The 55,685-nt window shown below is 62.0% G+C and carries 57 protein-coding genes and 1 pseudogene (1 of these 58 only partly in view); 26 read left to right on the forward strand and 32 right to left on the reverse strand.

All coding sequences use genetic code 11. From position 1 onward, the window contains the following. On the forward strand, positions 1 to 678 hold the final stretch of the coding sequence (gene clpB, locus ACR30Z_RS17905) for an ATP-dependent chaperone ClpB (RefSeq protein WP_434373952.1). It extends 1,980 nt beyond the left edge of the window; 678 of the gene's 2,658 nt are visible here — the last part of the coding sequence; its start codon lies off the left edge, out of view; the stop codon is at positions 676 to 678. Positions 679 to 685: 7 nt separating this feature from the next. Here clpB and ACR30Z_RS17910 read toward each other — a convergent pair whose 3' ends face one another. After that, positions 686 to 1,465 carry a septum formation family protein gene (locus tag ACR30Z_RS17910; protein WP_434373953.1) on the reverse strand — a complete coding sequence of 260 codons (780 nt, stop codon included), beginning with the start codon at positions 1,463 to 1,465 and terminating at the stop codon, positions 686 to 688. A 303-nt stretch (positions 1,466 to 1,768) separates the two neighbouring features. Between ACR30Z_RS17910 and ACR30Z_RS17915 the strand changes: the two genes are divergently transcribed. From ACR30Z_RS17915 to ACR30Z_RS17925, 3 genes and pseudogenes are all read left to right on the forward strand, one after another. Next, complete coding sequence (locus ACR30Z_RS17915) at positions 1,769 to 1,993, forward strand: DUF3073 domain-containing protein (protein WP_024818182.1); 225 nt, start codon at positions 1,769 to 1,771, stop codon at positions 1,991 to 1,993. A 184-nt stretch (positions 1,994 to 2,177) separates the two neighbouring features. Then, complete coding sequence (locus ACR30Z_RS17920; RefSeq protein ID WP_434373954.1) at positions 2,178 to 2,960, forward strand: VOC family protein; 783 nt, start codon at positions 2,178 to 2,180, stop codon at positions 2,958 to 2,960. After that, positions 2,957 to 3,726, forward strand: a pseudogene (locus tag ACR30Z_RS17925) (VOC family protein). Before ACR30Z_RS17920 ends, ACR30Z_RS17925 begins: the two are co-directional and overlap by 4 nt. Positions 3,727 to 3,806: 80 nt before the next feature. Here the strand turns inward: ACR30Z_RS17925 and purM are convergent. From purM to ACR30Z_RS17960, 7 genes are all read right to left on the reverse strand, one after another. After that, a complete protein-coding gene (gene purM, locus ACR30Z_RS17930; protein WP_144649336.1) occupies positions 3,807 to 4,955 on the reverse strand; it encodes a phosphoribosylformylglycinamidine cyclo-ligase in 1,149 nt (382 codons plus the stop codon). Beyond that, positions 4,952 to 6,583 carry an amidophosphoribosyltransferase gene (purF, locus tag ACR30Z_RS17935; RefSeq protein ID WP_434373957.1) on the reverse strand — a complete coding sequence of 544 codons (1,632 nt, stop codon included), beginning with the start codon at positions 6,581 to 6,583 and terminating at the stop codon, positions 4,952 to 4,954. The genes purM and purF overlap by 4 nt, the downstream gene beginning before the upstream one ends. 135 nt (positions 6,584 to 6,718) lie before the next feature. Further along, positions 6,719 to 7,051 (reverse strand): hypothetical protein, encoded by a 333-nt coding sequence (locus ACR30Z_RS17940; protein ID WP_144649338.1) that lies wholly within the window; start codon positions 7,049 to 7,051, stop codon positions 6,719 to 6,721. A 94-nt stretch (positions 7,052 to 7,145) separates the two neighbouring features. After that, positions 7,146 to 7,487 (reverse strand): hydroxyisourate hydrolase, encoded by a 342-nt coding sequence (gene uraH, locus ACR30Z_RS17945; RefSeq protein WP_144649339.1) that lies wholly within the window; start codon positions 7,485 to 7,487, stop codon positions 7,146 to 7,148. Then, positions 7,484 to 7,993 carry a 2-oxo-4-hydroxy-4-carboxy-5-ureidoimidazoline decarboxylase gene (uraD, locus tag ACR30Z_RS17950; protein WP_434373958.1) on the reverse strand — a complete coding sequence of 170 codons (510 nt, stop codon included), beginning with the start codon at positions 7,991 to 7,993 and terminating at the stop codon, positions 7,484 to 7,486. The genes uraH and uraD overlap by 4 nt, the downstream gene beginning before the upstream one ends. Positions 7,994 to 8,148: 155 nt before the next feature. Then, positions 8,149 to 8,979, reverse strand: coding sequence for a phosphatase PAP2 family protein (locus ACR30Z_RS17955; RefSeq protein WP_434373960.1), 831 nt, complete (start codon positions 8,977 to 8,979; stop codon positions 8,149 to 8,151). An 82-nt stretch (positions 8,980 to 9,061) separates the two neighbouring features. Beyond that, positions 9,062 to 9,526, reverse strand: a complete 465-nt coding sequence (locus ACR30Z_RS17960) for a winged helix-turn-helix transcriptional regulator (protein ID WP_434373962.1) — start codon at positions 9,524 to 9,526, stop codon at positions 9,062 to 9,064. Positions 9,527 to 9,586: 60 nt separating this feature from the next. On the opposite strand from ACR30Z_RS17960, the gene ACR30Z_RS17965 reads away from it, so the two are divergent. The 4 genes from ACR30Z_RS17965 (at position 9,587) to ACR30Z_RS17980 (ending at position 13,923) form a co-directional block, all read left to right on the forward strand. Next, positions 9,587 to 10,834, forward strand: coding sequence for an MFS transporter (locus ACR30Z_RS17965; protein WP_434373964.1), 1,248 nt, complete (start codon positions 9,587 to 9,589; stop codon positions 10,832 to 10,834). Between the two features lie 26 nt (positions 10,835 to 10,860). Then, positions 10,861 to 11,955: a pyridoxal-phosphate-dependent aminotransferase family protein gene (locus ACR30Z_RS17970; RefSeq protein WP_434373965.1), complete on the forward strand. Its 1,095-nt coding sequence runs from the start codon at positions 10,861 to 10,863 to the stop codon at positions 11,953 to 11,955. 71 nt (positions 11,956 to 12,026) lie between these two features. Next, positions 12,027 to 13,109 carry a hypothetical protein gene (locus ACR30Z_RS17975; protein ID WP_434373966.1) on the forward strand — a complete coding sequence of 361 codons (1,083 nt, stop codon included), beginning with the start codon at positions 12,027 to 12,029 and terminating at the stop codon, positions 13,107 to 13,109. After that, positions 13,090 to 13,923 (forward strand): hypothetical protein, encoded by an 834-nt coding sequence (locus tag ACR30Z_RS17980; RefSeq protein WP_434373968.1) that lies wholly within the window; start codon positions 13,090 to 13,092, stop codon positions 13,921 to 13,923. The genes ACR30Z_RS17975 and ACR30Z_RS17980 overlap by 20 nt, the downstream gene beginning before the upstream one ends. A 35-nt stretch (positions 13,924 to 13,958) precedes the next feature. Here the strand turns inward: ACR30Z_RS17980 and ACR30Z_RS17985 are convergent, their stop codons facing one another. The 14 genes from ACR30Z_RS17985 to ACR30Z_RS18050 all read right to left on the reverse strand — a co-directional run bounded on the left by ACR30Z_RS17985 (position 13,959) and on the right by ACR30Z_RS18050 (position 27,566). Next, entirely contained in the window at positions 13,959 to 14,231 is a 273-nt protein-coding gene (locus tag ACR30Z_RS17985) for a hypothetical protein (protein WP_144649347.1), read from the reverse strand. An 8-nt stretch (positions 14,232 to 14,239) separates the two neighbouring features. Beyond that, the gene (locus tag ACR30Z_RS17990; protein ID WP_434373970.1) at positions 14,240 to 15,250 is read right to left on the reverse strand and encodes a C2 family cysteine protease; all 1,011 of its coding nucleotides are present in this window, start codon (positions 15,248 to 15,250) and stop codon (positions 14,240 to 14,242) included. 74 nt (positions 15,251 to 15,324) lie between these two features. Further along, on the reverse strand, positions 15,325 to 15,870 hold the full coding sequence (locus tag ACR30Z_RS17995) for a hypothetical protein (RefSeq protein WP_434373972.1): 546 nt from the start codon (positions 15,868 to 15,870) through the stop codon (positions 15,325 to 15,327). Between the two features lie 194 nt (positions 15,871 to 16,064). After that, positions 16,065 to 16,484, reverse strand: coding sequence for an ATP-binding protein (locus ACR30Z_RS18000; RefSeq protein ID WP_434373974.1), 420 nt, complete (start codon positions 16,482 to 16,484; stop codon positions 16,065 to 16,067). Beyond that, on the reverse strand, positions 16,477 to 16,809 hold the full coding sequence (locus ACR30Z_RS18005) for an STAS domain-containing protein (RefSeq protein WP_089596282.1): 333 nt from the start codon (positions 16,807 to 16,809) through the stop codon (positions 16,477 to 16,479). Before ACR30Z_RS18005 ends, ACR30Z_RS18000 begins: the two co-directional genes overlap by 8 nt. Next, positions 16,799 to 18,787 (reverse strand): glycosyltransferase family 2 protein, encoded by a 1,989-nt coding sequence (locus tag ACR30Z_RS18010; protein WP_144649351.1) that lies wholly within the window; start codon positions 18,785 to 18,787, stop codon positions 16,799 to 16,801. The genes ACR30Z_RS18005 and ACR30Z_RS18010 overlap by 11 nt, the downstream gene beginning before the upstream one ends. An 18-nt stretch (positions 18,788 to 18,805) precedes the next feature. Continuing rightward, positions 18,806 to 19,924 (reverse strand): PP2C family protein-serine/threonine phosphatase, encoded by a 1,119-nt coding sequence (locus tag ACR30Z_RS18015; protein ID WP_434373977.1) that lies wholly within the window; start codon positions 19,922 to 19,924, stop codon positions 18,806 to 18,808. A 147-nt stretch (positions 19,925 to 20,071) separates the two neighbouring features. After that, positions 20,072 to 20,539, reverse strand: coding sequence for a thioredoxin-dependent thiol peroxidase (gene bcp, locus ACR30Z_RS18020; RefSeq protein ID WP_144649353.1), 468 nt, complete (start codon positions 20,537 to 20,539; stop codon positions 20,072 to 20,074). Between the two features lie 81 nt (positions 20,540 to 20,620). After that, on the reverse strand, positions 20,621 to 21,358 hold the full coding sequence (locus tag ACR30Z_RS18025; RefSeq protein ID WP_434373979.1) for a winged helix-turn-helix domain-containing protein: 738 nt from the start codon (positions 21,356 to 21,358) through the stop codon (positions 20,621 to 20,623). Positions 21,359 to 21,368: 10 nt separating this feature from the next. Then, the gene (gene allB, locus ACR30Z_RS18030) at positions 21,369 to 22,718 is read right to left on the reverse strand and encodes an allantoinase AllB (protein WP_018778733.1); all 1,350 of its coding nucleotides are present in this window, start codon (positions 22,716 to 22,718) and stop codon (positions 21,369 to 21,371) included. Continuing rightward, positions 22,711 to 23,877 carry a glycerate kinase gene (locus tag ACR30Z_RS18035; protein ID WP_434373982.1) on the reverse strand — a complete coding sequence of 389 codons (1,167 nt, stop codon included), beginning with the start codon at positions 23,875 to 23,877 and terminating at the stop codon, positions 22,711 to 22,713. Before ACR30Z_RS18035 ends, allB begins: the two co-directional genes overlap by 8 nt. Before the next feature lie 24 nt (positions 23,878 to 23,901). Beyond that, positions 23,902 to 25,677, reverse strand: coding sequence for a glyoxylate carboligase (gcl, locus tag ACR30Z_RS18040; RefSeq protein ID WP_207594954.1), 1,776 nt, complete (start codon positions 25,675 to 25,677; stop codon positions 23,902 to 23,904). Positions 25,678 to 25,799: 122 nt separating this feature from the next. Then, entirely contained in the window at positions 25,800 to 26,762 is a 963-nt protein-coding gene (locus tag ACR30Z_RS18045; protein WP_434374161.1) for a 2-hydroxy-3-oxopropionate reductase, read from the reverse strand. Next, complete coding sequence (locus tag ACR30Z_RS18050) at positions 26,763 to 27,566, reverse strand: hydroxypyruvate isomerase family protein (protein ID WP_434373984.1); 804 nt, start codon at positions 27,564 to 27,566, stop codon at positions 26,763 to 26,765. A 313-nt stretch (positions 27,567 to 27,879) separates the two neighbouring features. Between ACR30Z_RS18050 and ACR30Z_RS18055 the strand changes: the two genes are divergently transcribed. Then, positions 27,880 to 30,774, forward strand: coding sequence for an NACHT domain-containing protein (locus ACR30Z_RS18055; protein ID WP_434373986.1), 2,895 nt, complete (start codon positions 27,880 to 27,882; stop codon positions 30,772 to 30,774). A 279-nt stretch (positions 30,775 to 31,053) separates the two neighbouring features. On the opposite strand, the gene ACR30Z_RS18060 is transcribed toward ACR30Z_RS18055, so the two are convergent. Beyond that, the gene (locus ACR30Z_RS18060; RefSeq protein ID WP_434373988.1) at positions 31,054 to 31,593 is read right to left on the reverse strand and encodes a hypothetical protein; all 540 of its coding nucleotides are present in this window, start codon (positions 31,591 to 31,593) and stop codon (positions 31,054 to 31,056) included. A gap of 1,358 nt (positions 31,594 to 32,951) precedes the next feature. Here ACR30Z_RS18060 and ACR30Z_RS18065 point away from each other — a divergent pair. Then, positions 32,952 to 33,416 carry a hypothetical protein gene (locus tag ACR30Z_RS18065; RefSeq protein WP_434373989.1) on the forward strand — a complete coding sequence of 155 codons (465 nt, stop codon included), beginning with the start codon at positions 32,952 to 32,954 and terminating at the stop codon, positions 33,414 to 33,416. A 59-nt stretch (positions 33,417 to 33,475) separates the two neighbouring features. Here ACR30Z_RS18065 and ACR30Z_RS18070 read toward each other — a convergent pair whose 3' ends face one another. Both ACR30Z_RS18070 and ACR30Z_RS18075 read right to left on the reverse strand, forming a co-directional pair. After that, a complete protein-coding gene (locus ACR30Z_RS18070) occupies positions 33,476 to 33,916 on the reverse strand; it encodes an HIT family protein (protein WP_434373990.1) in 441 nt (146 codons plus the stop codon). Continuing rightward, complete coding sequence (locus tag ACR30Z_RS18075) at positions 33,913 to 34,419, reverse strand: TIR domain-containing protein (protein ID WP_434373992.1); 507 nt, start codon at positions 34,417 to 34,419, stop codon at positions 33,913 to 33,915. Before ACR30Z_RS18075 ends, ACR30Z_RS18070 begins: the two co-directional genes overlap by 4 nt. A gap of 345 nt (positions 34,420 to 34,764) precedes the next feature. On the opposite strand from ACR30Z_RS18075, the gene ACR30Z_RS18080 reads away from it, so the two are divergent. From ACR30Z_RS18080 to ACR30Z_RS18110, 7 genes are all read left to right on the forward strand, one after another. Next, positions 34,765 to 35,760, forward strand: coding sequence for a LacI family DNA-binding transcriptional regulator (locus ACR30Z_RS18080; RefSeq protein WP_434373994.1), 996 nt, complete (start codon positions 34,765 to 34,767; stop codon positions 35,758 to 35,760). Between the two features lie 200 nt (positions 35,761 to 35,960). Then, positions 35,961 to 37,274 carry an ABC transporter substrate-binding protein gene (locus tag ACR30Z_RS18085; RefSeq protein ID WP_434373996.1) on the forward strand — a complete coding sequence of 438 codons (1,314 nt, stop codon included), beginning with the start codon at positions 35,961 to 35,963 and terminating at the stop codon, positions 37,272 to 37,274. A gap of 2 nt (positions 37,275 to 37,276) precedes the next feature. Then, positions 37,277 to 38,218, forward strand: coding sequence for a carbohydrate ABC transporter permease (locus tag ACR30Z_RS18090; RefSeq protein WP_434373998.1), 942 nt, complete (start codon positions 37,277 to 37,279; stop codon positions 38,216 to 38,218). Continuing rightward, entirely contained in the window at positions 38,215 to 39,117 is a 903-nt protein-coding gene (locus tag ACR30Z_RS18095; protein ID WP_064722757.1) for a carbohydrate ABC transporter permease, read from the forward strand. Before ACR30Z_RS18090 ends, ACR30Z_RS18095 begins: the two co-directional genes overlap by 4 nt. A 63-nt stretch (positions 39,118 to 39,180) precedes the next feature. Then, positions 39,181 to 40,284, forward strand: a complete 1,104-nt coding sequence (locus ACR30Z_RS18100; RefSeq protein WP_434374000.1) for a Gfo/Idh/MocA family protein — start codon at positions 39,181 to 39,183, stop codon at positions 40,282 to 40,284. A gap of 1 nt (position 40,285) precedes the next feature. Then, positions 40,286 to 41,035 carry a ThuA domain-containing protein gene (locus ACR30Z_RS18105; protein WP_434374002.1) on the forward strand — a complete coding sequence of 250 codons (750 nt, stop codon included), beginning with the start codon at positions 40,286 to 40,288 and terminating at the stop codon, positions 41,033 to 41,035. Between the two features lie 4 nt (positions 41,036 to 41,039). Beyond that, a complete protein-coding gene (locus ACR30Z_RS18110) occupies positions 41,040 to 42,209 on the forward strand; it encodes a Gfo/Idh/MocA family protein (protein WP_434374004.1) in 1,170 nt (389 codons plus the stop codon). A 49-nt stretch (positions 42,210 to 42,258) separates the two neighbouring features. On the opposite strand, the gene ACR30Z_RS18115 is transcribed toward ACR30Z_RS18110, so the two are convergent. After that, a complete protein-coding gene (locus tag ACR30Z_RS18115) occupies positions 42,259 to 42,981 on the reverse strand; it encodes a hypothetical protein (RefSeq protein ID WP_434374006.1) in 723 nt (240 codons plus the stop codon). A 191-nt stretch (positions 42,982 to 43,172) separates the two neighbouring features. Between ACR30Z_RS18115 and ACR30Z_RS18120 the strand changes: the two genes are divergently transcribed. The 3 genes from ACR30Z_RS18120 to ACR30Z_RS18130 all read left to right on the forward strand — a co-directional run bounded on the left by ACR30Z_RS18120 (position 43,173) and on the right by ACR30Z_RS18130 (position 44,601). After that, positions 43,173 to 43,586, forward strand: coding sequence for a hypothetical protein (locus ACR30Z_RS18120; RefSeq protein WP_434374008.1), 414 nt, complete (start codon positions 43,173 to 43,175; stop codon positions 43,584 to 43,586). Positions 43,587 to 43,682: 96 nt separating this feature from the next. Next, positions 43,683 to 44,066, forward strand: coding sequence for a hypothetical protein (locus ACR30Z_RS18125; protein WP_434374009.1), 384 nt, complete (start codon positions 43,683 to 43,685; stop codon positions 44,064 to 44,066). An 82-nt stretch (positions 44,067 to 44,148) separates the two neighbouring features. Beyond that, the gene (locus ACR30Z_RS18130; RefSeq protein ID WP_244296624.1) at positions 44,149 to 44,601 is read left to right on the forward strand and encodes a hypothetical protein; all 453 of its coding nucleotides are present in this window, start codon (positions 44,149 to 44,151) and stop codon (positions 44,599 to 44,601) included. Positions 44,602 to 45,185: 584 nt separating this feature from the next. Here ACR30Z_RS18130 and ACR30Z_RS18135 read toward each other — a convergent pair. The 3 genes from ACR30Z_RS18135 to ACR30Z_RS18145 form a co-directional block, all read right to left on the reverse strand. Next, the gene (locus ACR30Z_RS18135; RefSeq protein WP_434374011.1) at positions 45,186 to 45,959 is read right to left on the reverse strand and encodes an SAM-dependent methyltransferase; all 774 of its coding nucleotides are present in this window, start codon (positions 45,957 to 45,959) and stop codon (positions 45,186 to 45,188) included. A gap of 78 nt (positions 45,960 to 46,037) precedes the next feature. After that, positions 46,038 to 46,421 (reverse strand): DUF1304 family protein, encoded by a 384-nt coding sequence (locus tag ACR30Z_RS18140; protein ID WP_144649383.1) that lies wholly within the window; start codon positions 46,419 to 46,421, stop codon positions 46,038 to 46,040. Positions 46,422 to 46,520: 99 nt separating this feature from the next. Beyond that, a complete protein-coding gene (locus ACR30Z_RS18145) occupies positions 46,521 to 47,414 on the reverse strand; it encodes a LysR substrate-binding domain-containing protein (RefSeq protein ID WP_434374013.1) in 894 nt (297 codons plus the stop codon). Between the two features lie 116 nt (positions 47,415 to 47,530). Between ACR30Z_RS18145 and ACR30Z_RS18150 the strand changes: the two genes are divergently transcribed. The 3 genes from ACR30Z_RS18150 to ACR30Z_RS18160 are packed head-to-tail and all read left to right on the forward strand — an operon-like array spanning position 47,531 to position 51,241. Next, positions 47,531 to 48,295, forward strand: coding sequence for an enoyl-CoA hydratase/isomerase family protein (locus ACR30Z_RS18150; protein WP_434374015.1), 765 nt, complete (start codon positions 47,531 to 47,533; stop codon positions 48,293 to 48,295). A gap of 31 nt (positions 48,296 to 48,326) precedes the next feature. After that, a complete protein-coding gene (locus tag ACR30Z_RS18155; protein ID WP_434374016.1) occupies positions 48,327 to 49,922 on the forward strand; it encodes an acyl-CoA synthetase in 1,596 nt (531 codons plus the stop codon). Beyond that, positions 49,919 to 51,241: an MFS transporter gene (locus ACR30Z_RS18160; RefSeq protein ID WP_434374017.1), complete on the forward strand. Its 1,323-nt coding sequence runs from the start codon at positions 49,919 to 49,921 to the stop codon at positions 51,239 to 51,241. The genes ACR30Z_RS18155 and ACR30Z_RS18160 overlap by 4 nt, the downstream gene beginning before the upstream one ends. A 31-nt stretch (positions 51,242 to 51,272) precedes the next feature. Here the strand turns inward: ACR30Z_RS18160 and ACR30Z_RS18165 are convergent, their stop codons facing one another. Beyond that, a complete protein-coding gene (locus ACR30Z_RS18165) occupies positions 51,273 to 51,449 on the reverse strand; it encodes a hypothetical protein (protein ID WP_167510443.1) in 177 nt (58 codons plus the stop codon). A 91-nt stretch (positions 51,450 to 51,540) separates the two neighbouring features. Beyond that, positions 51,541 to 51,993 (reverse strand): hypothetical protein, encoded by a 453-nt coding sequence (locus ACR30Z_RS18170; protein ID WP_434374018.1) that lies wholly within the window; start codon positions 51,991 to 51,993, stop codon positions 51,541 to 51,543. A 292-nt stretch (positions 51,994 to 52,285) separates the two neighbouring features. Between ACR30Z_RS18170 and ACR30Z_RS18175 the strand changes: the two genes are divergently transcribed. From ACR30Z_RS18175 to ACR30Z_RS18185, 3 genes are read left to right on the forward strand one after another with little or no spacing between them, the layout of a single operon-like run. Next, positions 52,286 to 53,026: a daptide-type RiPP biosynthesis methyltransferase gene (locus tag ACR30Z_RS18175; RefSeq protein WP_434374020.1), complete on the forward strand. Its 741-nt coding sequence runs from the start codon at positions 52,286 to 52,288 to the stop codon at positions 53,024 to 53,026. After that, the gene (locus ACR30Z_RS18180) at positions 53,016 to 53,219 is read left to right on the forward strand and encodes a hypothetical protein (RefSeq protein WP_434374022.1); all 204 of its coding nucleotides are present in this window, start codon (positions 53,016 to 53,018) and stop codon (positions 53,217 to 53,219) included. Before ACR30Z_RS18175 ends, ACR30Z_RS18180 begins: the two co-directional genes overlap by 11 nt. Beyond that, a complete protein-coding gene (locus ACR30Z_RS18185; protein ID WP_434374023.1) occupies positions 53,216 to 53,818 on the forward strand; it encodes an NUDIX hydrolase in 603 nt (200 codons plus the stop codon). The genes ACR30Z_RS18180 and ACR30Z_RS18185 overlap by 4 nt, the downstream gene beginning before the upstream one ends. A gap of 8 nt (positions 53,819 to 53,826) precedes the next feature. Here ACR30Z_RS18185 and ggt read toward each other — a convergent pair whose 3' ends face one another. After that, positions 53,827 to 55,662 carry a gamma-glutamyltransferase gene (gene ggt, locus ACR30Z_RS18190; protein ID WP_434374025.1) on the reverse strand — a complete coding sequence of 612 codons (1,836 nt, stop codon included), beginning with the start codon at positions 55,660 to 55,662 and terminating at the stop codon, positions 53,827 to 53,829. Between the last annotated feature and the right edge of the window lie 23 nt (positions 55,663 to 55,685).

Here is a 55,685-nt window from a genome sequence, read left to right on the forward strand (position 1 = left end):
GGCTACGAGGAAGGCGGTCAGTTGACGGAAGCTGTCCGTCGCCGTCCGTACTCGGTGGTGCTGCTCGATGAAGTGGAGAAGGCCCACCCCGAGGTCTTCGACATCCTCCTGCAGGTTCTGGACGACGGTCGTCTCACCGATGGCCAGGGCCGCACCGTGGACTTCCGCAACACCATCCTGGTGCTGACATCCAACTCCGGAAGCCAGTTCCTGGTGGACCCGTCGCTGGATGCCAGGGCCAAGCGCGAGGCTGTGATGGCCGTGGTCCAGGCATCGTTCAAGCCTGAGTTCCTGAATCGCCTGGACGAGATCGTGCTTTTCGATCCGCTGTCCGTCGAGGAACTTGCCCGGATTGTGGAGCTGCATGTCGCCGAGCTGAGCAACCGGCTCCGTGATCGCCGCCTGAGCCTGGAGGTCACCGACGGTGCGCGCGCCTGGTTGGCGATGTCCGGCTTCGATCCCGCCTACGGCGCCCGGCCACTGCGCCGGCTCGTCCAGCGCGAGATCGGTGACCGCCTGGCCAAGGAAATCCTGGCCGGCGAGATCAGCGACGGCGATACTGTGCTGGTGGACACCGCAGCTGACGTGGACGAACTCACCCTTGAGGGGTTGGAAGCGCTCACAGGTCCCGACGGCGGTGCTGCTGCAGGTACAGGTCTCACGGTTCGCAGGAAGTAGCTGAGAGCTACTTTTCGAGGACGTCCTCGGTGATGGTGTTGCCGGAATCCACAACGACGAAGCAATCAACGCGGCGGTCGCCACGGTCCCAACTGGTGGTGCTGGGGTAGACGTTCTGCTGAAGCAGTACGTACTTGTCGGCTGCCGCGTTGAGCTTCACGTTGCGGCACACTTCACGTCCCTTGTCGCGCAACGCATTGGTGCCCGGGAACGATTCGTCCGCTCCGTACAGGTGGATGGCGCCAAGCTGGGCCGAGTGCTCGGTGTCGCAGGCAACGGCCCTTGCCTTGGAAGCATTGGGATCGAAGTCGGCGAAGCAGTCGCCCACCTGGAAGTCCTTGGAATTCGCGTCACGTGGGAGGGGGCCGGGGGTTGCCGTCGCGCTGGGTGTGCTGACAACTGCTTCCGGGCGGGTGCCCAGCAGGTTGAGCAGGACCCAAATGACTACGCCGATGAGGACGAGGACGCCCACCACGATCCCGCCGATCACCAGCCGCTGCCGCTTGACCGGATCTCCCTGCGGCTCTGGTCGCCATTCCTGGCCGGTCTGCTGCCCCGGGTACGGTTGCTGGCCAGGATAAGGTAGCTGGCTCGCGTAGGGTTGCTGACCCGCGAAAGCCGGCTGCGCCGGATCTGCAGTTGTATCTTCCGGCGCCTGATCACCGGTGGGCGGGGCAGCGGGGTCCGGTTGCTCTCCGGGATTCGGGACGAAGTCGGGGTCGATCTCCGGGGCGGGATCAGGTTGGAGGCCCGACGGCGGAGGTGGCGTCTTGGGTGCAGGAGGCACCCCATCCTCGTCTTGATTGCGAGGTGAACCATCACGCGGTGGAGTGTTGTCCTGGCTCATAATCCGGGGTGTGCCTTCCTGCTCTGATGCCGCATTGAGGCAGACTCTACCCAATTTTCGGCCCTCTTGGCGGTGTTCGGTGCCGGTTTTGCTTGCAGTTGGCCCCGGCGCGGCGCTGCGGTGGCGCGCAGGCACCTCCGAAAGCATGTAATCTAGACATACGACAAATTGACCAAACATTCCGGGGCCTCACCGATAGCCAAGGTGACCACCTCCGGTCCAAGTACAAAAGGGGGTCACGCCATGGGGCGCGGCCGTCAAAAGGCAAAAGCTACCAAGCAGGCTCGGGACATTAAGTACTACTCCCCGAACACTGACTATTCGGCACTTGAGCGGGAGCTCACGGGTCCGTCCAGTCGTGTCAAGAGCCACTTCCCCGAAGATCCCCCGGAGCCGGACTATTCGGCCTACGAGGACAAGTACGCGGAAGACGATGACGACGAGGTAGACACCCGCCGTATCGGATAGCTGTCGCAACCAACAGGTGCCGCTGGCACTGAGTTGCGGACCGCCGTCGTACATCAAGGTCATCGCGCATCTTCGGGTGCCGTATATCTTTTGAAAAGGGCCCTCAGGGCACGCCATTTATTGGCGTACCCTGAGGGCCCTTTTTTGCGTAGGCTTGAGGTCGAGTGCATTGAAAGGGAGTGCCATGCCGGCGGTCGAAAGCTACAAGCAGGGGACACCGTGTTGGGTGGACCTGTCCTCCACCGACATTGAGGTCTCCAAGAAGTTCTACAGCGACCTGTTCGATTGGGAGCTGGACGCCATGGACGCCGGCAACGGCATGACCTACTACATGGCCAAGCTCCAGGGCCGCTACGTCGCAGGCATGATGCAGCAGTTGCCGGATGCGCCTGCGGGAATGCCGTCTTACTGGGCCAACTACATCGCCGTGGACTCCGCCGACGAAGCCGCTAAGCGCGTTGAAGCAGCAGGCGGGACCTTGGTTGTTCCTCCGGACGCCGTCCCCAACGGCAGCGGGCGTATGTTCTTCGCCACAGATCCCACCGGGGCCCAGATCGGTTTCTGGGAGGCGGGCAACCACCCCGGATCGGGCTTGGTGAACGAGCCGGGGACCATGATTTGGAATGAACTGCAGACCCACGACGTCCCCAAGGCCGTCGCGTTCTACGAGGCCGTGACAGGCTGCTCCAGCGAGACCGGGCCCGCCGGTGAACTGCAGGAGTACACGAGCCTCCTGGTGGACGGAAAGCGCATAGCGGGAGCACTCAAGCTGCCCATTGAGGGCTTGTCGCCGTTTTGGATGACGTACTTCAGCGCGGTGGAGATCGACGCCACCGTAGAGCAAGCCGTGGAGCTGGGCAGCCACGTCATCGCGCCGGCTTTTGATGTCCCCGGAGTGGGCCGCATGGCTGTCCTGATGGATCCTGCGGGAGCAGCCTTCAGCATCATGACGGGACTCGCAGCGTGACGGCGCGGAAGCACTACGCCAGCGGGGAGCCGTGCTGGGCGGATCTGCAGACAAGGGACGTTCCCGCTGCCAAGGATTTCTACGGAAAGGTGTTCGGCTGGACCTTCAAGGACCTGCCGACGCCGGATGGCCGCAGTTACTCGCAAGCCTTCGTGAAGGATCAGCTGGTGGCAGTGATCGCTCCGCAGAACCCCAGGCAAGAAGCCGCCGGAACCCACGGCCAGTGGAACATCTACATCGCTGCCACTGATACGGAAGAAATCGCGGCGGACGCCGTTCATGCCGGGGGGAAGCTCCAGTTCGGGCCCGAAGCTGTGGCCGACACGGGTGTCCTGGCGTTCATCGAAGCTGCAGGCGGGGGAACCACCGGCATTTGGCAGGCCGGAACCCACGTGGGAAGCCACCTGTTCAACGAGCCCGGTGCGTTGGCGTGGGCCGAGCTGTTGACACCCGAGCCGCAGGCCGCCGTCGCGTTCTTCCAGCAGCTTTTCGGGCATGAGGTCACCGAATATCCCCAGGACGACGGCGGCAGCTACAGCACGCTGATGATCAACGGCGACGAGGTGGCCGGGATTGTTCCTGCCGAGGAGGGCGATGACGCTGCCTGGCAGATCTACTTCGGGGTTTCGGACCTGCGGAAGGCTGCTGAGGCAGCCGTTGCCGCCGGGGGAGAGCTCCTGGTGGAGCCGGAGGACAAGCCCGAGACAGGCTCCCTCGCCACCATCCAGGATCCCAAGGCGGCGTGCTGAGCCTGATCCAGGTCTAGGAAGGGCAACCAACAAGAAAGAGCGGCCGGGCAGTTGAGTTCAACTGCCCGGCCGCTCTCTTGATGAGGCGATAAACCGCCTAGGCGTAGGCGTTCACCAGACGTACGGCGCCGCCGTCGACGCCCTTGGCACCCTGGACGTAATCCGGGCCGGTCTTGTCGATCGAGTCACTGTCAGCCGAAACGGTACCCATGACCCAGGACGGCAGGCCGCGGTCGTTCAGGCGGGCCACTGCGGCGTCGGCTGCTTCGGCGGAAACAATGGCAACCATGCCCACGCCGAGGTTCAGCGTGCGCTCGAGGTCGGCCAGCGGAACGTTGCCGAGCTCGGAGACCAGCTTGAAGATGGCGGGGAGTTCCCACGTGTTGCGGTCAACCGTGGCCACGAGGCCCTGCGGGAGGACACGTGCCAGGTTGGCGGCCAGGCCACCACCGGTGACGTGGCTGAAACCGTGAACGGCGTTGGCCGAGTGCACCGGGAAGGTGCGGGCGAGGTCCAGGCAGTCAGCTGCATAGACGCGCGTCGGCTCCAGGAGCTCTTCGCCCAGCGTGCGGCCGAGTTCGGAAACCTGGCGGTCCAGTGCCCAGCCGGCGTGGTTGATGACGCGGCGGACCAGGGAGTAGCCGTTGGAGTGCAGGCCGGAGGACGCCATGCCGATGACGACATCGCCTTCGCGGACCCGGTCCGGGCCGAGCAGGGCATCGGCCTCGACGATGCCGGTGGCGGCACCTGCGACGTCGTATTCGTGTTCACCCAGCAGGCCCGGGTGCTCAGCGGTTTCGCCGCCCACCAAGGCGGTGCCGGCAACAGAGCAAGCAGCTGCGATACCGCGAACGATGTCCGCGATGCGCTCCGGGACAACCTTGCCGCAGGCGATGTAGTCGGTCATGTAGAGCGGTTCGGCACCCACCACTACGATGTCGTCCACCACCATGCCTACGAGGTCGAAACCGATGGTGTCGTGGATGTCCATGGCCTGCGCAATGGCAACCTTGGTACCCACGCCGTCAGTGGACGTGGCCAGCAGCGGCTTCTTGTAGGTGAGGAGCTTGGAGACGTCGTACAGGCCAGCAAAACCGCCGACGCCGCCAATCACCGAAGAGTTGTGGGTCGCCTTGATGGCGCCTTTCATGAGTTCGACTGCGCGGTCTCCCGCTTCGACGTCGACACCCGCGGAGGCGTAGGTGATACCGGAGTTGTTCTCAGCGGCAGGGGTTGCGGAGGTCATACAGACTCTTTCTTGTCGGCGTCGGTCAAACGATCAGCGTCGGTCAGCAGGTTCTCGAATTCGGCGTCGGGTCCCGGATCGCAGCCCGTGGCGCCGGGCTTCTCGGCCGGATCCTCGGAGTCGTCCACGGAGGTGTCCTCATTCGCGGCGGGCAGTCCACCCAGGTCGGTGCGCTCCAGCAGGTTCTTGCCGAGCTTGTCCGCGTGCGGAAGCTCGATCGGGTACTTGCCGGTGAAGCACGCCGTGCAGAGGCGTTCGCGCGGCTGTTGGGTGGCGCCGATCATGCCGTCTTCCGAGATGTAGGCCAGCGAGTCAGCGCCGATGGCCTGCGAGATCTCTTCGATGGTGGCGCCGTTGGCGATGAGCTCGGCGCGGGACGCGAAGTCGATGCCGTAGAAGCATGGCCACTGGACCGGAGGAGAGGAGATCTTGACGTGCACCGCCGCTGCGCCGGCCTCGCGGAGCATCCGGACGATGGCGCGCTGCGTGTTGCCGCGGACGATCGAGTCGTCCACCACAACGATGCGCTTGCCACGGATCACGGATTCCAGAGCGTTGAGCTTGAGCCGGATACCCAGTTGGCGCAGGGTCTGCGAGGGCTGGATGAAGGTGCGGCCCACGTAGGCGTTCTTGACGAAGCCGTGCGCGAAAGGAATCCCCGACTGTTCGGCGTAGCCAACAGCGGCAGGGGTGCCGGACTCGGGAACCGGGATGACGAGGTCAGCCTCGTGCGTGTTTTCGCGGGCCAACTGGCGGCCCATCTCAACACGGGCCTCGTACACCGAACGGCCGGCAATGGCAGCATCCGGGCGGGCGAGGTAGACGTACTCGAAGACACAGCCGGCAGGGGTTGCCTCGGCGAAGCGCTGCGAACGAACGCCGTCTTCGTCGATGGCGATGAATTCGCCGGGCTCGATCTCGCGAATGAAGCTTGCGCCAACGGTGGCCAGACCGGCCTGCTCGGAGGCTACCACCCAGCCGCGTTCCAGGCGACCCAGACACAACGGGCGGATGCCGTAGGTATCGCGGGCTGCGTAGAGGGTTCCTTCATCCATGAAGACGAAGCAGAAGCCACCCTTGATCTTGGGCAGCAGCTCCAGCGCGGTCTGCTCCAGGGTCTTGCCCTCTTCGCCCTCAAGGAGGGCGGTCACCAGTGCGGTGTCCGAGGTGTTGCCCTGCTTCATTTCACCGGTCAGCTGGCCGTCGTTGCGCTCGAGGATCATTTCCCGGAGTTCAGCGGTGTTGGTCAGGTTGCCGTTGTGGGCCAGGGCAACCGTGCCGGTTGCCGTAGCACCCAGGGTTGGCTGTGCGTTGGCCCAGTGGCTTGCACCGGTGGTGGAGTACCGGCAGTGGCCTACGGCCAGGTGTCCGGTCAGGGTGTTCAGGGTCGTCTCATCGAAGACCTGGGACACAAGGCCCATGTCCTTATAGACATTGATGCGCTTGCCGTCACTGGTAGCAATACCAGCCGATTCTTGTCCGCGGTGCTGCAGCGCATACAGCCCGTAATAGGTGAGTTTTGCTACTTCTTCACCGGGAGCCCAAACCCCGAAGACGCCACAAGCGTCCTGGGGGCCTTTTTCGCCGGGGAGAAGATCATGAGAAAGTTTTCCGTCGCCACGTGCCACTGGTCGATTGTCTCATGTTGTGGCCGTGGTAAGTTCCCTCGCAGCCTATGTGACCCCGTGAACTGGCGTGTTCCCGCGAAAATGCGGTGTGTCTCACATCGGCTCCCCTCCGAAGAGGCGCGTTGGGCGCCCGACTTAGCGGACGTCGTCGTGCTCTGGTCCTTCGTCCGGAACCGAATCCGGGACGGCTTCCACAACGGCGCGCTCGGAGCGTTTGACGCTGACGCGGTCCAGGATGAGGGCGAGGATCGAGAAGAGGATGACGCCGCCGCCCGCGCAGACGATCAGGAAGAACCCGAACACGGTGCCGGCGTCGAAGGCGGGGTCGGCCTGGCGGCCATAGGCGATGATGGCGGCCACGATTGCACCAACCACGGCCCCCAAAATCATGAAGGGAACGAACTTGGGTGCCCGGCGAACCGTGATCTCGCGACGGGCGGAATTGGGGGTGGTGTCCTCTGAAGCCATGCCTTCAAGCGTACCGTTCCCCACCCAAGTGACAGATAATGCCAATGTTCGGCAGGAACATTGGCATTATCTGGCAACTCGGCGGCGGGGTCGGTTAGCTGCCGCGGTACGTCGAGAAAGCGAACGGGCTCAGCAGGAGCGGCACGTGGTAGTGCTCGCCGGCGTCGGAAACCGTGAAGTTCAGGTCCACCTCCGGGAAGAACGTCTCCGTGCCGAGGCCCTCGTAGTAGGCGCCCGTGGCGAAGTTCAAACGGTATGCGCCGCCGGGGATCCGCTCCGGGCCAAGGGTCTTGATCCGGCCGTCGGCGTCGGTTTCGCCCTTCGCCACCAGGGTCCAGTCGTCACCTTCGCGGACGTAGAGTACGACGGCGACACCCGCCGCCGGGCGGCCGGAACCGGTGTCCAGGATGTGGGTAGTTACCTGTGAAACGGTCATGCGTTGACTCCTTCGCTGATCAGTCCGGAGATGCGCAGCAGTGCGATCTCGCGGAGCTGGCCGGCCACAATTGTGTCTTCTTCTTCGGGGGTGTGGGTGAGGCGTTCCTGGAGGGCGCTGAGCATTTCCTGTGCGCTGCGACCTGCCGCGCGGATCAGGAAGACCCTGCCGAACTTGTCCTCATAGGCCCGGTTTCCCTCGGCCAGCGCCGCTGTTGTCTGGTTGTCGCCCGGGTCAACGCCGGCCTGCTCCGAGCGCGACATCGCGGCTTCGGTGGTCTGGGCCTTGGGACGCTCGCCAATCCTGGGATGGTGGGCCATGGCTGACTCCACCTCATCGGCGGTGAAGGGCTCGGCGGCACGCTGGGCTTGCCCCAGCAGTTCGTCGACGCTGGCGTAGGGGCGCGCGTCCACGATGGCCTCGACCCAGCGGCTGATATCCAGGCAAGGGGTCAGGGTCCTGATGGCCTCGTCCCGGTCAACACTGTTGAATACTGCAAGCTCCATGCTTGTGTCATCCTCGTGCAAAATGCTGGCATCCATGGTGTGGGCTATGCGGAACTCTTGCTGGTGCAAGAGGAAGTCTTTACTTCAAGCTTCCGCATCATGGAACTGTTATTTCAGCATACGTAATTTAGTTAAGCTGACGGATCCGCTTGATGTCAAGAGACTACCGCCCCCTGGCGTCTTGTCCGCACGGTCAGGTAGAGGCGGTGGGCGGTGATGACGAGGGCCAGCCACGCGATGCCGATAGCCCAGGCTGCCAGCACATCCGTGAGCCAATGATGGCCGAGGTATACCCGGCTCAAGCCCATGGTGAGCGCGAAGGCTGCCGCCACCACCACCGTGATCACCCGTGCCCGCATGGTCTTGAGCCGCAGGATGATCAGGTATGCCACGATGCCTGCGATCACGATCGAGTTCAGGGAGTGTCCGCTGGGGAACGAAGCGGAATGCTCGTAGGGCGGGATCGCATCGGCCATGTCAGGGCGGGTCCGTCCGAAGATCGGCTTGCCCAGGATGGTGATCACCAGGGAACCCAGTCCGGCGGCGAGCATCAGGATGACGGGTGTCCATGAACGGCGCCGCGTGGCCAGGAAGATCATGATGCCCACGGCGATGATGGGCATGCCCACTGTGCCGCCGATGTTTGTGTACGCCGTGACGGCAACATCCAAGGCGGGGGAACGGACCGTCTTGGCTGCTGCGAGGACGGGATCGTCCAGGCCGGCGACACCGTCGGCTTCGGTCACCGACTCGTAGACCTCGCCAAACACCAAGGCCAGGCAGAGGGCAACGCCGAGTCCCGCGACGAGTGTGATGACCAGTGCAGCGTAGGGGCCGAGTAATCCGGTGACCCACTCGGCGCTCCGGGCCATGGTCCGGCCGGCAGGGGATTTCCAGCGCGTCAGGTCCTGCCCGGCGACGAACCGATCCTGGCTGACCTCGCCCCGTACGCCGGTTTCCACCGACTCTTTTCCTTCAGTCGTCACTCTCGTCCCCTTACCGTGGCGGCCTCAGTATGGTGAGTAACCTTAGCAGTTTGGGCTTGGGGCTTCCTGGTGCTGCGTCCGGTCACGGTTCGGGGTGGTGGCTCACCCTGATGAGCAGCGTCTCCTGCGGTCCAAGCTCGTTGCCGTCTTGGTCAAGGGGGCGCAGTTGTGGGACCGGGTCACCCGTGGCGGGTTCGACCAGGATGGAGTGCCGTTCGTCGGTGCCGAACGCGTTGCGCTCTCCCCATTGCCGGAGGCTGAGGATCAGTGTGAACAGGTCAAGCCCGGCACGTGTGAGTTGGTACTCGCTGCGGGTGCCGCGGTCATTGGGCGTCCGGGTCAGCACGCCCCTGTCCACCAGAAGCCGGAGGCGGTCCGAGAGGATGTTCTTCGCCACCCCCAGGGACTTCTCAAACTCCGAAAAGCGACGTTTGCCGTCCAGTGAATCCCGAATAATCAGCAGAATCCATTTGTCCCCCACCAGATCAGCGGCCCTCGCGACGGGGCACTCGGGATCCGTCCAGTCCATGTCGGTTGGTTGCAACATGAAACCATTCTGCCATAGGCTCAAATGGTTGCATATTGAAACTAAACTAGGAGGCGCCCTGTGACCGGCGGTATTCAGACGACATCCAAGCAGGGACTGAGCCGCCGCCTCCTGCTGTTGCTCGCGGTCGTGGCTGGCTTCATGGTGTCCAACCTTTACTACGGGCAACCCCTGCTGGAACGCATCGGGGCGGATGTGGGAATCCCTGTGGCGGGCGTGGGATGCGTGGTGGCGTCGGCCCAGGCCGGGTATCTCCTCGGGCTGGTCTTCCTGGTGCCGCTGGGAGACCTGGTGGACCGGCGCGCACTCATCGCCCTTCAGGTGGGAGCCACTGCAGCAGGAGCATGCGTCGTGGCGTTCGCATCCTCGCAGGCAGCACTGCTCATCGGCTTCATGCTCCTGGGGCTGGCATCGTCTGTCGTGCAGACCATCGTGGCGTTCACCGCCGCCTCAAGCACCCCAGCGCAAAGGGGCGGAAGTATCGGCACCGTCACTGCCGGCGTCGTGAGTGGCATTATCCTGGCGCGGACAGTGGCAGGAGGCATGACGGACCTGTGGGGCTGGCGGTCGGTCTATGTCCTCGCGGCTGTGGCCGGGGCGGTCCTGGCCATCGCAGCTTTCGGCGCGCTCCCGCCGGACCCCCGTGTCCGAGGCGAGGTTGGCTACCGGCGTGCTGTTGGGTCCGTGGTGCTCCTGACGCGCAGCAACCCTGTGTTCCGGACCCGGGCGCTCATCACCATGCTCCTTTTCGCGTCCTTTGGAGTGCTGTGGAGTGGTATGTCCCTGCTGTTGGGCAGCCCTGCGTGGAATCTCCCGCCAAGCCTTGTTGGGCTCTTCGGGCTGGCCGGGCTCGTGGGAATACTGGCGGCTTCCAGGGCAGGTGCCGCGGCGGACCGGGGATGGGGGCAACGCGTCACAGGAGTGAGCCTCTTTGCTCTCCTTGGCTCGTGGGTGGCGTTGTCACTGGGAAGTTGGTCGCTGCTGTGGTTCATCGCCGGCATCATCGTGCTGGACGCCGCCGTCCAGGCCGTCCATGTCAGCAGCCAGACCATGATCGTGTCCGGCGCCGAGGAATCCGCCAGCAGCATCATTGGCAGTTACATGGTGTTCTACTCCGTGGGCAGCGCAGTGGGGGCCGCGACCGTCGCCCCCGTCTACGACGGGTGGGGCTGGACTGGAGCCGGCGTGCTCGGGGCCTTTTTCGCGTTGGGCGCGCTGGCAATCTGGGGTGTGGACCGGCTCCGGCGCCCCGAAAGGCCCGCAGGGGCGGGTTTGGTTCGCTCCGCCCAGCACGCTGGGGCAGAATGACCTCAACCAGCTGAAGGAGTTCGCACATGCCAGACATTCTGACGTCCAGGTTCCTGTTCGGTCCCGGCCCGAGCAATTGCTACCCCGAAGCCATGGCGGCTCTGGCCTATCCCGTGCTCGGGCATCTCGATCCTGTGTTCATCGAACGGCTCGACCATGCGTGCGAAGGCCTCCGGGCCGTCTGGGGGACAGCCAACGCGCGGACGCTCCCGTTGAGTGCCACGGGTTCCGGTGGGATGGAAGCGGCGTTTGTGAACACCGTGTCCGACGGCGACGTGGCAGTCATCGCCGTCAACGGACTTTTCGGGGCACGCATGTGTGAGGTGGCCCGGCGCTGCGGAGCCACCGTGGTGCGGGTGGATCACGAATGGGGTCAGCCCGTGGATGCTGACCGAGTACTCTCGGCGCATCCCAACCCGAAAGTCATCGCCGCTGTCCACGCCGAGACGTCCGTGGGCGTGCTCTCCGACATCGCCGCGCTCGGCGCCGGCAAAGGGGATGCCTTGCTCATCACCGACGCTGTCACGTCCATCGGCGGACTGGAGCTGTTGGCAGACGACTGGGGTATCGACGTCGGATATGCCGGAACGCAGAAGTGCCTGGGCGTCCCGCCCGGACTGTCGCCGTTCACGGTGTCCGACCGTGCCTTCGAGCGCCGCGTCAAGGATCCGCGCTCCTGGTACCTCGACATTGGCCTGCTCGGCGGTTATGTTGGCGCGGCGAGCGGGGCCCGGACGTACCACCACACTGCGCCGGTCACCATGATCGCAGGCCTCGAGGCAGCATTGGACCGGATCCTCGCTGAGGGCCTGGGCGTTGTGCAGGCACGGCACCGCGCTGCGGGCGCCGCTTTGCAGGACGGGCTGCAGGAAATGGGGCTCGAGCTGTTTGCCGCCGAGGGCTCCCGACTGCCGAGCCTCACCACGGTCAAAGTGCCCGACGGCGTCAACTCGGCCGCCGTCCGCGCCTACCTTCTGGAGAACTTCAGTATGGAGATCGGCTCGGGCGTTGGGGAGTTCGCGGACACGGTGTGGCGGATCGGCATGATGGGCCCGAACGCCAACAGTGCCTCAGTGACCCTGGTGCTCGGCGCGCTGAAAGAGGCCATCGCGAACGCCTGATTGAAAGGAGCTCGGGATGTTCGGGAATTTGCACTATTCCGTAGTCAGCGGAAACAGGTTATTATCTGAACATGCATGTAGCGAAGACGTTGGACGCGCCACCAACTGAGGCTGATCTGCCCGCGATCGCTGAGGCGCTTCTTCGTGAACGGATCCCCACCGACTGGTCATTGGAGGTAGAAGTCCTGTCCGCAGACAGGCGTTGGGACTCCTGTTTTCTTCTCCGCGCCCCGGACGGTACGCAGACAAAAATCTTTGTCCATGCCAAGCGATTGCTGGACGTGCGGGATATAGCCCCCCTTGAGGAGCATCTCGAACGATTTTTGGAGTTCGGCGATTCAATTGGAATGGTAGTTGCGCGGTATTTACCACCATCGGTTCGCGACCGCCTGGCTCAGTTCGGTCTCTCCTACGCTGACGCGACGGGCAACATACTTGTGCGCACGGAGTCACCTGCCCTGTTCGTATCGGATCGTGGCGATGATTCGGATCCGTGGAGGGGGCGAGGTCGACCTAGGGGAACGTTGAAGGGGGAGCCCGCCGCAAAAGTAGTCCGCTCGCTCCTAGATAGAGCTGGGCACTGGAAGATTCGGGAACTTGTTTCCGAATCCGGAGCATCAACTGGTTCCGTATATCGAGTGATCGAGTTTCTTGAAGGTGAAGAACTCATCAAAAGAACCGAGAATGGTCTTTTGAATATCCCAGACTGGCCTTCGTTGCTCCGGAGATGGAGCCTTGACTACCAATTTCAGAAATCCAACATGACCACGCGCTGGATCGCACCACGTGGGCTCGAGGACCTGCTGAACCGAATGCGTACGAGCTCCGTCCAAGACTACGCAGTGACCGGCTCCATAGCTGCTGCCCACTGGGCAGCCTATGCCCCATCCCGGTCGGCCATGATCTACACGGCTGACCCCATAACGGCAGCAGGCGAGTGGGGTCTCCGCCCAGCAGAATCAGGCGTGAATGTCCTACTCGCAAAACCGGCATACGGAGTTGCTTTCAAGGGAGTCATCACCCGCCAAGACGGTCTACAGCTGGCGGCACCGGCACAGGTTGCCGTTGACCTTATGACAGGGCCAGGGCGGGCTCCCTCCGAAGCCGAAGAATTAATTGATTGGATGGTGCGGAATGAACAGCTCTGGAGATAACGGCGAAGATTTGCTGATCCGCGCTCGTTCGGTGCTGCTTGATGCGCTTGAAGCACTGCATGAGCACAAAGATGCAGTCATAGTTATCGGGGCTCAGGCCGTCTATCTGAGGACGGGCGGCATCGATGTGGCTTTGGCTGAAGCCACGAAGGACAGCGATGTGGCTGTAGATCCCCGACTATTGGGGGACGATCCGCTTCTCGAAGACGCCATGAGGGTCGCAGGTTTCGTACCTTCGGCGACCGGCCAGCCGGGTGCCTGGATCAGCTTGGACGGCATTCCGGTTGATCTGATGGTTCCCGAGAGCTTTGCTGGGGCAGGCACTCGCGGTGCAAGGATACCTCCGCATGACAGACGCGCAACCCGCCGGGCCCGTGGGCTCGAAGCCACGCTGGTTGACCATAGCGTTCTTGAAGTCCCTGCGCTTGCTCCCGACGATAGCCGTGTCACGAAGGTCAAGGTGGCGGGCCCGGCCGCTCTGCTTGTTGCAAAGCTTCACAAGCTTGCGGAACGGATCGGGACGCCGCACCGTCTGCTGGACAAGGATGCGCACGACGCGTATCGCATCCTTCGTGCCATAGACACTGATGATCTGGCAGCTGGGTTTGATCGCCTCTTGGCAGACAACGTCAGTGAGGAAGCGACCAAAGAAGCCATCGAGCACCTTACGTTGGTTTTTGCTTCCGGTCCGGAAGCAATAGGGTCCCTGATGGCGGGCCGCGCCGAAGAAGGCCTCGGCGATCCAGAACTTGTGTCCATGTCAGCGTCAATTCTGGCCGCCGACTTGCTGGAAGCTGTGGGCCCACAAGGGTAGTCAGTCTTCCGGGAAGTCTTTGCCAGCGCCGACGCTCAAGCGGTGAGTCGACCGCCGTCGTACGTTAAAGTCGCGCTGGCCGCTCTGTTGCCGTCGGCGGGTTGGATCGAGGTGACCGTCAACAGGCCAGCGCCCGGCAGGGTGACCGACTGGCCTTCGCGGAAGGCCTGTTTCCGCTGTTGTTCGGCGGTCCGGATCCAGAACTGGATAGCGGGAGCACCGTCGGCGATGCCGATCTTGACCACGCCAACCTTGACGCCGTCGAAGGTGGGCTGCATGCCTTGCTTGACTGTCACGAGCTTTTCCACGGCCATCCTTACTTCACGTCCACGGAGTACACGGAATCGAAGTTTTCCTTGTACTCATCCTCGGTCAATTCCAGCGTGCCGGATTTGTGGTCGTCGTCGCCTTCCATGTAACCGCCGGAGGGTCCCCACGGGTTGGCGAGGACGATGACTTTCTCGCCGTCGTCGTTGGTTTTCACATCAACCACAACGTACGCGTGGTTGGGAACCACATCGGTTCGGTTGACTTCGTCGGACTCCCAGACCCAGTCGAAATCGTCGTCCTTGACGTCCTCGGTGCCCACGGAAATGGCCTGCCCGTCCGAGAGCTTGTCCTCGATCTCGTCCAGGTCCAGCTCGCCATCCTTATCGGCGGACTGGCCGGTCATCAGCTCCATGGCCTCGTTGCTGAAGCCGCCGTCGATGTCGTCATAGGAGCCGCCTCGGTGCTCAGCGGCCGCGCGCTCGTAGATGGAAAGCCAGTTCGGTTCGCCGTCGGCACCGCGGACGCCGCCCTCGGTGGACTTGGCCTCCACAGTGACTTCCACGGGTTCGCCGTCCTCGTAGAGGGTGACCACCCAGTGCGTCGGAGGATCACCCACGGGACGCATGTGCTCCTCGAGGAATTCATCGAGCTTGCCTTCGCGCTCCAGGACCTGGGCCACCGAACCAATACCCGCCAACAACCAGCAGTCGCCAATCTGACCTTGGTTGATGTCGCTGGGGTCGCCGGCGTTGGGATCGTCGCGAACGTCGCCGGGAACATCGACGTCGGGCGTGTCCGGGTCCAGCGGACCGGGGTCGCCGGGAGGGTTCGAGTCGCCCTTGCCTGAGCCGCCCGAACCGGAGTCACCGGAACTGCTGGTGTCTTGCTGGTCCGCATTGCGCTCGAGCTCACGTGCTTGATTCTGCAGTTCGGCAGAGATCTTTTTCAGCATTGGCCGGTGCTCGGAGTTCCAGGAAGCCCGAAATGTCGCGGCGTCGCGGCCATCCCAGCGGGCGTTGGTGATGAGGTTGCCCAGCTCAAGGGACAACGAGGTCATTCTTTCTGAATGCCTGGACATCGTCTTGGCGAGAGCCCGCAACTGTTCAATGTCAGCACCATAAAATCCCGGCATTACTTGTCCCCTTGAGATAGCTCGTCCGAATCGCACGTCTCGGAGGCCACCGGAACGGTGACGTCCAGGTAGGCTGGGCTCTTTGACTGGATGGTGACGGTGGCGCCGACGCTGTCCGTACTGCGGGCCACTACCCAGCCGCCCGGGACTGGGTCAGTGCCGTCAAATGCTGGGAATCCGTGCTTCTTGAGGACGGGATCGGCGGCAGTAAAGACCTCTTCGAAGTTCCTTGAACGCTCCACGATGTCCGCGCTGCTTTTCATGCTCTGCGGGGAAAACACGCACCTGCCGTCTTGAGTGCGGCTCATGCGTGCCGGATCATCCACGGACCAGGTGATGTCCGGCATCTGCTGCTCCAATGCGGCAACGAGGTCAGCGCGCAGGGAGTCATATTTTGCTTTGCTTTCCGCGAGGGGAGCCGGACTGGCGGTGACGGGAGGCGGGCTGCTGGGTTCCCGGGTGGGTCCATCGGGCGTGCTGCCGCAGCCCGCAGCGACGGCCCCCACCAACAGGGCAGCAGCCAGCGCCCAAGGCTTTCGGTGCATGCGGCGGTTCATGTGGTCCCCAGTTTCAGTTAGTGCTCGACGGCGGTCCTCACCGAATGTTGTCACGCTGGGTTGCGCTTGACGATGGGGAGAACACCCCTCGGGAGGGGGTGGGATGTGAGAGAGGGACGGGCGGGGAGGGGGTGGGATGTGAGAGAGGGACGGGCGGGGAGGGGGTGGGATGTGAGAGAGGGTCAGGTGTTGCGGGTCAGGATCCAGGTGTTCGTGCCGTCCTGGCGTTCGAAGGTCACAGTGGTCACCAAGGCCTCGATCAGCGCCAACCCACGCCCGGACTCGGCGTCTTCGTCCGGCATGGAAGCCTGCATGTCGTTGGCGAACGGTTCGCGGGCGTTGAACGCGCTGACCCTCGCCACTAGCCGGGTGGGACGGACGCTGATGTCGACGTCGATCTCCACGGGCTTGTCCGCCACCGGAAGGGCGTGCTGCACAATGTTGGCCGCTGCCTCGATCACTGCGGTGGCGAACGTCATCCGATCCATGTCCGGCACGAAGGAGGCATCGTCCCACAGGCCGTCCAGCTCATTGTGGATGGCCCCGATTGCGTCGTCGTTGGACGGGCCATGGAAACCGCGCCGGGCTACAACCTCAGTCATCTCCGAACGCCTCCTCGGCCGAGGGGTAGGCAGTGAGTACCCGATCCATGTTGGTCAGTTCCAGGACCATCTTGACCTGCGGCTGGACACCGGCGATCCGGAGGTCACCGCCGGCCTGGCGTGCTGCTTTGAGGCAACCGATGAGGGCTCCAAGGCCGGAGGAGTCCATGAAGTCCGTCTCGGCCAAGTTGACCACCACGCGGCTTGAACCGCTGGCTACCACCTCATTCACTACCTCGCGCAGTTTGGGCGCGGCCACCATGTTCAGCCGGCCTACGCTCTTCACCTCCGCGTAGGAGTCCTTGACCTCGTAGCTAAACTGCATCTGCATTCCTTTCCTCCGGGCGTTCCGGCCCACCATGCTCGGGCCCATTTTCAGGCACAAAACCCTTGTACAAAACTGCCTTGACCAGCACGCTCAGGACCACAAGGTCGAACGCCACCCAGGCCACGTTCACCAGCGTGCCCAGAGGCTCGGACATTCCGGCGAGCAGCCGAATAATCCCTACAACCAGAGCCACTGCAAGCAACACGGCCACGATGATCTGCGGCCGGATGAGGCTCCAACTCGGCCCGCCGCTCTGCCGGGCCTTGGGGGTGACCGCAAACCCGAGGGGACGGCCGAACCACACGTTGCGTGCCGCCGTCGTGCAGGCCTTGATCCACGTGGGGAACAACGCGAGGCTGTACTGCTGCCCGCGCCAGGTGGGGATCCCATGCCCGGCCACCACGAACAGCAGTTGGTTCACCACCATGAACGGGATGAAGCGGATGAAGAAGTCGTAGCTCAAGCTGCTGACCGGAAGGATGCCCAGCGTCAGGTAGATGATCGGCGCGGCGAAGTACACCACGGCCGCGAAGCCGCTGAGGTAGCTCCACATGGTGGAGAAGTACATGAGCCGTTGGCCCCACGTCAGCCGGCGCTGGACCAGCGGATTTTCGCGAAGGAGTACCTGCATGGTGCCCTGGGCCCAGCGAAGGCGTTGGGTCAGCATGGTCTTGAGGTCCTCCGGTGCCAAGCCGTTGGCCAGGATTTCGTGGTGGTACACGCTCTTCCAGCCGAGGGAGTGGATGCGCATTGCCGTTGCCATGTCCTCGGTGACGGAAATGGTGGCCAGCGGCATGATGGGCTGGGCTTCGTCGGTGCGTTCCACGGAGATGGCGTCCAGGACGGCGTGCACGGATTCGAGCGCACCCAGCGGCGACCAGTCGCGTCCGGACATACGGTCGACGGCGTCAGTCGCCACAGTTGTGACGCCTCCCTCGCCGACGTGGGCAAGTTCCATCGCGGCGATCTCTTCGAGGTCGGCCTGCAGCGCGGAGAAGTCGGCGGCCACCAGGGTGCGTACGGCGTCGTCCACTTTGCGGCGTACGCGGTACGTGATCTCGCTGAGGGAGGCCCCGGCCTCGAGTTCGGTTTGGGCGGTTTCCGTGGCGGCCTCAACCTGGTTGAGCATCTGCTCCACCAGCGGGTTTTTGGCTTCGTCCGAGCGCCGTGCCTTCTTGATGGCGGAGCGGGATGCGGCAAGGGCCCGGCGGACGCTCTTTTCCGTGGCTTTGACATAGCCCACCAAGCCCAGTTGCATGAGGGCTTCCCTGCGGAGGATCGCGTTGGATCCGCAGAAGAACGCAGCGTTCCAGCCGTCCTTGCCCTGCTGGATGGGTCCGTAGAACAAGGGTGCCTGGCTGCCCAGGGGGTCGTCGGCAGGGACGTTGATGAAGTACTGCGGAGTCTGGACCAGGGCTACGCGGTCGTCGTTGAAGTAGCCCAGCGTCTTGTCCAGGATGTCCGGTTCGGGGATCTGGTCGGCGTCGAGAATCAACAGGTATTCGCCTGAGGTGACCATGAGCGCGTTGTTCAGGTTGCCGGCTTTGGCGTGCCGCGGCATGTCGGGCGTCCAGTCGGCGCCTCGCGTCACGTAGCCAATGCCATTCGACTCGGCCAGTTCGCGCATCTCGGGGCGGTCGCCGTCGTCCAGGATCCAGGTGCTGTGGGGCCAGCGGATGTCCTTGGCGGCCAAGGCGGTGGTCATCACCAGGTCCAGTGGTTCGTTGTAGGTGGTGATGAAGACATCCACGGTGGCGGTGTCAGGCGCCGGGGGTGGTGGTTTGCGGATCTTCAGGTTCCACACCGTCAGCCCGAACAGCATCACGTCAATGAGGCTGTACGTCTCGGCAATCACCAACGGAACGGCGATCCACCACGCCTCCCAGTTCAGTGACGCCAGCCAGCGCCAGGCAACGTAATTGACGCCCAGAATGACCGTGAGGACAACGAACAGCCGCGTCCAGAAACGTGTCACAATCCCCCCTTTGTGGCCTTAGTGCGTTGCGTCAGGTTTACGGCGAACGACGACGGCGGTTACGTCGTCTTCCGCTGTAGCCGCCGGTGCCAACTCCAGCAGGGCGGCGCAGACGTCCTCCGAGGTGTCTCCGCTGCGGGCTGCCTTCTCCACGTTCACCATGAAGTCCTCCAGGGAGTCGTGGGCGTCCAGCACGCCGTCGCTGACAATCACCAGCGAGTCTCCCGGCTCCAGGTCCAGTTCCGAGGCCGGCCAGTGCTGTCCGTCCAGGATGCCGACGGGCGGGCCTGCCGATACGAGCCTCTGTGCCGCCCCCTCAGCCGGAATGTGCAGTGCGAGTCCATGACCGGCGTCGATATAGCTGAGCTTTCCGGACGCGCTGTCCAGCCGGGCGTGGAACATCGTTGCGAAGGAGCCGGACTGGTCGAGGTCGGAGGCGATGGTGGTGCTTGCAGAGCTGAAGGCGTCAAAGATGGCGGGGGTGTCGGCAACGGACCGCATCACGGCGCGGACGGTGGCGGCGATCAACGCGGCCCCCATCCCTTTGCCCATCGCGTCAGCGAAGGTGAGGTGCATGCCGTCGCGTGTTTGGTACCAGTCGTAGAAGTCCCCACCCACGCTGCGCGTCGGACGGAAGGCGCCAGCGACGTCGTATCCCTCCAGCCGAACTGTTTCGCGGGGGAGGAGGCTGTGCTGCACCACTGCCGCGCGCTCCAGTTCGTCGCTTTGGCGCGGATCCTCGGCGGGAGCTGCGGGCGTCCGCGCCCGGCGGAACAGGGCGCGGATGCGTGCCTGGAGTTCCTTGGGGCTGAAGGGCTTGTTGATGTAGTCGTCGGCACCGGTGTCCAGACCGTTGAGGCGGTCGATCTCATCGGCACGGGCGGTGAGCATCAGGATGTAGGCGTCCGAGAATTCGCGGAGGCGGCGGCACACTTCCATGCCGTCGATGTCCGGGAGGTTCACGTCCAGCGTTACGAGTTCGGCATTGGTTGTGCGGACAGCTTCGACGCCGGAGAGGCCGTCGGGCGCCTCGGTCACCACGAAGTCGAGCTGCTCGAGGACCAGGACGAGGAGGCCGCGGATGTCGGCGTCATCTTCGACGACTACAGCGTGGCGTACAGGTGTTGGGGAGACCATGGCTCCATTAACTAATGCGGCCGGGCTTTTGTCACGTTTAGTCAAGACAAATGTAACGCCCGCTCACGTTAAGTGAGCGGGCGTTACAGGATTTGTTCAGTTATGTGAGAGGGGGATTCCCTCAGACGCGTGGGATGTGAGAGAGGGTTAGACGCCCAGCTCTTCCTTGAGCGCCTGGACGTGGCCCTGCGCGCTGACCTGGTACTGGGTGAGCTTCACGGTGCCTTCGCCGTCGAGGACAACGGTGGAGCGGACCAGGCCTTCGACGATTTCGCCGTCCACCAGCTTCTCGCCCCAGGCTCCGTAGGCCAGTGCAACCTTGTGGTCTTCGTCGGAGAGCAGCGGGAAGGTCAGGGCGAATTCACCCGTGAACTTGGACAGTGCTTCCGGAGCGTCCGGGGAGATCCCGATAACGTCGTAGCCGTTGCCCTGCAGGCTGGCGAGGTTGTCGCGGAAGTCGCAGGCCTCGGTGGTGCAGCCGGGGGTGGCTGCCTTCGGGTAGAAGTACACAATGACGTTGCGTCCGCGGTAGTCGGACAGCGAGACCTTGGTGCCGTCGGCGTCGAGCAGCGCAAAGTCAGGTGCTTGCGTTCCGACGAGGAGTTTCTGGGTCATGGCGATCCTTTACGTTTCACCGGCAAACGGCCGGCATTGGTCATTCAAAAAACGGATTGTCTAGAAGACAGAACAGCGAACTTAGATGCTGTATTCCGCAGGTCCGCGCACTGTGGCATAGGGCCCTGGCACGAACTGGTAGCCGCCACCACGGACGGTGGCGACGGTGTGTCGGGCGGAGCCTAGCTTCCGCCGCACCCTTCCAACATAAACGTCGATCGAGCGAAATGCCGCGCCGGGAAGGTCAAATGACTCCAGGAAACGTTGCAATTCTTCACGACTGATGGCCCGTGAGCAGTTCACCACGAGGTAGCGGAGCAGCTTGTATTCCATGCCAGTAAAGGCCACGGGCTCGCCGTCCAGCAGCACTACTTCAGCGGCGAGGTCCACCGCAAGTTGGCTGCGGCGGCTCGCCAACGTTACGGGCTCGACGGCGGTGCTGCCGCCCGCTGAGGCGCCGTCGCCGCCGTCGGAACCTGTCGTGGAACGGGCCTCGGCGAGGGCTTCGGCGAGCGAAAGAGCGCTCGTCCCTCCAGAGGTGGTACCGGCGTCGGCGGCTTCCTGCGGAGTGCCGCCCCAGGAAGTGTCGCCGACGCCGGAGTGCTGTGCCCCGATGGCGGGCCAGATACGGACTTCCGCCTCCGGGGCAAGTTTCATGGCACGGGCCAGCACAAGTCGTGCTGCCCGCTCCCAGACCTCAGGATCGATCTCGTCGCCCTCGGCCGGGTTGACCCAAAGTGCCAGGCCGCGCGCGTTCAAGCCGGGCCGCCGCGCGGAAGAACCGCGCGACGGGGGCGGCCCGTAGGCATTGACTGCCATGGCGGTGGACCTAAACGTTGCCGCGGCGGAGCAGCTTGCCGCCGGGGTTCTGGCCGTCGATCGGGGTGCCGCGCAGGTACGTCTTGCGGACGACGCCGGCCAGCGGACGGCCGTCGTACGGCGTGATCGGGTTCTTGTGCTTGAGCTTGGTGACGTCCACAACGAAGGCCTCGTCCGGAGCGAAGATGGAGAAGTCGGCGTCGTAGCCCAGTGCGAGCTGGCCCTTGTTGTGCAGGCGGGCCAGGGCGGCGGGCTTCTCAGCCATCCAGGAAACCACCTGTTCCAGCGGGATGCCGCGGTGGCGGGCTTCGGTCCAGATCAGGGAAAGGCCCAGCTGGAGCGAGGAAACGCCGCCCCAGGCTACTGCGAAGTCGCCGTTTTCCAGGTCCTTCAGGTCCAGTGTGGAGGGGGAGTGGTCCGAGACGATGCAGTCGATGGTGCCGTCCTGCAGGCCCTTCCAGAGGAGCTCGCGGTTGGAGGCCTCGCGGATGGGCGGGCAGCACTTGTAGGCCGTGGCGCCGTCGGGGATTTCTTCGGCCATGAGCGTCAGGTAGTGCGGGCAGGTCTCAACGGTGAGGTTGACGCCGTCGCGCTTTGCCGAAGCGATCATGGGAAGCGCGTCGGAGGAGGAGAGGTGCAGGATGTGGGCGCGGGCGCCGGTCCAGCGGGCACGTTCGATGACCTCGGCGATGGCCTTGTTCTCGGCGCCGCGGGGACGGGAGGCCAGGAAGGTCTCGTAGTGGTCGCCGCCCGGGTGCGGGGCGCGGTCGATCGCGTGGGAGTCCTCGGCGTGGACGATCATGAGGGAGTCGAAGGACTTGAGTTCCTTCATGTCCTCTTCCATCTCGTCCGCGTCCAGGTGCGGGAACTCGTCCACGCCGGAGTGCAGGAGGAAGCACTTGAAGCCGAAGACGCCTTCGTCGTGCAGCGGGCGGAGGTCGGCCTTGTTGCCGGGGATGGCACCGCCCCAGAATCCGACATCCACGAATGCCTGGTCCTTGGCGACCACGCGCTTCTGCTCCAGGCCGTCCACGGTGGTGGTGGGCGGGATGCTGTTCAGCGGCATGTCGATGATGGTGGTCACGCCACCGGCTGCTGCGGCACGGGTGGCGGAGGCGAAGCCTTCCCACTCGGTGCGGCCGGGCTCGTTGACGTGGACGTGGGTGTCCACCAGGCCGGGGATGAGGGTTTCGTCGTCTGCGAGTTCGATGACCTCGTTGCCCGTCAGGCCGTTGCCCAGGGGTTCGATGGCGACGATAACGCCGTCGCGGATGCCAACTTCGCGGGCGGCGAGGCCGGCGGTGGTCAGGATGCGCTGGCCCCGGATAACGAGGTCATAGGCGCCGATTGCTTCAGACATTGAGGTACTCCTTGTTTTCGGTCCGTTCCGCCAGGTACACGCCTATGTGCCTACCTAATTGTTCAAGCAACGGACCTGCTTCAGCGATACATTTTTGGACATCTTTTTCCAGATCGGTCAGTGCGTGGACCGTGTGGAAGCCGGAATCCGTGAGTTGTTCCCGGCTCAGGGTACTCCGGCCGCACACTGCGATCACGGGAACCCCGGCCCTTTGTGCCGCCCGCGAGACACCCATGGGCGTCTTGCCGAGCAGGCTTTGCTCGTCCAGGCTGCCTTCTCCGGTGATCACCAGGTCGGCGCCCTTGAGCCTGCGCTCGAGTTCAGTGAATTCAAGAACGACGTCGATGCCCGGCCGCCGCTCTGCCTTCAGTGCCGCGATGGCAATGTAGCCAACGCCGCCTGCGGCTCCAGCGCCTTCTGCCTTGGCGGCGTACTTGGCATGGGTCCCGGTGGTGGCTGCGAGGACGTCGACGAAGTGGCTTGCCGCGGCATCCAGTTCGGTGACGTCGTCCGGCGTCGCGCCTTTTTGCGGACCGAAGATGGCCGGGGCTCCGCTGGCCCCCAGAAGGGGATTGTCGACGTCGGACGCCAACACGAACTCCGTTGCCTCGACGCGGACGTCGAAGTTGGAGAAGTCGATTGTGTCGATTTCCGTGAGTGCGGCACCGCCGCCGGGGAGCTCGTTGCCGTCCTTGTCCAGGAAGACGGCGCCGAGGCCCTGCAGAACTCCTGCGCCGGCGTCGGTGTTGGCGCTGCCGCCCACACCCAGGATGATCTTGCGGCAGCCGAGGTCCAGCGCGGCCCTTATGAGTTCACCCGTGCCGATGCTGGTTGCTTGCTTGGCCGTCTGGGACGTGGGGCCGTCCGGGAGGAGGGCGAGACCGGAAGCTGCCGCCATTTCGATGACAGCTTCCTGGTCCCGCACCGCGAAGTCGGCCTTCACTGGCTCGCCGAGCGGGCCGGTGACGGTGGTGGTCCGGCGGGTGAAGCCGGAGCCGATGGCGGCGTCGATGGTTCCTTCGCCGCCGTCGGCCACCGGAATGCGTGTTGCTTCAATGCCTTGGCCGAACCCCGCCTGCAGGCCTGTTGCCAGGTGCTTGGCGACGTCGGGCGCGGACAGCGAGCCCTTGAATTTGTCCGGGGCGATGACAACACGCATTCCGGTGCCTCCTTACTGTTTTCTCTAGGCCTTGGTCAGAATCGCGGTGGGTGCATCCGCTGCGGTCTCTGCCAGCTCTTCGAACTCGTTCACGCCGTTGATCTCAACGCCCATGGAGATGTTGGTGATCTTTTCCAGGATCACTTCAACCACCACGGGAACCTTGAACTCGCCCATCAGTGCCTTGGCCTTGTCGAAGGCGGCGGGCAGGTCGTTCGGGTCCTCAACGCGGATGGCCTTGACGCCCAGACCTTCAGCAACCTTGATGTGGTCCACGCCGTAGCCGTTGGTCTCCGGGCTGTTGATGTTCTCGAAGGCCAAGGAAACGTTCTGTTCCATGTTGAAGCCGCGCTGGCTCTGACGGATCAGGCCCAGGTAGCTGTTGTTCACCACAACGTGGATGTACGGCAGGTTGAACTGTGCGCCAACGGCCAGTTCCTCGATCATGAACTGGAAGTCGTAGTCACCGGAGAGGGCAACAACGGTGGCGTCCGGGGTTCCACGAACAACGCCCAGTGCTGCCGGAGCGGTCCAACCCAGCGGGCCGGCCTGGCCTGCGTTGATCCACTTGCGGGCACCGAACACGTGCAGCATCTGTGCGCCGGCGATCTGCGACAGGCCAATGGTTGACACGTAGGTGGTGTCGCGGCCGAAGGCCTTGTTCATCTCCTGGTACACACGCTGCGGCTTGATGGGCACGTTGTCGAAGTTGGTCTTGCGGTGCAGGGAGCCCTTGCGCTCCTGGCACTCGGCAACCCAACCCGAGTAGTCCGGCAGGGTCTTGGCTGCCTGGCGTTCGCGAGCCAGCTCCAACAGACCGTCCAGCGCCGCACCGGCGTCGGACGCGATGCCCAAGTCCGGCGAGAAAACGCGACCGATCTGCGTCGGCTCGATGTCGATGTGCACGAACTTACGGCCGGCCGTGTAGGTGTCCAGGCCGCCGGTGTGACGATTGGCCCAACGGTTGCCGATGCCGATCACGAAGTCGCTCTGCAGGAATGTCTCGTTGCCGTAGCGGTGCGAGGTCTGCAGGCCAACCATTCCGGCCATCAGCTGGTGGTCGTCCGGGATGGCGCCCCAGCCCATCAAGGTGGGGATAACGGGAACGTTCAGGATCTCGGCCAGCTCAACCAGCTGCGCCGAAGCGCCGGCGTTGATGACGCCGCCACCGGCAACGATCAGCGGGTGCTTGGCTGCGGTCAGCAGGTCCAGTGCCTTTTCCAGCTGCTTACGGGAAGCCTTGGGCTTCTCGATGGGCAGGGGCTCGTAGGCATCGATGTCGAACTCGATCTCGGCCATCTGAACGTCGATGGGCAGATCCAGCAGGACCGGGCCTGGACGACCCGAACGCATCAGCTGGAACGCCTTCTGGAACGCACCGGGAACCTGGCCCGGCTCCAGGATGGTCATGGCGAACTTGGTCAACGGCTTGGCGATGGACTCGATGTCCACGGCCTGGAAGTCTTCCTTGTGCAGCTTGGCAACGGGTGCCTGGCCGGTGATGCAGAGCATGGGGATGGAATCAGCCTGGGCCGCGTACAGCCCGGTGATCATGTCCGTGCCAGCAGGGCCCGACGTGCCGATGCAGATGCCGATGTTGCCATCAGCTGCGCGGCTGTAGCCGTCGGCCATGTGGCTGGCGCCTTCAACGTGGCGGGCCAGCGTGTGGCGGATGCCGCCGTGGGCACGCATTGCTGAGTAGAAGGGGTTGATCGCTGCGCCGGGCAGACCGAAAGCTTCGGTTGCGCCTTCCTTTTCCAGGATGGCGACTGCCGCATCAACGGTGCGCATCTTAGCCATGGTGTACTCCTTGAAGTCTGTTTTTGGGTGTGTTGAAGCGAGTTTGTGTACAGATAACGCCTTCTAGAAGGTGTTTTCCGGGCGTCAGCTGTACACAAACTCTTTTGCCGTGGGGGCTGGTCTTACTTCCGGCCGCTGAGCTGGAGGACCTGCTTGAAGAGGCCCGAGTGGTCGAGGCCGCCGTCGCCCTGGTTGACGGTTGCGGCGACGAGCTGGGCGACAACTGCGCCGAGCGGGACAGCGACGTTGGCTTCGCGGGCTGCGGAGGTGACGATGCCGAGGTCCTTGTGGTGGAGGGCCAGGCGGAAGCCGGGGTCGAAGTTGCGGTCGAGCATCTTCTGACCCTTCTGGTCGAGGACCTTGGAGCCGGCCAAGCCGCCGCCCAAGACCTTCAGTGCTGCGTCGGTGTCCACGCCGTAGGCCTCAAGGAAGGCGATGGCCTCGCCGAGGACCTGAATGTTGACGGCTACGATCAGCTGGTTTGCAGCCTTGACGGTCTGGCCGGAGCCGGACGGGCCGACGTGGACGATGGTCTTGCCCACTGCGTTGAGGACATCCTGTGCTGCCTCGAAGTCAGCAGCTTCGCCGCCGACCATGATGGACAGTACGGCGTCGATGGCGCCCTGCTCACCACCGGATACGGGAGCGTCGAGCGGGCGGATGCCAGCTGCGACTGCATCGTCCGAGAGGCGCTTGGCGACATCCGGGCGGATGCTGGATGCGTCGATCCAGATGGTGCCCTTCTTCGCGTTGGCGAAGACGCCATCCTTGCCGCTGACTACGCCCTCAACATCGGGGGAGTCCGGGACCATGGTGATGACGACGTCGGCGTCCTTGACTGCGTCCGCGATGCTCGTGGCACCCTGGCCGCCCTCGGAGACGAGCTTGTCGATCTTGTCCTGGCTGCGGTTGAAACCGGTGACCGTGTGGCCGGCCTTGACGAGGTTGATGGCCATGGGGAGGCCCATGATTCCGAGTCCGATGACTGCAACGTTGCTCATTGTGGTTCTCTTTCTGAAAGTCTGTTTTAGCTCAGGTGTGCTGGTTGGCGAGTCGGCCGCCGTGGTGGGTGCCGCCGTCGTAATTCAGTTGGCGTTGGCGCGCTGGCGGATGGCCCAGCTGAAGGCCGATTCCTGCGGTTCCTTGTACTCGAGGCCGATGTAGCCGTCGTAGCCGAGTTCGCGGCTGCGGGCGATCAATTCGCCGAGGGGGAGCGTGCCGGTTCCGGGAGCTCCGCGGCCGGGGTTGTCGGCGATCTGGATGTGGCCGAAGTCCTTGGCGTGGTTCTCGATGACGGATTCGACGTCGTCGCCGTTGACTGCCAGGTGGTAGAAGTCGGCGAGGAGCTTGATGTTCTGTGCGCCGGATTCTGCCTTGACGCGGGCGATGACCTTGAGTGCGTCTTCGGCGGTGAGGAGCGGGTACTTGGGTGCGCCGCTGACCGGTTCGAGGAGGACGGTGCCGCCGATGCGGGCGACGCCTTCTGCTGCTGCGGCGAGGTTCTTGGCGGCGAGTTCGTCCTGCTCTTCAGGGGTGAACTCGTCCTGGCGGTTGCCGTAGAGGGCGTTGAAGGCCTTGCAGCCGAGGCGCTCACCGATGCCGGCAACGACGTCGATGTTGTCCTTGAACTCGGAGCAACGTCCCTTCCAGGAAACCAGGCCGCGGTCGCCGCCGGGCATGTTGCCTGCGTTGAAGTTCAGGCCCGTGAGCTGAACGCCGGCGTCCTTGATGGCGTTCTCGAATTCACTTACTTGTGCGTCGGTGGGGACGGAGGTTTCGAAGGGCCACCAGAACTCGACGGCGTCAAAACCGGCTGCCTTCGCGGCGGCGGGGCGCTCGAGCAAGGGCAGCTCCGTCAGGAGGATGGAGCAGTTCACTGTGTACGTCATCGTAGGTCCTTCCGAGGAGGGGCTTTGATCTATCTTCCGGGTTGCTTGGCTGTTGCCTTGGTGCTTGGCCTCAGTTTCCGCTTTGTGGAATTTAGATTCTGCTTTATGAAAAGTTTAGGGAAGGCGGGGGTCTGAGTCAAGGGGCGGGTGGGAGGCAGGGGTTTGGGATACCAAGTGGCGCAAGTTGGTGTATATCGACTCGCCGCCCTGCGGGATTGAAGCGCTACAGCAGAGTAAGAACCCCGGCCACGTCTCCCGCCGAGATCATGGTGACGCCATAGAATTGCTCCGGAGCGCGGACCTAGGAGGAAACGTGAGTGTTGCAGTCGCGGCTTTGATTGGCCCGTCCTTGGCTAAGGCCGCCGGGGCAGGCGTTGCGAAGGTGGCCAGTTGGGGGGCGAAAGCTTTTCTGGAGGAACGCCGACGTCGGACGATTCGGTCGTTGGTCCACAGTAAGGCCCGGGCTGCTCAGTTGGAGGCACTGTCGGAACTGAAGCACGAGCAGGCCCTGGTTCTAGCCGATTTCTGTCAGTCTCTTGAGATTGAGAAGTTTGCCACCGCGCTGTCCAGTGCTTCACTAATCGAAGGTGCAGGCAAGGGGGCCGATAAATTACTTCTGACACTTAAAGAGGAATTCGCTGCCGCGATGAGGTTATGGATGGGGGACCCCATCGATGATCTGGTAGTCAAAGCAGTTTGGGAAGCGCTGTTCGAATGTGTGACCAAATGTATAGCACCGTTGAATGGGCGCGGAAAAGTAGCACCCACTCTTGAAGCGGAATTGATAGCAACGGTTGGCAGCATGGCCGCAGCGAGTGTGCGGAACACTGAGCTGCTTCAGGGTCTTGGGAATATTGAGGACATCCACGGGTTCGAGGTAGCGCTCAAGGGGCAGATCGCTGGTGTCCACGGGATGATGCGCTTGCCACACGCTGGGACAACACGCCAGGTTCCTTATGACCAACTGTTCGTTGATCCCTACGTTGCAGTTGAAGGCATAGACGTAGACCTCACTGGACAGACGGATGCAGGAATCGAAGTCCATGCTCTGGTCATAGGGTCATTGCGGTCGGTCATACTTGGAGACCCGGGCGGCGGAAAGTCGACTCTCACCCGAAAGTTGATGTTCGACATAGCCGCAGATCGCGTGGAGGGGTTGCAAGGACGGGTCCCCTTTTACCTTGAACTTCGGGATTATGCGGCCTCGGTCCGAGGTCAATCGCGCCAGACACTTATCGAATACTTGGAAGGCGTATGTAAGTCTCCGTATAATATTGAGGCTCCTAAAGATGCCATCGAGTATCTCTTGCTGAATAACCGTGCTGTTGTGTTGCTCGACGGGCTTGATGAACTACTGGACGTCTCATTGCGGAGAGATGTCGTTCAGGCCGTTGAAGGATTCGCACATCTATACCCGACCTGCCCAATGCTGGTTACATCTCGACGCGTCGGTTACGCCGAAGCGGCACTAAATGCCTCCCTATTCACTCACGCCAATTTAAGTGAGTTCAACGGCTCGCAGGTTAAGGCATATGTTCAAAGATGGTTTGCGCTCGATGAAGGCGTTGAATCGTCCCAGAGGGGACAGTTGGCACGCTCGTTCATGGTCGATAGCCAGTTCGTTTCCGATCTTCGAGTCAATCCACTCATGTTATCGCTTATGTGCGGGATTTATGCCAGTGAAAATTATATTCCGAGGAATCGACCTGACGTCTATGAGAAGTGTGCTCTTCTTCTCTTTGAACGGTGGGATAAGCAGCGTGGAATCATTCCTGATCTGTCCTTCGATGCTCATGTACAATCTGCACTGCGGGCTCTGGCCCTTCATATCTTTGAGGCAGAGTCTGCAAATGCATCAGAGATCGATGACGATGAGACTCCCCATAGTGAGGGGATTGGTAGGCGTGAATTGACATCATTCTTGAGTAGGTACCTACGCGAGAAAAGATTTGACAATGATGAGGACGCTGAGACGGCCGCGATAAAGTTTCTGGACTTTTGCAAGGGTCGCGCCTGGGTGCTGACGGATGTTGGCGCGGAAACGTACGGTTTTACCCATCGAACTTTTCTCGAATACTTTGCGGCAAGTCAGCTTGTGCGGCTTAATACCTCTGCTGACGCGCTCTATGCGCGACTCAAGGATGACGTCCGGAATGGAAAGTCCGACGTCGTTGCTCAGCTAGCCCTGCAAATCCTTGGACGTAATACGGAGGACGGCGCTGATGACTTTTTGGACCTTGTAGTTAGGGATGCATCCGGATCGGAGCCCGCAGATATAAATAGTATCTCCTTCGCCGCGCGCGCCCTGCATTTCGTTGTACCTCGACCAGACGTTCTCAAGGCGATCTGCGATCATGCTGTACGACTTCGCGACAATACGAAGCCAATGAGTTACTTAGAATATCTCGACCCCGTTGAATTCCTTATGCGTTGTTCTCCCGAGAATGCACCTCGCGTTGCGGCCGCGATGCGCGAAAGCTTCACCGCGAGATTTGCAGATAATTCTCTAGACGAGAGGCTGCTTGCGCTAGTCTTTCTCGAACATCGGGCGGTCAATGACTTCTGGCGTGCATGGGTAGCTGAAAATACAATTGTGTATAGGCATGTTCTCGAGAAGGCTAGAAAGAAGTACTATTGGACCGCTGTTCTTGAGTATGAACGTGGAGTTATCGATCTATCCCAGTTGTTGAAGCGTCATGGTATCAAGAGCTTATACGATTTTACTATTGACCGGTTAAGGGACCGACCTCCTTTTGTATACAGATTTCTAAGTCGTGCTACTCATGGTGGTTTTGAAGGCCTCTCTGGTCCCGTAAATCCTGAACGCTCAAGGCAGATTGCTCAGGAAATCTTGTCTGTGCTTCCGGAACGTCCAGGACCTTGGATGCGTTGGAAAAATGATTATAGGAGTACGGCTTCAATTTTACTGAAAACGCGCGGCAGGCACGCGATAGAGGATGCTGTTCGAATATTGCTTGCGCTACCCTTGCTGGAGATCGCAGATGTGAAAACCTCACGAATGATGTATCGAGAATTTGAAGAGATTATTTCGCAAAGACAAAGTAATGAGCAAGTGCTTTTTCTAAACGCGGAAACTCTGTTGCTATTTTCGGATTTTCCGTCGGCTCTTGGTTTGGTGCAAGCCTGGGTATCCGATGATTTTAGTCTCATACGAAACCCGCCCAAGGAGAAGCAAGTTATTGAGTAGCTGGATCGGCGGCGAGCACCCGAGTCGCCTCGCACGGGCGAGCTTCCTCGGGGCAGCCCGCGGCGGATAGTCAACCGTCTCGTAGACACGCCCGTCGCTTTTGGTTCGTATCCCACGTGGCGGGAGCGGCTGCTCATCGCCTACTCGTGCTAGAGCTAGAGGTTCCCGATTATTCCTGCTCCATGAGTTCTTCGTCTGGCCGCCGACTCTGTCGTCAAAGGAGTTTTGCCACTTGCGCCGTTCACGCAACAGCGCTCCTGACTTTGAGCACGCCGGTTTTTAAGGGCTGGCGCAACTCGAGGCCGTGTCGGCTGACAGCCCAAGTTTCAACCGGATTTTCTGGGCCGTTCCGGGACGGTCTGCCATGCTCGACGTCCAGCTGTTCCACGAGGATGTGAAGTCCGTTTGTGTCTTTTGTTTTGCTACGTTTTCGGTGCCGCTTAAGTCGTCGTACATCAACTCTGTGAGCGCTTCAATGTCGGCTTTGACTGTCCCGGGCCATAGGGTCTTGTCATTCGTCAGCTTTTCGATAGTCGCCCGGTAGGTATCTCGAAGTGCCGCCGTTGCAGTTTTCGATGCCTGCAAGTCGAATGGCTCTGCTTGGACGACTTCGGAGGTCTTGTGGGCTTGGATGTTGCTGGGGCATACAGCCGCCAAGTAGGCCTTTCCTGCTTCTTCGGTGGTAAGCACTGTGGGGACTGATGTCGGCGTGAAGGTCGGCGGCGTACTTGGTGACGCCTCAAGTGAGATCGCGGTTCCTGCGCCACAGCCTGAGAGTGCGAATGCGGTCGCAACGAGGAGCGTCTGGAGTTTCTTCATGAGGTTTCTTCCTGTGTTTCGAGCAGAGTAGGAGACAGCACACGGCGAAGGTGGGGCGGTTACGCGGAACACGTTTGGTCGGCTCTGGCTCGGAGACGAGTTTAGGGCATGTTCGTCAGCTGGGCCGGAACAGTTCTGCAGTGGGTAACGGGCCGATAATTTCCACGATTGGTTGGGGGATGGAAGCTTCCCGTTTCCAGAGGGGTTTTTACTTGTGGGGGGTGACCCTTCGTTGGTTTGCCCTTTGGGCTCACCGTTACAAGACGGTTACGCTGCCGAGTGCAAGGGTGACCTGTCGTTGCACCGGGCTGTTGCTCCTCCGCCAGGTGGCGGTCGGCAGCTCGACAAAGAAAATCCCCGTTTCGAAACCAGTCATCGATGTTGTCGCCCGTCGACGCACCCAATGGGACCCTAATATTGATTTACAAGATTGTGTTTCTAGGACAGATTGTGCCATCGGTGATTTTCGCTAACTCAGCGGAGGTTTCGTACGGCAAATAGGCAAGGAGGGCCCCATTGGCCTCAAGCCGCACAAATCCGCGTCTCGCCAGGGAACAATTGCCGAGACGCCCGTGACCGTGAGCTGGCGAAGATAGCCAGCGCAGCCGTGTTCAGGAAGCTCGGCCGCCTCATCGCAACCCTGGACCTTTGATGGTGCTGGAGTCAAAATGCCCTATCATGCGTCCGTTTTGAAGGGGCCCGGTCTCCTTCACAGTTCCTTTTGCAGTCGTTTCATCCGCGGTTTGTTAGATTGAGGGCAAGAGAAGGGAATGCAGGGTGGCCAGTTACTACTCCGTCGATGAATTGCGTGCTTACTCGGGAGGGCTGACTGCGTCGGCAGCTCGAGAGCAACTGAGGCAATTTACCAAGTCCGCCAACCAGACGTTTGACGTCTTCCTAAGTCATAGCTTCCAAGATGCTCAGGCGATATTCGGGCTCCGAAAACTGTTCGCTGATCAGGGCCTGCGTGTCTACGTCGATTGGATTGATGATCCAGAGTTGGAACGATCTCATGTTTCGCCGTCGACGGCTGCGCGGCTACGCGAGAGGATGCAACAGTCCACCTCTTTGGTGTACGCGACCTCCAGGGCTGCTAGTCGGTCACGATGGATGCCGTGGGAGCTAGGATACTTTGATGGCTTCCGAGGTGATTCCAGGATATCGCTAATGCCCATCGAGGACCGTGGGCAAAGCGCCCTAGGTGGACAGGAGTACTTGGGGCTGTACAAGGCCATCGAGAAAGTCGGGGTCGGTGGTGGCCTTACGCGCCCATATGCCGTGCGCCCTTCGGGACGTCAAGGTGAACCTCTGAGCTCATTCGCTACCGGTCAGGGGCGATTCGTTAACTTGGTGTCGTCGTGACTGAGGAGACGAACGGGAAGCCCGTACAGCAACTGGACCATCACAAGCACATGGACTACGTCCAAGCGGTGATCAACCGACTGGCTGGCAATTCATTTCTTATGAAGGGGTGGGCCTTGACGGTGTCCTCTGGCCTGTTGGGATTTGCCGTGTCAGGAAACAAGCCTCTTCTGGCCCTCGTCGCAGCGCTGCCCGCCCTGGTGTTTTGGATACAGGATACGTACTTCCTTCGTCAGGAACGCGCATTTCGCGAAATGTTCGACGATATTGCAGCTCAGAATCTTGTGGGATTCAAAATCAAGCCCGGGCCTTACGCAGAAAAGCAGTCCTGGAAAATATTCTGGTCGGTCAGCCTTTTCTGGTTTTATGGATCAATTGTCGGTGTTAGCTTGCTGGTTTGGGCGGTGATGGCATTCAGCGTCTCTGCGGCTCGCGTGCAGCCTCACTTGCTCAACTGGTGACCACTAATCCGCATTGACCAACTGAGGAGCGACCGTGGGTAAGTGGAGGTCATTGCCTCCTACTGTGCCAATGCACCACGAAGTTCAGCGGCGATCTCATCTAGGTTGTCTTGCGACCAAACGGCGTCGGGTGGCCACATCTGGGGAATTCGATCCCCGGTTGCCCTGGGAACAATATGGATATGTAGGTGGAATACAGTCTGACCAGCGGCGGCTCCGTTCGATTGAATGATGTTCAATTCTCGCGTGCCGGCCATTTTTGCGACTCCCGACGCCACTAGACGTGTCGCCTCGGCGAGATTCCGCCCCATCCCGCGATCGACGTCCCATATGTCGCGAGCGTGCCGCGTGGGGATGACGAGAACATGACCAACTACAGCGGGTATGTCGGGCAGAAATGCGATGACATCCTCGCTACGCCAGACGACACGTGCTGGTGTGCGCCCCTGCGCGATATCGCAGAAAACGCAACTTTCCTCTTCAGATGAGGAAGACCTCATGGCCGTCTATAGCCGTTCGTCGCCCAGTCAGCGATGTTGCTTTGAATCGCGGTGTAGATGTCGGAGCTTGATGGGGCATATTTGCCTGTGTATTCGGCGGGATCATACACGGGTACATAATCCGCGTATGTCCTCGTGCTATCAGAGAAGCCGAACGAAGCGAAAGGGTTTGCACCTGGCATGTCAGTGGCCTGCAACGAATTCTTTAGTCCGTGAATACGGATACCTAGCAGGGGCTTTTTGATGGACCAAGCGCGCTCGATTTCATACTTTACAAACTTTCGGGAGGCGGTCTCATTGCCTATTAGAACAATGACCGCTTGCTTGTACTTCATTTGTTCATCGATCCACGCCTTCACGGCAGTATCGCCCCGACTCTTGACTGCCTCCCAATCTTGTGAAGGAAGCTCCAGTTGCTGGTCCAGTGCGCCCATCTTTAGAACCTGCTGTACCCGCCAGTGATCGCGCTGGTAGTGAAAGCTTACGAACGATGATCGCGCCATTAGTACTCCTTGGTTGATTTTTCCACTGGACAGTTTCTGGTCACCTAGATACATGCATAGCCTACGATGCAATCAGACAGTGACCACCGACGGCACGGGATGAATCGTGGGTATTCCCGCAAGTTGCTCCTGACGCAGGCGATGCCGTGTGACTGGTCGGAAAGTTCCACGGTGATTTCTACCCAGTCGGCGGAGTGGAGAATCGCCCAGTCGACGCCCGCCGGGAATCTTGTAGTACTCATATCGGGCTGGCGTCCACTGCCAGCTAAGCTGAGGAACGCCGATAAGGCACGGCGGCGATGTGGTGGCAAGGACCATCGTCACTGTTTGCGAAAGGACAATCGAATGGCTCGGCCGACAGTTCAGGACGTCGCCAGGACGGCGGGAGTGTCCGTGGGGACGGTGTCGCGCGTCTTGAACGGAAGCCTAGCTGTAAGTGCGTCGGCCAAGGAGAAGGTCAACGCCGCCATAACGGAGCTCAGCTACCGGCCTCTCGCCTCTGCAAGGGATCTCCGGAGAGACAGAACAATGCGCGTCCTGGCCCTCGCCAAGAACCTGGACTCGTTGGTGATCAGTGAAGTCTTCCGAGGTGTCGGCGACGCTGCCGCGGACTCCGGCTACGTCAGCCTCATCGCGGCCACCGACGGGGACTTGGATCGCGAACAACAACTCGTGGACATGCTGCGGAATGGGTCCGTGGACGGGCTGGTGATCTTCTCGCCAACGATGCCGGACGAGGACGTCAACACAGTTGCCGAGCAACTTAGCGTCATCCAGGTCTGTGAGGTCGTCGACGCCGAGGCGGCATTTGGGGTGTCCATCGATGACCGCCAGGCCGCCTACGACATCACCAAACACCTGATCACCACCGGCGCCAAGAAGCTGGCCATGCTTGCCCATAGGGGGGCCCGTTCGGGCCGGCTGCGTGAAGATGGCTTCCGGCAGGCACTCACTGAGTCGGGCTTGGAAGCAGACCAGATCCTGCTGGGCGAAGGCAACTTCGGCTTCCACTCCGGCCGTGCCCTCGCAAGGAAGCTCCTCAAAGCAAAAGACCTTCCCGACGCCGTCTTCTGCGGAACCGACATCGTCGCTGCCGGGTGCGTCCGGGAACTCACTGACGCGGGCCTAAAGGTCCCAGGGGATATCGCCGTAGCCGGTTTCGATGACTCGGCCCAAGCGGAAATGTGCGTCCCGGAGCTGACCACAGTCCGCCAGCCAGCCTACGAAATGGGCCGCGTAGCTTTCGCCGAACTCCTGGAGCGAATGACCGTCGAGGGCTCGCATCGCAAAGGAAGAACCTTCCTCCCGCACGAACTCGTCATCCGAGACTCCACAAAATAAAGAGGGTTGACAGCCCTCAGTGGTCCCTGTCACACTACTTTGGAATCGATTCCATGGCCTCAAGGCCGATTCTTTTGAACACATTTGGAATCGATTCCACGAACCACAAGCACCACCGGCAAAGAAGCCACCCTCAGCACGCGGGACAGCCAAAACGCGTACTGAACGTCACCCACCCACAGCCACCGAAGGAGCCACTTGTGGACTTGAACCGACCTGCTTCACCGCTCCAGAACAAAGCCACCCGAAAGACGAAGGGCCTCGGAGCCGCGACCGCCATAGCCGCAGCCCTCCTCCTCACCGCATGCGGCGGGGGAGCTGCACCCCAAGGTGCCGAAAAAGCGGCAGCTGCCGATCCGGCGTCGGGCGCTAATGCCAGCGGCAACGTGAACATCTGCGGCGTCAAGGACGCGAGCGGTATCTACAAGGGCACGGCGGAGGCGTTCACGAAGGGGAACGGCAAGGTCACGGCCAAGTACACCGAGATCGGCGCCACCACTGATGAGGCGCGCACGCAGATTGTGCAGCGGCTCGAAGGTAAGTCCACGGAGTGCGACCTCTTCGTCACGGACGTGATCTGGACCTCCGAGTTCGCCTCTCAGGGCTGGCTGCTGGACCAGACCAAACTGGTGGAGGCCAACAAGGACCGGCTCATTCCCTCCACTGTGGAAACCACCAAGTACCAGGACAAGTACTGGGGCTCGCCGTTCTTCACCAACGCCGGGTTGATCTACTACCAGAAGGACAAGGTAGCCAAGCCCGAGTCATGGCAGCAGCTCTACGCCGAAGCCGCCAAGGCGCCCGGCAACGGCTACGTCTACCAAGGCAAGCAGTACGAGGGCCTCACGGTGAACTTCCTCGAAATGCTTTACAGCGCAGGCGGCGAAGTCCTCAACGACCAGGGCGACGTCACGATCGACTCCAAGGAAACCCGCGACGTCCTCAACTTCATGAGCGACGGACTCAAGAACGGCTCAGCAGACCGCGCCGTCCTCACCTACAACGAAGACCCGGCCCGCCTCGCCTACGAGTCCGGCGACTTCGGGTACCAGCGCAACTGGCCGCACGTGTACCGCCTGCTGAACGCGACACCGCTGGCGTCCAGCTTCGCGGTCGCGCCGCTGCCGGCATGGGAAGGCGGCAAGGCCTCCGGCGTGCTCGGCGGTTGGAACCTGGCAATCTCGGCCCACTCCACCAACCAGGCCGGGGCTGTCGCGTTCATCAACTTCGCCACGACGCCGGACTGGCAGAAGCACGTGGCCATGGACTACTCGCAGGCCCCGGTCAACGAGGCCGCCTATTCTGACGCGGCTGTGCTAGAAAAGATGCCGTTCGCCACGGAACTCCTCGCCTCGGTGAAGGGTGCCAAGCCGCGCCCGATCTCCCCGGTCTACCCGCAGATCAGCCAGGCGATCTACAAGAACGTCTACGCCGTCCTCTCCGGCACCGCCTCCACCGAGGAAGCCGTGAAGAAGATGGCTGACGAAATCACCACCGCCAAGGCGAGCTTCTAGCCATGGCCCTCAGAACAATCCCGCCAAGCCGCGGCCCAGCGAAGACAAGCGGTCGCGACCGCGCCGAACGCAAGCTCGCGTTCCGCATGACCGCGCCGTCGCTGGTCATCATGGCGCTGGTGGCGGCAGTCCCCATCGGCTACGCGATCTGGCTCTCGCTGAACCAGTACAGCGTCCGCACCGCCGGCCTGTCCCGTTTTGTCGGCCTGGAAAACTACATCAACGCCCTCGCAAGCCGGGAGTGGTGGGCTGCGTTCGGCCAGACCTTCCTCTTCGCGGGCCTCTCCGTCACCCTGGAACTCGTCCTCGGAACGGCCATGGCGCTCCTGCTCAACCTCGCGTTCAAGGGCCGCGCCGTCCTGCGCACCGTGGTGCTGCTGCCGTACGCGATCATCACCGTGGTCAGCGCCATCACCTGGCAAACGATGTTCCAGCCCAACATGGGCCTAGTCACCAACGTCCTCTCCGCACTGGGGCTGCCGGGCGGCGACGTCGTCTGGCTCGGTGAGCACGGTTACGCGATGGCCGTGATCGTCATGGCCGACGTCTGGAAGACCACGCCCTTCGCGGCGCTCATCATCTTGGCCGGCCTGCAGGTCATCTCCGCCGAAACGTACGAGGCCGCGGAACTCGACGGCGCCAGCAAATGGCAGACCTTCGTCAACATCACCCTGCCGCTGTTGCGTCCGGCGATCGTCCTCGCCGCGATCTTCCGCACCATGGACGCCCTCCGCGTCTTCGACCTGCCGTTCGTCCTCACCCGCGGCGCCAACGGCACCGAATCCATGTCCATGCTCGCCTACACCCAGCTGCGCGAGAACCGGCTGGTGGGCGAAGGCTCGGCGCTGTCCATCCTGACCTTCCTCACCGTCATGGTGGTCTCGGTCATCTACGTCCGCTTCGCCGGCGGCAACATCCGCGACGTCGCGAAGGAGGAACAATGAGCACGCTGACTGCAGAACGCCCGACGCCGGAACTCGCCACGCGCGCCAAGGCGCCGAAACGTCGTCGCTTGCGTGGCGAGGCGAAACTGCACCCCATGGTGTGGGTGTTCGTGGTGGCGGTCATGGGCTTCTCGCTCATCCCGTTCTACTGGCTGGTCAACACGTCCCTTAAGAAGGGCGCGAGCCTGTCCCAAGGTGAGCTCTTCCCAAGCCAGCCGACCCTGGAGAACTATCTGGTGGTCTTCCAGAACCCCGAGTTCCTCTTGGCCTTGCGCAATTCGGTGATTATCGCCGTCGTGACTACAACAGTGGCGCTGGTGTTCGCGTCCTTCGCCGCCTATGCGCTGGCCCGATTGAAGATGCGCCGCAAGGCGATGATCCTGACGCTGATCCTCTCGGTTACCACGTTCCCGGCCATCGCCATCGCGGCCCCGATGTTCTCCATCTGGCGCGAGATCGGGCTGTACGACACGTTGCTCGGCCTCATCATCCCGAAGCTGACGTTCGCCTTGCCGCTGGCGATCTACACGCTGACGTCCTTCTTCAAGGAGATCCCGCGTGAGCTTGAGGAATCCGCGTACATGGACGGCGCCACGCCGTTCACCGCGTTCCGCAAGGTCATCTTGCCCCTCGCTGTTCCCGGCCTCGCAACCACCGCGATCTTGGTGTTCATCTCGGTCTGGAACGAATTCCTCCTGGCCGTCACGCTGACCACCTCGCCCGAAGCCCGGCCCGTGCCTGTCGCGATTGCGTTCTTCAGCGGCACCAGCGAGTTCGACCAACCCCTCGGCACCATCAGCGCCGCATCGGTGATCATCACCGTCCCGCTCGTGATCCTCGTGCTGCTGTGCCAGAAACGCATCGTTTCCGGCATGACAGCCGGCGCGGTCAAGGGCTGACCCCGTCACAAAATCCAAGAACCACCCACTGACTCCCAGAAACCCAGAAAGAAAAGGAATAACGTGAGCATTCAGCAGCAGGTCCCCGCCACAACCCTCAAGGTGGGAGTTGTGGGCATCGGTTGGGCCGGCCAGCAGCACCTCAAGGCGTACAGCAACATCGACGGCGTCGAGATCGTCGCCGTCGCGGGCATGGAGGCTGACCTCCTTGCCCAGCTGAAGGGGGAGTACAGCATTCCGCACGCGTTCGCCCGGTGGGAGGACATGATCGAGCTGGAAGGCCTCGACGCCGTCAGCGTCGCCGTGCCGACGTTCCTGCACGCACCCATCGCCATTGCCTCGCTCGAGCGGGGCCTGCATGTGCTGAGCGAAAAGCCGTTGGCGCGTAACGCCGTCGAGGGTCAACAGATGGTGGACGCCGCCCGCAAGGCAGGACGCGTCCTGGACGTCGCGTTCAACCACCGCCGCCGCGGCGACATCCAGGCACTCAAGGAAGTGATCGACGCCGGCACGCTGGGCCGCCCGTACTATGCCAAGGCGTCGTGGCTCCGCAGGCAGGGCATTCCGATGCTGGGCAGCTGGTTCACCAACCCCGAACTCGCCGGCGGCGGACCGCTTGCCGACATCGGCGTGCACGTCCTGGACTACTCGCTGCACCTCCTTGGCGAGCCCAAGGTGCTGGCCGTCTCGGCGTCGACCCATTCCGAACTCGGCCCGCGCGGCCTCGGCGGCAACGCGAGGTATACGGCGTCGAACTCCAGCCACAAGTTTGAAGTGGAAGACTTCGCCTCCGCGTTCATCCGGCTGGAAGGCGGCGGAACCCTGATCCTGGAAGCCGGGTGGGCCACGTACCGCGACGAGCGGGACCTTATGGACTTCACCGTTTACGGGACCGACGGCGGAGCGGACTTGCGCTCGGTGGGCGCCTCCGAGAACCCGGTAGCGGACGTCCACGTCTTCACCGAAAAGGACGGTGAGAACGCCGACTTCGAGGTGGTGGCCGAACCCGGGCGAGCCCACCAGGCCGTCGTCGACGACTTCATCGCCGCTGTGCGCGGCGGCGAAACCGTGTGGGGAAGCCACGACGGTTCCCTTGCCCTCAGCCGGGCCCTGGTGCTCGATGCCTGCTACAAATCCGCCCTTGAACAACGTGAAGTGGTGCTCTGAAATGTCTGATTCGAAATTGAAGATTGTCGTCTGGAACGAAGCTGTCCACGAGGCCCGCAACGAGCCCGCAACCATCGGCGAGATGTACCCCGAAGGGATCCACGGCGCCATCGCCGCCGGGCTGCGCGGCTTCTACCCGGACTCCGAAATCACGACGGCGACACTCGCCGATCCCGAGCACGGTCTTTCTGAAGAGGTGCTGGAGCAGACCGACGTGCTGCTGTGGTGGGGGCACATTGCGCATGGGGAAGTCGCTGAAGAAGTGGTGGAGCGCGTGCAGCGACACGTCTTGGGTGGCATGGGACTTGTGGTGCTCCACTCCGGGCACTTCGCCAAGATCTTCACCCGCTTGCTGGGAACCACCTGCTCGCTGAAGTGGCGCAACGAGGGCGAACGCGAGCTGGTGTGGACGGTCAAGCCGTCGCACCCGATCGCAGCCGGCATTGAGAGCCCGATCGTCATTCCGCAGCAGGAGATGTACGGCGAGCTGTTCGACATCCCTGAGCCCGATGACCTGATCTTCATCAGCTCGTTTACCGGGGGAGAGGTGTTCCGCTCCGGCGTGACGTTCTCGCGCGGCAAGGGCCGGATCTTCTACTTCAGCCCCGGCGACCAGGAATACCCGGTGTACCACCAGCCACAGATCCAGAAGGTCATCGCCAACAGTGTCGGCTGGGTGGCCCAGCCCGGCGTCTTCCGGGAGCCACCCGAGGTTTCCAACCCTTCGCGGGGCTGGTTCGAGGAAGCGTAGGACGATGAGCACTTCCCTTCCTCCCGCTGGCCGTCCGTTGGGCGTGGCTGCCATCGGTTACGCCTTCATGGGCAAGGCCCACTCGAACGCGTGGCGGAACGTGGCCAGCTTCTTCGACGTCCCGGCCTTCGAACAGAAAGTACTGGTTGGCCGGGACGCTTTGGCGGTGAGCGAGGCCGCTGCCAAGTACGGTTGGGCCGGGTCAGCCACGGACTGGCGTTCCGTGATTTCGCGGGACGACATCGACATTGTGGACATCTGCGCGCCCGGTTGGATGCACGCGGAGATCGCTCTGGAAGCTCTGGCTGCCGGGAAGCATGTGCTGGTGGAGAAACCGCTGGCCAACACTCTGGAAGAGGCCGAGTTGATGGCTACCGCCGCAGCTTCGGCGCGGGGCCGGGGTGTGCAATCGATGATCGGCTTCAACTACCGCCGCGTTCCTGCACTTGCATTGGCCCGCGAACTGATTGCCGAAGGGCGTCTTGGAACCGTGCGGCACGTCCGTGCCGCCTACCTGCAGGACTGGCTTTCCGACGTCGAAACCCCCATGAGCTGGCGGCTCCGCAAGGAGACGGCCGGGTCCGGGGCGCTGGGCGACATTGCCTCCCACGCCATCGATCAGGTACAGCACCTCACGGGCCAAACCGTCACCGAGGTGACCGGAACGCTGCGGACCTTTGTGACCGAACGCCCCGGTGCCGCTGGGCTTGAGAAAGTGACAGTCGACGACGCCGCGTGGGCCACTTTGGGCCTGACCGGCGGCGTGAGTGCCTCCGTAGAAGCGTCACGAGTGGCTACGGGACAGAAGAACTCTTTGAAGATAGAGATCTACGGGTCTTTGGGTTCGTTGACGTTCGACCTGGAGAACCTGAACGAGCTCGGTTTCCTGGACGCTACGGTTCCCGTGCGGGAGCAGGGCTTCCGGCGGATCCTGGTCAACGAGCCCGAGCACCCTTACGCTGCGGCGTGGTGGCCGCAGGGCCACGTCATCGGTTGGGAGCACACGTTCACGCACCAGGTCCGCGACTTCCTCCTTGCCGTTCGCGACGGAAGCGAGCCGTCGCCGTCGTTCGATGACGGGCTGCAGATCCAGCGGGTCCTGGCCGCCGTCGAAGAGTCGGCGCGGAACAGGAGCACGGTGACGGAAGTACGGGAGCGAGTTGCTGTCAATTAACGACGAGGGCCGCGACCCTTGAGGGTCGCGGCCCTGATCGGGCGGGCTGCTACTTGATCAGTGCTGCGGCCTGCTCCATGAGGTCGCTGGTCGTGGCCACGCCGTTGGCGTCAGCGCCCTTGCCGGACGCCGTAGCGGAGATCAGCACGCCCTCCTTGATGGCGTAGGCCATGTACGTGGTTTGTGCCGCGCCGCTGGCTGTGGACATTTCGGTCTTGTAGGCCACCGTTCCGGGGACCGCGTTGATGCCGTCGAACTTTTCAGTGGAGACGTTCATCGATTGACCGGACATGGACAGCGTCATCTTGGCGCACTTCTCTGCCTGGACGCCGTTCTTATCGATGCTGTCCTGAAGCTTCTGCTTATCGAGCCCGGACGTCAGTGTCACCATGGTCATGACCCCGGATTCAGCATCCAGGTCGGCGCCGGCAGCCGTGGTTGAACCGGCGAGGGTCTCACTTCCGCCCAGCGTTGCAAGGTCCTTGCACTCAGCCGGTTCGATGGTGAACATGCTCATGAGCGCCTTCATGGGATTCTCCTGGGCGAGTTCCGCACTGGAAGCAACGGTCAATTCCTTGCCGGACTTAGGCTTGATCTGCTTGACCAGTTCAACGAGCTCGTCGTTGGTGTACTGCTTGGCAGCGGTGGGCGTGGGCGACGCCGCAGCCTCTTGCGAAGCGCTATCAGTGGAGCCGGTTGACCCACCACATCCGGTCAGTGCCATCACCACCAGCGCCGATATTCCGACGCTCTGCAGCGCAAACTTCTTCACTCTATTTCCCCCAATGGGTCTGCTTTTACCGCTGGGTGGTCCCCAGCCGAGATAACACTATCGTTCGTTAACATGTGGGCGCCGCCGCTTCGATGCCGGAAGCTTCCGCCGGTGGGCTGCTCTGCTCCACACTGGTTCTATCCAGCTTCGCTGGGTGCGGGATTTTCGGGCGTGCCGAAACGAGGAAGACGATGCAGAAAGCGCGTGTAGCGGCCGTGCTGACGTGGATCTACGCTGCAGCATTCGGGATCCCAGCTATTCCAGTCGGCATCCACCTCCTACAGAACGGGTACCTGCCGATGTTCATGGACCTGTTCCCGATGTACGCGGGTCCATGGGACGGCCTGCAAAGCTGGACCTTCGTGGCGCTGCTCATTGCGTTCCTTGGTGCAGTGCTGCTTGCGTCGTGGGCGGCTTGGCTGGCATGGAGGGGGCGCAAGTCCGGGCTGGTTCTTGGGCTGACCCTCCTGCCTGTGGAAGCAGTGTTCTGGATAGGCTTCGACCTGCCTTTCCCTTGGTTGTTCGGCGTGGCCCGCGGCTTGCTGTACGCGCTCGCCTTGATGTCCCTGCGGCAGCATCCGGAGGGGCGGCTGGCTGGCGGCTAGTCGAGACCCGACCCGTCCGGCAGTCGGAAGGTCTGATAAGGACGCCCGCGTCGTCAATCCCTGTGATCCGATAACGCAGCTGGTTGGCTAGGCGTTATGGAACAACGCTTTGTGCGCTACCAATCGAGCACGCCTGATGCGAAAGGGCGACACCTTGGGATCTTCGCCCTCGCGAACCGATTGGCGAAGGAGGGCAGCCTCAGCCCCGAAGATTGGGGCCGTTGGCGCAGGGCAAACGATTTTTACGACGCGGCTTACGTAACGCCTGAGGCGTCGATCTACGCAGCCCCGGGCGCACAGGCGTGGTTCAAACTAACGGCCACACACCTGTTGAGCAAAATGGAGTTCTATATCGATCTTGTTCGCCGGCATGATGTTCCCTGCAGGGCGGTCTATTCAAGCGATCCGGGCGACGTCCTGTATGAGGACGATGTTCAGGTTGTCGTCGTCCCGTACGAAGTGCAGCTAGATCTTTCTTAGCGGCCCGCGGAGGACCCCGTTCCGTGCTGGGCGGGCACGGCGCTTCGGAAGTACGCGAATAGCGCACTGATAGACTCCTGCAGTGCAAAAGCCATCACGGTCCACCAGAGAGCTCCGCGGTGCAGCAGGGTTGCTTATCGCACAGGGTGTCCTGATGGAGGGCCTAGTCTTCATCGGACTCTTAGTGCTGCTGGGCCTAGGGGTCACACAGGATGTCATTACCCGGAACGCACATATATTCGCCTTGCCATACCTGCAGGACAACCTTTATCTCATGATGGCGATGAGTGGAGTCTTCGCTGCTCTCCGGGTGACTGGGGGCATTGCCCTCTGGAGGGGCCGCCTGTGGGGCCTGGCGCTTTCACTCGTCAACTGCGCAGTCACGCTCGTGCTCATGATTTTCCTCTTGCCCGCCGGAATTGCTGACGGGTTGTTGTCAGGTGCCGCACTTGTGCTCATACTTCACGGATGGCTGGGAACTCGATCCGTCAGCGGGGCGAACTTGCAATCGGATCTTCGGTCCAGCGTGCGCTGAGGCATCCCCTTTCGGCCGCACCATTTGCTGAGGCGCCAATCTGAGCCGAAACAGATGTCGTAGAATCGCGACGTGAACGATAAGCGGCCCTTGTCATTGCGAGAAGCAATTGAGTTGGAACGCCCGGGAGCACTCTCTGCATCGCGTGAAGCTTTGCTTGAACGCTGGCGTTCCCTTCCTCCGGACAAAGGAACCGCACTCAGGCTCGCGTTTATCGAGTGGTGGTCTTGCAGTGAACCGGACTTTCTGACCGGCCTACCTGATTATGACTACGACGCGTCTTTGTTCCCCGAGCTGGCTGCCTTCCTCACTTCGGCGGAGGAGATTGACACTACGGTTCGGTTTGTCCTGGGCTGGATGTCGAAGTCATTCCCTTGGTGTTGTGGGTGCGGTCCGACGCCGTGGGAGTCTGTTGGGGAAAAGCTATGGTCAGAGTTCGAGACAAGCGGCAACCTGGACCTACCCGAGTTCTCGGACGATAGCGAGTACGGCGTCTACTTCACCCACATCTTCTCCTCCGCTCTGCAGAAACGGTCAGCCGACACTGGTGACTAGGGCCGCTGACGGTGAGCCGCAGTGGATTCCTATCCCCTGAGACAGAAATAGGCCATCCTGAGTACGCCTCGGTAGCCCCCTTCATATGCAGCGCGCTGTTCCTCATATCGTCGGCGGACTTGCTCTGCGGCCGGATGGACTGCATCATTTGCTTCTAGCCAACGGGTAAACCTGTCGCGATACCCGGCCTCGAAGACGTCCCACTCCTGAAGGCTTGCCTGGTCGTGGTCCACCACCTCGAAACCAGCGGCGCGGATCTGCTCGAGTAACGCATCTTGTGTTAAGAACTCGTCATCACGTCCGGCCAGAGGGGCGGTGGCAGCCGGATGAGGTGTTGCTGACCAGATCGCTTCGCCGTAGACGAGTCGGCCGCCGGGAAGCACCAGAGCTCGAAGGGCGCGCAGGGCTGCGGCATAGTCAAGCGGCTGCGAGTCCTCTACCGGCGGCCCCCAGATCTGGCTCGCGCCGATGCAGATGACAGTGTCTGCGGGCCGAACCTGGGCTTCCAGCCCAGGCATCGAATCAAACGTCGCTCTGTCGAGCAGCCCACGAGTCAATGCTTGTTGCCTCGCTCGGTCGATGGACGCGGAAGCACTGTCTACTCCGCGTCCCCGTGCCTGCGGGGCTGACGTCAAAACCCGAAGTAGTAGTTCACCCCATCCGCATCCCATGTCCAGAACCTCAGCCGGCGCCGGTTCGGACAGGAACGCCGCAAGGTGCGCAGCGCGGTCTTCGGAGAGGGGGGTAAGCCAGGTCAGGGACTCGTAGAGGGGCGGCAGTTCAATCGAAGTACTGTCGGTCACTCAACGATGCTCTCACGGGCGTCGCTGTGGCGCCTATCCACCATGAACGCCGCCACGAGGATTCGGCTACTGCCCCCACTAGTGAAGGAGAACGTAGAAAATGATAGCCAGCGCCGGAAAGAGCGCCTGGCCGATGGCGCTGACCAGAAGGCGCTTCTCTGTGACCCAAAGCCAGAAACCAAGGAAGACGTGGCACGCGCAGCAGAAGATAATTATCGCCGACCCGCTGGCGGGAGTGCTTGAGAAGTTCACCAGCCACAGGCCCACTGCGATGCCCAGGCCGAAGGTGATGTTGTAGGCGCCAACATTCATCGCCCACATCCGCACTGCGCGCACGTCTTCAGGTCGAATCAGGAAGATCCTGTAAAACCGTTGATCGCCATGGAAGAAGATCTCCAGGACGCCAACGCTTATCAACGCCAGACCGGTGGATCCGGCGAGTATCTGACTCAGCACATTCATGCCGTGCTCCTAGGCCAATCCTGCCATCACAGCTTGCTTTCGTGCAGGTTACGCTTCGGGCGCGGATGCCATCAAGGGGATACTGCAATTCCCAGCCCACTACCCGTGCCCACCCGCTTCCAACCCCGCCCCGACAGCGGCCACAAACGCGTCCGTCTCCGCTGACCGTCGGCTCTTCAACCACAGCGCCGAGGTCCGCCACGCCAACGGATCACCAACCAGCGGTCGCCACACAATCCCCGAAGGCAGGGGCGTCCACGGCTCCTCGTTGAAGTGCACTCCGCGGCCGGCCATGATCAGCCCGTGCGTGAAGTGCTGGTTCCGCGCGTGCACAATCGCCGCAGGCAAGTACCCGGCATCCCGACACGTATGCAGGAACGAGTCATACAAGGTGGGCGCCATGTGCCGCGGGAAGATGATCAACGGGCTCCCGGCCAGGTCGCCCAGCCGCACGGCATCCATTGAAGCCAACGGATGTGAAGCGTTCAGCACCACCCCGAGCGCCCGCGAGTACAGAGCTCCGGACTCGAAACCCACGCTGCTCAACGGGTGACGGACCACCGCAACGTCCAGTTCGCCGTCCCGCAGTCGTTCAACCTGCTCAACTGTGGTGAGCTCGTGCAGGTTCAGCAGAACGTCGGGCGCAGACGCAGCAAAGAATGACACCATCGTGGACAATGCCACCGGGTTCGTGTCCGGCGGCACGGCCACCTGCAGGATGCCCGAAGCGCCTGGCCGGATCCGCCGCATCGATTCCTGCGCCATGGCTACGTGATCCAGCACCCCGCGCGCGTGCTCCAGCAGCAGAGCCCCTGCTTCGGACAGCTCCACTCCGGTGCGTCGGCGGTGGAACAGCTGTACTCCGAGCTCTTTCTCCAGGTCCTTGATCCGTTGCGACAGCGGCGGCTGGGCCATGTGCAAACGCTGAGCGGCACGTCCGAAATGCAGCTCTTCGGAGAGCACCACAAAGTACTTCAGATGGTGGAGGTCCATCGAGGCACCATACCAGTTTGGTATCAAGGCAAGTAGATATTGATGTTAGACGGGTCACATTCACCGATGGTCAGATGGGAATCAAGAAGCCCCACCGAAGCAAAGGAAACTCCCCAATGTCCCAGGACGTCCTCTTCGAACAGACCGGCCCCACCGCCATCATCACACTCAATCGCCCGGACAAGCTCAACGCCTGGACCGAGGCCATGCGCAACGATCTCATCGGTTACTTGGAAAGCCTCAAAGGCAACGACGAAGTCCGCACCGTCATCCTTACCGGCAGCGGACGCGCTTTCTGCGCCGGGCAAGACCTGGCCGAGACCGCGTCCATGAACCCCGAGGATCACGAATCCGCCGAGGCGTGGATCGACGGCTTCGGCCGCCTCTACCGCGCCGTCCGCAACCTCGACCAGATCACCATCGCCGCGGTCAATGGCGTCGCCGCCGGATCCGGGTTCCAGTACTCTCTCCTCGCCGACCTCCGCGTCGGTGACTCGAAAGTCCGCATGGGTCAGCCGGAAGTCCTGTCCGGAATCCCCAGCATCACCGGAATCTGGGCCATGTGGAGCATCCTGGGCAAGTCCAAGACCTCCCAGTTCGTCCTCACCGGCGAGCTGGTGGACGCTGCCGAGGCTCAGCGCCTCGGCCTCCTCAACTACTTGGCGGACGACGGCGGCGTGCTGGCTTACGCCAAGGACCTCGCCGCCCGCTTGAGCCTGCTTCCTCCGGGCGCGGTTCGCTTGACCAAGAACCGCCTGCGCAGCCTGGAAGACGACGACCTCAGCGACGCCATGGCAGAAGCCAAGCGCGTACACCGCGAGGCCTACGGTACGGGCGAACCGCAGCGCGAAATGGCCCGCTTCCTCGCCGGCCGCCGCTGAGCCCCGAAGCAACAGAATCAGGAGGCAAACCATGACAACAACAGCCACCCAAGACCGCTACACCGAACTACGGAACAGCCACCGCTGGGAGGTTCCGGAGCTCTACAACATGGCCGTCGACGTCGCCGACCGGCACCCAAGGGACAAGCGCGCACTCATCCTGGAGTCCGCCGTCGAAGGTCAACGCGAGGTGAGCTGGGGCGAAATCCAGGACCGGTCGCGGCAGATCGCGGCCACCCTCCAAAAGGCCGGTGTCAAGAAGGGCGACCGCGTCGCAGTCCTGCTGCCGCAACGTTCCGATACCCCGGCCGCCTACCTCGGCGTGCTGAGGACCGGCGCCATCCTGGTGACCATGTCCCTGCTCTGGGCTCCGGAGCCCATCCGGTTCCGGTTGGAGGACAGCGGGGCGTCGGTGATCATTGCCGAGGAGTCAGCGAAGCACCTGTTTACAGACTACGAGGGTACGTTCATCGACATCGACAGCCCGGCCATCAAGGAGGCCCCCACCGCGTTCCGGGACGTCGAAACCACAGCCGACGACCCCGCCCTCATCTTCTACACCTCGGGCACCACCGGCCGCGCGAAGGGAATCGTGCATGCGCATCGGACCCTGCTGGGCCACAACGAGTTCGAGTACTGCCACCAGATCGGCGACAGCGACGTGTTCTATGGTGCGGGGGACTGGGCATGGTCGCTCGCCAAGCTCATGGGCCCGCTCCGCCTCGGCGCCACGCATCTGGTCTTTCGGCCTAATGGCGGCTTCGACCCTGCAGCCCTCCTGGACAGCATGAGCCGCCACCGTGTCACCAGCGCCCTCGTCAATCCGACGTTCCTGCGCAAGATGCGCGAAGACGTGCCCGACGCCGGTACTCGCTTCCCGCTGTCCCTGCGGACGGTTTGCTCGTCCAATGAGCCGCTGACGCCGGACCTTATCGCTTGGTTCCAGGCGCAGTACGGGGTGACGCTGCTGGACTACTACGGTTCCACCGAGTCCTACCCCCTTCTGGGGAACTACCCGGATGTGCCGGTCAAGCCCGGTTCGATGGGCAAGCCGCTTCCCGGTTGGGACGTCCGGTTGCTGGACGAAAACGAGCAGGAAGTAGCCACGGGCGAGACCGGCGAGGTCTGTCTCCGGGCGCGCTCCAACCCGCAGTTTCCCTTGGGATACTGGAACATGCCGGAGGCGTCGGCCAGCGCGTTCGGAGGTGGCTGGTACCACACGAAGGACCAGGCCTACACGGACGATGACGGCTATTTCTGGTTCCTGGGGAGGACCGATGATGTCATCAAAACGTCGGGTTACCGTGTGGGTCCCTATGAGCTGGAGGCAGTCATCCGCGAACTCGATCCCGTGCGGGACGTGTCGGTCACCGGCGTGCCCGACGACCTTCGCGGCCAGTCCATCAAGGCCTGGATCGAACTGATGCCCGGTCACGCTGGGGGAGCGGACCTGAGCGAAACCATCGTGGCGCATGTGAAGGAGAACTTCTCCCGCTTCGCGTACCCACGATTCATTGAATACGTCTCCGCGCTGCCCAAGTCGGCCACCGGAAAAGTCCAGCGGGCCCAGCTCCGCGAACTTCCCCACGTTGTAGCCTCTCCCCGCCCCGAAGGACAACAATCATGAATACGATGACCGAGAAAGTCGCTGAAACCGAGTCTTCCCCGCGCAGGAGCCTTAAGCGCGTTGCCGCGGCAGCCGCCGTCGGAAATTTCGTTGAATGGTTCGACTCCGCGGCCTATGCGGTCATGTCCGTCACCATCGCGAAGCTCTTCTTCCCGGATTACTCCACGACGGCGTCACTTCTGGCCGTGTGGGCGATCTTCGCCGGCGGCTTCATCGCCAGGCCGCTCGGGGCGGCTTTCTTTGGACGCTACGGTGACCGGATTGGCCGGAACAAGATGCTTGGCCTGTGCGTGCTGATCATGAGCGCGGCGACGTTCTGCATCGGCATTCTGCCGACGTTCGCGGTGATCGGCATTTGGGCTCCGGTCCTGCTGTTCGTGTTCCGTGCGGTTCAGGGCTTCACCACCGGTGGCGAGTACACAGGGTCCTCGGCTTTCATTGTTGAGTACGCCCCGGAAGGCAAGCGGGCCACCTACGCGAGCATCATCCCGGCCACCGTTGGCCTTGCCTCCGTTGCCGGTGCACTGCTGGGTGCGGCCATCACGGCCACCCTGAGTGCAGAGGATCTGCAGGCGTGGGGTTGGCGGATTCCGTTCCTGCTGGCAGCGCCCCTTGGTTTGATCGGTCTGTATATACGGTCCAAGGTTGACGACACTCCGGTGTTCCGTGGGCTGGAAAAGACCGGTGAAGTAGCCAAGCGGCCCTTGGGTGACGCCATCCGAATGTGCTCGCGGCAGATCTTCACGCTCTTCGGCTACAGCATCACCAACGCCATCGCGTACTACCTCATGAGCAGCTACATGATCGCTTACATGACCTCGAGCCTGGGCTACTCGTCGGCCGAATCAATGATCACCAGTGTGATCACCATGCTGGTGTACACGGCGGTCTGCCCGTTGGCCGCACGAGCCAGCGACCGCTACGGACGCAAGCGGATGCTGCTGGTGGCATGTGTTGGCTTCGTGGTGATGACCATCCCGGCATTCTCCATCATGCCTCTGGGGCTCGGTTTCGCGATCCTTGGGACAAGTGTGCTGGGTGCCCTGGTGGCCGTGATCGGTACGTCCAACGTGCCGGCGCTTGTTGAGATGTTCCCTTCATCCGTCCGAGCCTCCGGCTCAGCAATTGGCTACACGCTGGCTTACGTACTGTTCGGTGGAACGGCTCCGTTCGTTGCTACTGGTTTGGTGGCTGGGTTCGGGACACCGCTGGCTCCTGCCTTCTACCTCATGGGCATGGCACTGGTGTCCGCAGTGGTGGTGGTCCTGTTCTTCCGCGAAACAAAGGACCTGTCGCTGTCGAGGACAACGGTTCTGTAGGCTTCGTACCCGGTGCCCCGGCTCCTCAGCTTCACGCTGAGCGGCCGGGGCTTTCGCGCTTCTGTCGCTGACGGAGGTAGACCACCCCGGTCGCCGCCATCGCAATGGCGGTCGCCAAGAACATGAACCCAACCAGCGGGTTGGTGAAGAATGCTGGGATGGCCGCAACCAATGCCATTGCCGCGCCTGTGAACGTTAGTGTCTTCATCCCGCACCTCTCCGTGATTCGGTTGACTCTACGAAGATGCTGGCACCGAAAGACGGCTCTAGGTGGCCTGACCATGAAAACTAGGTGCTGTTTAGGGGTGCCTAGGTGGTTGAACAGCCACAATTAGGTGGTCTTCGCGTTGGCCTAGGTGTTCAGCCGCTTCTGAGGTGTCTGGGCTGTCTTGGACAACGCTATAGAAGTGTCCGTAGCGGCGCAGGCAGAAGTACATGCCGACAAAGGTGGCTACGGCCAGGAAAGGGCCCGCCCAGACAGCGACCGGAGACCCATGCAGCAGTGTCGCGACCACCGCGAAGGCAGTGGCCGCAATGACGATCATCGGTCTTTCCGGGACGAGTTGGTATTGGACTTTGCTGCCGATCTGGCCGTACACGAACCCCACGACCAGCGGAAAGACAATGAAAACGCCGCCCACAATCAAAAGCCACGGCATGGCTGTCATCGTAGCTATGCCAATGGTCAGCCCGTAACACCCGGCCAGGATCAACCAGTAACTGTTGGCGTTTTTCCGAGAAATTCTCTTCATACCAGACGTCCCCAATCGTCGAGTGACCCAGCATAACCGCTCCCACGCTAAGCCCGAAGTCACGCCGGTAATGGTGTGCCGCACCACCTAGACAAACTCAAAACACCACCTAGATGGACTCGAAACACCCCTATTTTCGGTTCATTCACCACCTAGTTTCGCTTTTTTAGGCTGTGGCATCTCAGACGGACACTAATGTCGTCCTTGCCGGTGCACGCGGGGGGTGCACATGTTCCGCCCCCGTCCGCGTGCACCGGTGACTATTAGTCGAACTCCCGGAGAGTAAGGGTTGATGATCATCGCACCGGACCAAACCGTTGACGCGATCCTGCGGCTACTCGGGCCCCTCGATCCACCTGAGGAACTGCACAAGGTCCCAGGACCCTACCTCTACGATCAGGTGACCGCCAAGGACAGGACGGAAATTCCCGAGTTACTTGCTGAGGCCCGCAAGACCGAGGGGCCAATCCTGGTGTTGGCAGCGGGGTCCGGCCGGATCACAGGTCCGCTGCTCGCACTGGATCGTCCGCTGACCGCCGTCGATTCTTCACTGGATGAACTCACCCGCTTTGACGTGGAGAAAAGGTTCGGTTGCGTCGTTCTTGGCGCCAGTTCAATTACCCTCCTGGATCCATCCGATAGGCGTGGGCTCTTCCGAAAGGTGCGCGAATGCCTGACGCCGGACGGCCGCTTCCTGATGACCGTTGCGAACGCGGACTCTCACCAAGCATCTGAGAACAACGACGGCGGAACGTTCGTTTCGGCTCTGGGCGACGATTCGTGCCTCATCACCAGGGAGAGCCGCGACACCGTCAACGGTGCCCGGCACGTGACCATGATCCATGTCAGCTTCAATGAGGGTGGCACGTACCGCTCGTCCGAGTACGCACATGACGTGGCCTTTGTCAGCCGGGGCCTCCTTGAGGAGGAGATCTCTGCGGAAGATCTCAACATAATCGAACGCCGGCCGGTCCATATCGCGACGCCAACCCCTGGCCTGAATGACGTGGAACTATGGGTGTGTGGGAAGTGATCTCATCGTGAATCGTTCACCGTTGGTCTGGCTTCTGTTTGCCCTCACCATGGCCTTCTACGCTGCATACATCTTCCTCTCAAGTGCTGACGAATCTGTTTGGTCCCTCATTTCCGGAATCATCATCGCGGCAGCTTCGTTGGTGATGTTGTGGAGATTCAGTCGGGAGCTCAGGAACAACAGCCAACCTTGAGCACTTCGGAGGAACTGTGGCGAAAGCTCTGGTCTACGCGCGCCTACAAGGGCTTTGTCACCGTCAATCAGGACACATACCTGGAAGCTGACGGCTCCGTCACCGCGTGGGAAGTCGTTGCCGGTCCGGACTCCGCGGTCATGCTGGCCTTCACCGAGGGCGGATCCGACGTGGTGCTGTTTGAGCAGTTTCGCGTAGGGCCAGGAAGGACGCTGCTGGGCCTTCCCGGTGGCTACGTGGCCCACGGCGAAGAGCCGGAGAATGCCGCTCACCGAGAGCTGAGGAAAGAAACCGGATATCAGGCGTCTTCCATCTATTACGCAGGACCCGAGTGGTTGTCCGCCAACTCTTCCAGGCGTAAACACCTGGCCATCACAGCAGAAGCCCGCCCCGTCGACGACCCTTCGTGGGATGCCTCCGAGGCGGGCTTCGTTCGACTCCTACCGAGTGACGAACTGCTTGATTTCCTCCTCAGTGGTGAGCTGACGGACGCCGGACTTGCATGCCGAGGACTCCTGAAGTTTGCCGTCAGCACCGTGGAGGATGCGGCTTTGGAGAAGCTCCAGGCAACCGTTCGCGGACTCCTGCCGGGCTATTAGGGTGCGCTCTACCTGCCAGGTTTGACCGGTTTCACCACCAGGGCTGATCCGCCGCCTCGACGAACCGGCTCGGCTGCAGCTGTCATCTGTCCGTCCTTACCGAACTCAATGGCTGTTGCCGCCCCTATCTCGGCGGCCGACGTGAACGCGTCCCCTGCTGGAACCAAGTCATGGCCCAACGCATCCAACGCCGGGCCGTAGGCCTCAATAAAGGCAGGCTCAGAGCTGACCGTTGTGCCATTCCTGGGGGCAGCACGTGGCGCAGCGAGGGCTTCGGAGACCGTCATACCCCTGTCCACCCGGTTCAAGATGGTCTGCAGCACGGTTGTGATGATGGTCGAACCGCCGGGGGAGCCGAGGGCCAAGAACGGTTTCTCGTCTTTCAAAATGATGGTCGGCGACATCGAGGATCGGGGACGCTTGCCCGGCTGGATCCGGTTGGGGTCGGTCTCGCTGTAAACAGTGCTGAAATCGGTCAGCTCGTTGTTGAGCAGGAAACCACGGCCTGGAACCACGATTCCGGATCCGCCGGTTTGCTCAATCGTGAGCGTGTACTCCACCACGTTTCCCCACTTGTCCGCAACGGTCAGGTTCGTTGTTGAGATGTTCTCCGTGTCCGATTCATTGGCGAGAGGTGCCGCGGCAGTCGGGCACGCGCCGTCGTACGTCTGTATGTTTCCGGGGGCAACCGGCTTGGCCGCCGCCGTCGTCGGATCAATCTCGCAGGAGCGTTCCTTGGCGAACACGGGGTCGAGCAAGGTCTTGGTGGGGACCTTCACGAAGGCCGGATCGCCCACATAGGCGCCGCGATCCGCGAAAGCCAAGGAACTGGCCTCGAAGTAGTGATGCAGGGCGTCCACTGGCTGCATGTCCTTGAGGTCGTAGTTTTCAAGGATATTCAGTGCCTCGCCAACCGTAGTCCCACCGCTGCTGGATGGCGCCATGCCGTAGACGTCGTAGCCTCGGTAATCCACCTTGGTGGCGTCCTGGTCCAGCACCTTGTAATTGGCCAGATCCTGAGTAGTCATGACGCCAACCGGAACAGGAAGCGTTGGCTTTGCCACCTTGGGCGGTGCTTGAACAGTCTTGACGATCTCCTCGGCGAGAGGGCCTTTGTAGAAGGCGTCGGTACCCTCCTTGGCGAGTAGCCGGTATGTCGCCGCGAGATCGTGGTTCTTGAAGACACTTCCGACGACGGGTGCGCCACCGCCGGGGAGGAACAGGTCCTGCGTGGAGGTGAAGTTGTTGAAGCGTGCCAGATTGTCCTTGGTTTGCTGGCGGAAGGTCTCGTCCACCACGAATCCACGGTTGGCCACCTTAATGGCCGGCTTGAGCACCTCGCCGAGGTCCAGGGTTCCCCAGCGCTCCAGCGCGCGCTCCCAGGTAGCGGGTGTGCCGGGGACTCCCACTGAAACGCCACTGGTCACAAGTTCGGGCGTGAAGTTGTAGGGCTTGCCTGTTGCAGGGTCGATGAATGCGTCGGGTTTGATGTTTGCAGGTGCGGTCTCGCGGCCGTCGATGGTGCCCACTTGTTTGGTTTTGGCATCGTAGAAAACGAAGTAGCCACCGCCGCCGATGCCAGCGCTGTAGGGCTCGGTGACGCCCAAGGTAGCGGCGGCTGCAACTGCTGCGTCGGCTGCGTTGCCACCCTTCTTCAATACTTCAATTGCGGCTGCGGAGGCTTCCGGATCCACCGTGCTCACGGCCCCGCCGTAGCCGGTGGCCGTGGGTTTCTTATCTGTTTCGCGGGGATCGGCGAAGGCGGGACTGGCCATCGCTCCGCTTGTCACGGTTAGTGCCAAGGCTGCCGTGACAGCAGCCATTTGACGTCTCACATGTGTCATGGTGTCTCCCAGAGTTGTTCCAG

The sequence above is a fragment of the Paenarthrobacter sp. FR1 genome (assembly GCF_051106045.1).
In the GTDB taxonomy this organism is placed as follows: Bacteria; Actinomycetota; Actinomycetes; order Actinomycetales; family Micrococcaceae; genus Arthrobacter; species Arthrobacter nitroguajacolicus_A.

Bases quoted from the DNA above. Each gene is read 5' to 3' on its own strand.
- ACR30Z_RS18170 (WP_434374018.1), bottom strand. From the start codon at position 51,993: ATGAAGAGAATTTCTCGGAAAAACGCCAACAGTTACTGGTTGATCCTG.
- ACR30Z_RS18075 (WP_434373992.1), bottom strand. From the start codon at position 34,419: ATGGCGCGATCATCGTTCGTAAGCTTTCACTACCAGCGCGATCACTGG.
- ACR30Z_RS18150 (WP_434374015.1), top strand. From the start codon at position 47,531: ATGTCCCAGGACGTCCTCTTCGAACAGACCGGCCCCACCGCCATCATC.
- ACR30Z_RS17990 (WP_434373970.1), bottom strand. From the start codon at position 15,250: ATGACCTCGTTGTCCCTTGAGCTGGGCAACCTCATCACCAACGCCCGC.
- ACR30Z_RS18125 (WP_434374009.1), top strand. From the start codon at position 43,683: ATGGAACAACGCTTTGTGCGCTACCAATCGAGCACGCCTGATGCGAAA.
- ACR30Z_RS17920 (WP_434373954.1), top strand. From the start codon at position 2,178: ATGCCGGCGGTCGAAAGCTACAAGCAGGGGACACCGTGTTGGGTGGAC.
- uraD (WP_434373958.1), bottom strand. From the start codon at position 7,993: ATGGAGCTTGCAGTATTCAACAGTGTTGACCGGGACGAGGCCATCAGG.
- gcl (WP_207594954.1), bottom strand. From the start codon at position 25,677: ATGGCTAAGATGCGCACCGTTGATGCGGCAGTCGCCATCCTGGAAAAG.
- ACR30Z_RS18035 (WP_434373982.1), bottom strand. From the start codon at position 23,877: ATGCGTGTTGTCATCGCCCCGGACAAATTCAAGGGCTCGCTGTCCGCG.
- ACR30Z_RS17915 (WP_024818182.1), top strand. From the start codon at position 1,769: ATGGGGCGCGGCCGTCAAAAGGCAAAAGCTACCAAGCAGGCTCGGGAC.
- allB (WP_018778733.1), bottom strand. From the start codon at position 22,718: ATGTCTGAAGCAATCGGCGCCTATGACCTCGTTATCCGGGGCCAGCGC.
- uraH (WP_144649339.1), bottom strand. From the start codon at position 7,487: ATGACCGTTTCACAGGTAACTACCCACATCCTGGACACCGGTTCCGGC.
- ACR30Z_RS18140 (WP_144649383.1), bottom strand. From the start codon at position 46,421: ATGAATGTGCTGAGTCAGATACTCGCCGGATCCACCGGTCTGGCGTTG.
- ACR30Z_RS18015 (WP_434373977.1), bottom strand. From the start codon at position 19,924: ATGGTCTCCCCAACACCTGTACGCCACGCTGTAGTCGTCGAAGATGAC.
- ACR30Z_RS18060 (WP_434373988.1), bottom strand. From the start codon at position 31,593: ATGAAGAAACTCCAGACGCTCCTCGTTGCGACCGCATTCGCACTCTCA.
- ACR30Z_RS18105 (WP_434374002.1), top strand. From the start codon at position 40,286: ATGTCTGATTCGAAATTGAAGATTGTCGTCTGGAACGAAGCTGTCCAC.
- ACR30Z_RS18000 (WP_434373974.1), bottom strand. From the start codon at position 16,484: ATGACTGAGGTTGTAGCCCGGCGCGGTTTCCATGGCCCGTCCAACGAC.
- ggt (WP_434374025.1), bottom strand. From the start codon at position 55,662: ATGACACATGTGAGACGTCAAATGGCTGCTGTCACGGCAGCCTTGGCA.
- ACR30Z_RS18120 (WP_434374008.1), top strand. From the start codon at position 43,173: ATGCAGAAAGCGCGTGTAGCGGCCGTGCTGACGTGGATCTACGCTGCA.
- ACR30Z_RS18145 (WP_434374013.1), bottom strand. From the start codon at position 47,414: ATGGACCTCCACCATCTGAAGTACTTTGTGGTGCTCTCCGAAGAGCTG.
- ACR30Z_RS18050 (WP_434373984.1), bottom strand. From the start codon at position 27,566: ATGACGTACACAGTGAACTGCTCCATCCTCCTGACGGAGCTGCCCTTG.
- ACR30Z_RS18165 (WP_167510443.1), bottom strand. From the start codon at position 51,449: ATGAAGACACTAACGTTCACAGGCGCGGCAATGGCATTGGTTGCGGCC.
- ACR30Z_RS18110 (WP_434374004.1), top strand. From the start codon at position 41,040: ATGAGCACTTCCCTTCCTCCCGCTGGCCGTCCGTTGGGCGTGGCTGCC.
- ACR30Z_RS17975 (WP_434373966.1), top strand. From the start codon at position 12,027: ATGCATGTAGCGAAGACGTTGGACGCGCCACCAACTGAGGCTGATCTG.
- ACR30Z_RS18155 (WP_434374016.1), top strand. From the start codon at position 48,327: ATGACAACAACAGCCACCCAAGACCGCTACACCGAACTACGGAACAGC.
- ACR30Z_RS18175 (WP_434374020.1), top strand. From the start codon at position 52,286: ATGATCATCGCACCGGACCAAACCGTTGACGCGATCCTGCGGCTACTC.
- ACR30Z_RS18160 (WP_434374017.1), top strand. From the start codon at position 49,919: ATGAATACGATGACCGAGAAAGTCGCTGAAACCGAGTCTTCCCCGCGC.
- ACR30Z_RS17960 (WP_434373962.1), bottom strand. From the start codon at position 9,526: ATGTTGCAACCAACCGACATGGACTGGACGGATCCCGAGTGCCCCGTC.
- ACR30Z_RS18090 (WP_434373998.1), top strand. From the start codon at position 37,277: ATGGCCCTCAGAACAATCCCGCCAAGCCGCGGCCCAGCGAAGACAAGC.
- ACR30Z_RS18070 (WP_434373990.1), bottom strand. From the start codon at position 33,916: ATGAGGTCTTCCTCATCTGAAGAGGAAAGTTGCGTTTTCTGCGATATC.
- purM (WP_144649336.1), bottom strand. From the start codon at position 4,955: ATGACCTCCGCAACCCCTGCCGCTGAGAACAACTCCGGTATCACCTAC.
- ACR30Z_RS17970 (WP_434373965.1), top strand. From the start codon at position 10,861: ATGCCAGACATTCTGACGTCCAGGTTCCTGTTCGGTCCCGGCCCGAGC.
- ACR30Z_RS18080 (WP_434373994.1), top strand. From the start codon at position 34,765: ATGGCTCGGCCGACAGTTCAGGACGTCGCCAGGACGGCGGGAGTGTCC.
- ACR30Z_RS17980 (WP_434373968.1), top strand. From the start codon at position 13,090: ATGAACAGCTCTGGAGATAACGGCGAAGATTTGCTGATCCGCGCTCGT.
- ACR30Z_RS17940 (WP_144649338.1), bottom strand. From the start codon at position 7,051: ATGGCTTCAGAGGACACCACCCCCAATTCCGCCCGTCGCGAGATCACG.
- ACR30Z_RS18005 (WP_089596282.1), bottom strand. From the start codon at position 16,809: ATGCAGTTTAGCTACGAGGTCAAGGACTCCTACGCGGAGGTGAAGAGC.
- ACR30Z_RS17995 (WP_434373972.1), bottom strand. From the start codon at position 15,870: ATGCACCGAAAGCCTTGGGCGCTGGCTGCTGCCCTGTTGGTGGGGGCC.
- ACR30Z_RS18025 (WP_434373979.1), bottom strand. From the start codon at position 21,358: ATGGCAGTCAATGCCTACGGGCCGCCCCCGTCGCGCGGTTCTTCCGCG.
- ACR30Z_RS18095 (WP_064722757.1), top strand. From the start codon at position 38,215: ATGAGCACGCTGACTGCAGAACGCCCGACGCCGGAACTCGCCACGCGC.
- bcp (WP_144649353.1), bottom strand. From the start codon at position 20,539: ATGACCCAGAAACTCCTCGTCGGAACGCAAGCACCTGACTTTGCGCTG.